Annotated in this window: 55 protein-coding genes (2 of these 55 only partly in view); 5 read left to right on the top strand and 50 right to left on the bottom strand. The window is 62.9% G+C overall.

Translation table 11 applies throughout. The annotated features are described in order from the left end of the window. From B2790_RS21000 to B2790_RS20990, 3 genes are all read left to right on the top strand, one after another. Positions 1-341, top strand: the 3' end of a protein-coding gene (locus B2790_RS21000) for a flagellar hook-length control protein FliK (RefSeq protein WP_286919660.1). The gene continues 1,216 nt to the left of window position 1, outside the view; only the last 341 of its 1,557 coding nucleotides appear in the window; the start codon falls outside the window, past its left edge; it ends in the stop codon at positions 339-341. Next, positions 338-679 (top strand): EscU/YscU/HrcU family type III secretion system export apparatus switch protein, encoded by a 342-nt coding sequence (locus B2790_RS20995; RefSeq protein WP_075045906.1) that lies wholly within the window; start codon positions 338-340, stop codon positions 677-679. The genes B2790_RS21000 and B2790_RS20995 overlap by 4 nt, the downstream gene beginning before the upstream one ends. Before the next feature lie 91 nt (positions 680-770). Beyond that, complete coding sequence (locus B2790_RS20990) at positions 771-1,742, top strand: GlxA family transcriptional regulator (protein ID WP_286919659.1); 972 nt, start codon at positions 771-773, stop codon at positions 1,740-1,742. 10 nt (positions 1,743-1,752) lie between these two features. On the opposite strand, the gene B2790_RS20985 is transcribed toward B2790_RS20990, so the two are convergent. The 6 genes from B2790_RS20985 to B2790_RS20960 all read right to left on the bottom strand — a co-directional run bounded on the left by B2790_RS20985 (position 1,753) and on the right by B2790_RS20960 (position 6,912). Then, positions 1,753-2,430: a dienelactone hydrolase family protein gene (locus B2790_RS20985; protein ID WP_286919658.1), complete on the bottom strand. Its 678-nt coding sequence runs from the start codon at positions 2,428-2,430 to the stop codon at positions 1,753-1,755. Positions 2,431-2,750: 320 nt separating this feature from the next. Then, complete coding sequence (locus B2790_RS20980; RefSeq protein WP_286919657.1) at positions 2,751-2,978, bottom strand: hypothetical protein; 228 nt, start codon at positions 2,976-2,978, stop codon at positions 2,751-2,753. Continuing rightward, positions 2,971-4,236 carry an aminotransferase class I/II-fold pyridoxal phosphate-dependent enzyme gene (locus tag B2790_RS20975; protein ID WP_286919656.1) on the bottom strand — a complete coding sequence of 422 codons (1,266 nt, stop codon included), beginning with the start codon at positions 4,234-4,236 and terminating at the stop codon, positions 2,971-2,973. The genes B2790_RS20980 and B2790_RS20975 overlap by 8 nt, the downstream gene beginning before the upstream one ends. Positions 4,237-4,285: 49 nt before the next feature. After that, positions 4,286-5,515: an MFS transporter gene (locus B2790_RS20970; protein ID WP_024087451.1), complete on the bottom strand. Its 1,230-nt coding sequence runs from the start codon at positions 5,513-5,515 to the stop codon at positions 4,286-4,288. 23 nt (positions 5,516-5,538) lie between these two features. Further along, positions 5,539-6,261 carry a TenA family transcriptional regulator gene (locus B2790_RS20965; RefSeq protein WP_075045910.1) on the bottom strand — a complete coding sequence of 241 codons (723 nt, stop codon included), beginning with the start codon at positions 6,259-6,261 and terminating at the stop codon, positions 5,539-5,541. Between the two features lie 75 nt (positions 6,262-6,336). Then, positions 6,337-6,912 carry a GNAT family N-acetyltransferase gene (locus tag B2790_RS20960; RefSeq protein WP_075045911.1) on the bottom strand — a complete coding sequence of 192 codons (576 nt, stop codon included), beginning with the start codon at positions 6,910-6,912 and terminating at the stop codon, positions 6,337-6,339. Positions 6,913-7,146: 234 nt separating this feature from the next. On the opposite strand from B2790_RS20960, the gene B2790_RS20955 reads away from it, so the two are divergent. Continuing rightward, the gene (locus tag B2790_RS20955; protein ID WP_286919655.1) at positions 7,147-9,900 is read left to right on the top strand and encodes a dermonecrotic toxin domain-containing protein; all 2,754 of its coding nucleotides are present in this window, start codon (positions 7,147-7,149) and stop codon (positions 9,898-9,900) included. After that, entirely contained in the window at positions 9,897-12,761 is a 2,865-nt protein-coding gene (locus tag B2790_RS20950) for a dermonecrotic toxin domain-containing protein (protein ID WP_286919654.1), read from the top strand. The genes B2790_RS20955 and B2790_RS20950 overlap by 4 nt, the downstream gene beginning before the upstream one ends. Positions 12,762-12,817: 56 nt before the next feature. Here the strand turns inward: B2790_RS20950 and B2790_RS20945 are convergent, their stop codons facing one another. The 44 genes from B2790_RS20945 to B2790_RS20730 all read right to left on the bottom strand — a co-directional run. Then, entirely contained in the window at positions 12,818-13,213 is a 396-nt protein-coding gene (locus B2790_RS20945; protein ID WP_025340064.1) for a DUF2802 domain-containing protein, read from the bottom strand. A 1-nt stretch (position 13,214) separates the two neighbouring features. Further along, positions 13,215-13,694: a chemotaxis protein CheW gene (locus tag B2790_RS20940; protein WP_003254393.1), complete on the bottom strand. Its 480-nt coding sequence runs from the start codon at positions 13,692-13,694 to the stop codon at positions 13,215-13,217. 41 nt (positions 13,695-13,735) lie between these two features. Then, the gene (locus B2790_RS20935) at positions 13,736-14,629 is read right to left on the bottom strand and encodes a CheW domain-containing protein (RefSeq protein ID WP_025340065.1); all 894 of its coding nucleotides are present in this window, start codon (positions 14,627-14,629) and stop codon (positions 13,736-13,738) included. After that, entirely contained in the window at positions 14,629-15,417 is a 789-nt protein-coding gene (locus tag B2790_RS20930; RefSeq protein WP_025340066.1) for a ParA family protein, read from the bottom strand. Before B2790_RS20930 ends, B2790_RS20935 begins: the two co-directional genes overlap by 1 nt. A 222-nt stretch (positions 15,418-15,639) precedes the next feature. After that, a complete protein-coding gene (gene motD, locus B2790_RS20925) occupies positions 15,640-16,497 on the bottom strand; it encodes a flagellar motor protein MotD (RefSeq protein WP_075045915.1) in 858 nt (285 codons plus the stop codon). A 3-nt stretch (positions 16,498-16,500) separates the two neighbouring features. After that, entirely contained in the window at positions 16,501-17,241 is a 741-nt protein-coding gene (locus B2790_RS20920) for a flagellar motor protein (RefSeq protein ID WP_046614572.1), read from the bottom strand. Next, entirely contained in the window at positions 17,241-18,374 is a 1,134-nt protein-coding gene (locus B2790_RS20915; protein WP_075045916.1) for a protein-glutamate methylesterase/protein-glutamine glutaminase, read from the bottom strand. The genes B2790_RS20920 and B2790_RS20915 overlap by 1 nt, the downstream gene beginning before the upstream one ends. Before the next feature lie 46 nt (positions 18,375-18,420). Beyond that, the gene (locus tag B2790_RS20910) at positions 18,421-20,643 is read right to left on the bottom strand and encodes a chemotaxis protein CheA (RefSeq protein WP_286919653.1); all 2,223 of its coding nucleotides are present in this window, start codon (positions 20,641-20,643) and stop codon (positions 18,421-18,423) included. Between the two features lie 12 nt (positions 20,644-20,655). Then, on the bottom strand, positions 20,656-21,444 hold the full coding sequence (locus B2790_RS20905; protein WP_085614524.1) for a protein phosphatase CheZ: 789 nt from the start codon (positions 21,442-21,444) through the stop codon (positions 20,656-20,658). A gap of 20 nt (positions 21,445-21,464) precedes the next feature. Then, a complete protein-coding gene (locus B2790_RS20900) occupies positions 21,465-21,839 on the bottom strand; it encodes a chemotaxis response regulator CheY (protein ID WP_075045918.1) in 375 nt (124 codons plus the stop codon). Positions 21,840-21,942: 103 nt separating this feature from the next. Next, positions 21,943-22,683, bottom strand: coding sequence for an RNA polymerase sigma factor FliA (gene fliA, locus B2790_RS20895; protein ID WP_286919652.1), 741 nt, complete (start codon positions 22,681-22,683; stop codon positions 21,943-21,945). Beyond that, positions 22,680-23,513: a flagellar synthesis regulator FleN gene (fleN, locus tag B2790_RS20890; RefSeq protein WP_003254408.1), complete on the bottom strand. Its 834-nt coding sequence runs from the start codon at positions 23,511-23,513 to the stop codon at positions 22,680-22,682. The genes fliA and fleN overlap by 4 nt, the downstream gene beginning before the upstream one ends. 93 nt (positions 23,514-23,606) lie before the next feature. Beyond that, entirely contained in the window at positions 23,607-24,914 is a 1,308-nt protein-coding gene (flhF, locus tag B2790_RS20885) for a flagellar biosynthesis protein FlhF (protein ID WP_085589005.1), read from the bottom strand. Between the two features lie 11 nt (positions 24,915-24,925). Beyond that, positions 24,926-27,055, bottom strand: coding sequence for a flagellar biosynthesis protein FlhA (gene flhA, locus B2790_RS20880; protein WP_286919651.1), 2,130 nt, complete (start codon positions 27,053-27,055; stop codon positions 24,926-24,928). Between the two features lie 586 nt (positions 27,056-27,641). Continuing rightward, on the bottom strand, positions 27,642-28,784 hold the full coding sequence (gene flhB, locus B2790_RS20875; RefSeq protein WP_286919650.1) for a flagellar biosynthesis protein FlhB: 1,143 nt from the start codon (positions 28,782-28,784) through the stop codon (positions 27,642-27,644). Between the two features lie 2 nt (positions 28,785-28,786). After that, on the bottom strand, positions 28,787-29,563 hold the full coding sequence (gene fliR, locus B2790_RS20870; protein WP_085589009.1) for a flagellar biosynthetic protein FliR: 777 nt from the start codon (positions 29,561-29,563) through the stop codon (positions 28,787-28,789). A 7-nt stretch (positions 29,564-29,570) separates the two neighbouring features. Further along, positions 29,571-29,840, bottom strand: a complete 270-nt coding sequence (gene fliQ, locus B2790_RS20865) for a flagellar biosynthesis protein FliQ (RefSeq protein ID WP_075045922.1) — start codon at positions 29,838-29,840, stop codon at positions 29,571-29,573. A gap of 21 nt (positions 29,841-29,861) precedes the next feature. Continuing rightward, positions 29,862-30,617, bottom strand: a complete 756-nt coding sequence (fliP, locus tag B2790_RS20860) for a flagellar type III secretion system pore protein FliP (protein ID WP_003257293.1) — start codon at positions 30,615-30,617, stop codon at positions 29,862-29,864. Beyond that, complete coding sequence (fliO, locus tag B2790_RS20855) at positions 30,617-31,051, bottom strand: flagellar biosynthetic protein FliO (protein ID WP_085589202.1); 435 nt, start codon at positions 31,049-31,051, stop codon at positions 30,617-30,619. The genes fliP and fliO overlap by 1 nt, the downstream gene beginning before the upstream one ends. 12 nt (positions 31,052-31,063) lie before the next feature. Beyond that, entirely contained in the window at positions 31,064-31,534 is a 471-nt protein-coding gene (gene fliN / locus B2790_RS20850; RefSeq protein WP_003257291.1) for a flagellar motor switch protein FliN, read from the bottom strand. Positions 31,535-31,580: 46 nt separating this feature from the next. Beyond that, positions 31,581-32,549, bottom strand: a complete 969-nt coding sequence (fliM, locus tag B2790_RS20845; RefSeq protein ID WP_013973595.1) for a flagellar motor switch protein FliM — start codon at positions 32,547-32,549, stop codon at positions 31,581-31,583. 9 nt (positions 32,550-32,558) lie between these two features. After that, the gene (gene fliL, locus B2790_RS20840; protein WP_025340078.1) at positions 32,559-33,056 is read right to left on the bottom strand and encodes a flagellar basal body-associated protein FliL; all 498 of its coding nucleotides are present in this window, start codon (positions 33,054-33,056) and stop codon (positions 32,559-32,561) included. A gap of 218 nt (positions 33,057-33,274) precedes the next feature. Next, positions 33,275-34,543, bottom strand: a complete 1,269-nt coding sequence (locus tag B2790_RS20835) for a flagellar hook-length control protein FliK (protein WP_286919649.1) — start codon at positions 34,541-34,543, stop codon at positions 33,275-33,277. Between the two features lie 72 nt (positions 34,544-34,615). Further along, positions 34,616-34,963 carry an Hpt domain-containing protein gene (locus B2790_RS20830; protein ID WP_286919648.1) on the bottom strand — a complete coding sequence of 116 codons (348 nt, stop codon included), beginning with the start codon at positions 34,961-34,963 and terminating at the stop codon, positions 34,616-34,618. Between the two features lie 48 nt (positions 34,964-35,011). After that, entirely contained in the window at positions 35,012-36,703 is a 1,692-nt protein-coding gene (locus B2790_RS20825) for a fused response regulator/phosphatase (protein ID WP_286919647.1), read from the bottom strand. Between the two features lie 8 nt (positions 36,704-36,711). Beyond that, positions 36,712-37,017 (bottom strand): STAS domain-containing protein, encoded by a 306-nt coding sequence (locus B2790_RS20820; RefSeq protein WP_015271215.1) that lies wholly within the window; start codon positions 37,015-37,017, stop codon positions 36,712-36,714. A 191-nt stretch (positions 37,018-37,208) separates the two neighbouring features. Further along, a complete protein-coding gene (gene fliJ / locus B2790_RS20815; protein WP_085663987.1) occupies positions 37,209-37,661 on the bottom strand; it encodes a flagellar export protein FliJ in 453 nt (150 codons plus the stop codon). A 6-nt stretch (positions 37,662-37,667) separates the two neighbouring features. Beyond that, a complete protein-coding gene (gene fliI / locus B2790_RS20810; protein ID WP_061551804.1) occupies positions 37,668-39,026 on the bottom strand; it encodes a flagellar protein export ATPase FliI in 1,359 nt (452 codons plus the stop codon). Beyond that, positions 39,016-39,810: a flagellar assembly protein FliH gene (fliH, locus tag B2790_RS20805; protein ID WP_286919645.1), complete on the bottom strand. Its 795-nt coding sequence runs from the start codon at positions 39,808-39,810 to the stop codon at positions 39,016-39,018. The genes fliI and fliH overlap by 11 nt, the downstream gene beginning before the upstream one ends. Before the next feature lie 182 nt (positions 39,811-39,992). Beyond that, on the bottom strand, positions 39,993-41,012 hold the full coding sequence (gene fliG, locus B2790_RS20800) for a flagellar motor switch protein FliG (protein WP_003257289.1): 1,020 nt from the start codon (positions 41,010-41,012) through the stop codon (positions 39,993-39,995). Beyond that, positions 41,005-42,783 carry a flagellar basal-body MS-ring/collar protein FliF gene (gene fliF / locus B2790_RS20795; protein WP_025340086.1) on the bottom strand — a complete coding sequence of 593 codons (1,779 nt, stop codon included), beginning with the start codon at positions 42,781-42,783 and terminating at the stop codon, positions 41,005-41,007. The genes fliG and fliF overlap by 8 nt, the downstream gene beginning before the upstream one ends. A gap of 15 nt (positions 42,784-42,798) precedes the next feature. Then, positions 42,799-43,131: a flagellar hook-basal body complex protein FliE gene (gene fliE / locus B2790_RS20790; protein ID WP_013973606.1), complete on the bottom strand. Its 333-nt coding sequence runs from the start codon at positions 43,129-43,131 to the stop codon at positions 42,799-42,801. Positions 43,132-43,301: 170 nt separating this feature from the next. Then, positions 43,302-44,657 (bottom strand): sigma-54-dependent transcriptional regulator, encoded by a 1,356-nt coding sequence (locus tag B2790_RS20785; protein WP_286919644.1) that lies wholly within the window; start codon positions 44,655-44,657, stop codon positions 43,302-43,304. Then, positions 44,657-45,874 carry a sensor histidine kinase gene (locus B2790_RS20780; protein ID WP_286919643.1) on the bottom strand — a complete coding sequence of 406 codons (1,218 nt, stop codon included), beginning with the start codon at positions 45,872-45,874 and terminating at the stop codon, positions 44,657-44,659. Before B2790_RS20780 ends, B2790_RS20785 begins: the two co-directional genes overlap by 1 nt. 297 nt (positions 45,875-46,171) lie before the next feature. Then, positions 46,172-47,647, bottom strand: a complete 1,476-nt coding sequence (fleQ, locus tag B2790_RS20775) for a transcriptional regulator FleQ (protein WP_046614590.1) — start codon at positions 47,645-47,647, stop codon at positions 46,172-46,174. Positions 47,648-47,812: 165 nt separating this feature from the next. Next, complete coding sequence (locus B2790_RS20770) at positions 47,813-48,109, bottom strand: hypothetical protein (protein WP_003257286.1); 297 nt, start codon at positions 48,107-48,109, stop codon at positions 47,813-47,815. A 14-nt stretch (positions 48,110-48,123) separates the two neighbouring features. Then, complete coding sequence (gene fliS, locus B2790_RS20765) at positions 48,124-48,519, bottom strand: flagellar export chaperone FliS (protein WP_003257284.1); 396 nt, start codon at positions 48,517-48,519, stop codon at positions 48,124-48,126. A gap of 134 nt (positions 48,520-48,653) precedes the next feature. Continuing rightward, positions 48,654-50,072: a flagellar filament capping protein FliD gene (gene fliD / locus B2790_RS20760; RefSeq protein WP_286919642.1), complete on the bottom strand. Its 1,419-nt coding sequence runs from the start codon at positions 50,070-50,072 to the stop codon at positions 48,654-48,656. Positions 50,073-50,150: 78 nt separating this feature from the next. Beyond that, on the bottom strand, positions 50,151-50,510 hold the full coding sequence (locus B2790_RS20755; protein WP_075045933.1) for a flagellar protein FlaG: 360 nt from the start codon (positions 50,508-50,510) through the stop codon (positions 50,151-50,153). A gap of 69 nt (positions 50,511-50,579) precedes the next feature. Beyond that, entirely contained in the window at positions 50,580-51,431 is an 852-nt protein-coding gene (locus tag B2790_RS20750; RefSeq protein WP_075045934.1) for a flagellin domain-containing protein, read from the bottom strand. A 272-nt stretch (positions 51,432-51,703) separates the two neighbouring features. Then, positions 51,704-52,639 (bottom strand): ketoacyl-ACP synthase III, encoded by a 936-nt coding sequence (locus tag B2790_RS20745; RefSeq protein WP_039612685.1) that lies wholly within the window; start codon positions 52,637-52,639, stop codon positions 51,704-51,706. 286 nt (positions 52,640-52,925) lie between these two features. Next, a complete protein-coding gene (locus tag B2790_RS20740; RefSeq protein ID WP_286919641.1) occupies positions 52,926-54,308 on the bottom strand; it encodes a class I SAM-dependent methyltransferase in 1,383 nt (460 codons plus the stop codon). A 46-nt stretch (positions 54,309-54,354) separates the two neighbouring features. Then, positions 54,355-57,081: a glycosyltransferase gene (locus B2790_RS20735; RefSeq protein WP_286919640.1), complete on the bottom strand. Its 2,727-nt coding sequence runs from the start codon at positions 57,079-57,081 to the stop codon at positions 54,355-54,357. A gap of 54 nt (positions 57,082-57,135) precedes the next feature. Further along, positions 57,136-57,193, bottom strand: partial view of a glycosyltransferase gene (locus B2790_RS20730; protein ID WP_286919639.1) — the end only. 3,497 nt of this gene lie beyond the right edge of the window; only the last 58 of its 3,555 coding nucleotides appear in the window; its start codon lies off the right edge, out of view; the stop codon is at positions 57,136-57,138.

The following is a 57,193-nucleotide window of genomic DNA, read 5'->3' as shown; positions in this document are numbered from 1 at the left end:
AGGTCAAGCTGCAACGCGAGGAAACGCCACAACAGCAAGCCGACCGCCAGCAGGAATCAGCCGACCCGCTGCAAGCCCTGTGGCGTATCGAGCTGGCTTTCGACCTCTCGCCCCTTGGCCCGGTGCAGGTCCAGGCACAACTGAGCCAAGGCCGCCTGGGTGGCCAGCTTTGGGCGGAACGCGAGGCGACAGCCCGGCTGATCGACAGCCAGCTCGGCAGCTTGCGCGAACGCCTGTTGGCGCGGGGCCTGGATGTGGGTGATCTGGAATGCCATCCTGGTATCCCGCCACAAGGCCCGCGTACGCGGGTTGAACAACGCTGGGTGGATGAGAACGCATGACGCACCAACCTGCACGGCAGGCGATTGCCCTGTTCTACGACGGGCAGCAAGCCCCTACCCTCACCGCCAAGGGCGACGATGCGCTGGCCGAGGCCATCCTGGCATTGGCCCGCGAGCACGAGGTGCCGATCTACGAAAATGCTGAGCTGGTGCGCCTGCTGGCGCGCCTGGAGCTGGGGGACCAGATACCGGAGGCGCTGTACCTGACCATTGCCGAAATCATCGCCTTTGCCTGGCACCTGCGGGGCAAAGTGCCTGCGGGCTTCGATGACGAACCTGCCGCCCCAGGGCCTACCCCACCGCTGCTCGGAAGGCTGCCCGGAGGCGAAGGCGCCTGACCGCCATGGTATCCATGCAAATTGCCTTTTTGCGCCATATTGGTAACGTGCCGTTCAAGGTCAGGCGCTTGGCGATGTAAGGAATACTGTAATGCGTACCATCTGGTTCTTGCTGCTCCCGGGCACCCACATCCTTGATCTAGGCGGCCCGCTACAAATCATGGCGAGCCTCGAAGAACTCCAGCTGGCACCGGTCAACGTACGTTGCATAGCCGCCAGACAACAGGTCAGCAGTTTTCAGGGCGTGACACTGAGTGGCCTGCACCAGCTGCCTGAGCGGCTCGCACCGCAGGACTTGCTGTTCGTGGTGGGCAACAAGCTCTCTGCGACACCCGCCGAAACAGCGATATTGACCGCCACCGCCCTGTGGCTGGCGAAGGTGGTCAGGCAAACGCCGGATATAAAGCTGTGCTCCATATGCACCGGTGCGTTCCTGCTGGGCGAAGCTGGCTTGCTGGATGGCCGACAGTGCACCACGCACCATCGTTACGTCGATTTGCTTCGAATGCGCTACCCAGCAGCCAAGGTGCTGGAGAACCGCCTGTTCGTCGAGGACGATGGCGTGTTCACCTCGGCAGGCGTGTCCAGCGGAACTGACCTGGCACTGCACATCGTCAGCCTGGAATTTGGCAAGGCCGTGGCCAACCAGGTGGCGCAGGAGCTGGTCATCTACCGGCGCCGCGCTGGCGAAGATGTGCAGCTGCGCGCGGCAGACCTGGCGCGCAATCACATCCACCCGTTGGTGCATGCGGCCCAAGACTACATCGATGCACACCTGGGTACCCACTTCAGCTTCGAACAACTGGCCAGCCAGTTCAATGTCAGCTACCGGCACCTGGCGCGGCTGTTCCGCGACAATACCGGTCAAACGCTGCAGAGCTACCTGCGCACCCAACGCATCGACCTGGCCCGTGAGCTTTTGCGCAGCACCCACCTCAACGTGGAACAGATTGCCGAACGTTGCGGCTACGGCAGCAGCCATGCCTTTCGCCTGGCATGGCGCCAGGAAATGCCGCAACCGCCCCTGCAGTTTCGCCATGCTCTCGCCCACGAGCGCGCCTAGATTTCGACTGCTACCGCTCGCTTATCGCAGTCGGGGCGAAGCTTTCGGTGAAGAACTCCACCACGGCCTGGCGCGAAGCGTCGCGCGCCGCCGGGTCAGGTGCCGAACGCCCCACGCCGCCCTTGCCACGGTGCAGGAACGGGTCCTGATACTCCTGGGCGGCCTCCAGCCCGTTGAAACCGTGCTCTGCGCCGGGGTAAACCAGCACCTGCGCACGCGCCTGGTCTTCGCTGGGCAGGTTTGAAATCAGCGACGGGCAGGCACGCGGGTCATCGTCGTACTGGTCGTTTTCGCCTACCAGCACCAGCAAGCGAGCCGGGGCCAGATGCTTGAAGGTATAACCTGGCACATGGTTGTAACCCCAGCACACGGGGTAAAACGCTGCCATCGAGATGGGGCGAATACCTGAGGCTTGCTCCAGCTCGTCGTTGATGGGCGCAGAGGCGGCGAGCATGGCCTGTACGCCCCCCCAGGAAAACCCGAGCACTCCCACGCGCTGGCCGTCGACGCCAGGCTGCTTGGCCAGGTAAGCCAGGGCGCCTGCCAGGTCCGGCAGGGTATCGTGCACGCGTGGCGGCCGCCCTTGTGCACCGCCAGTGAGCCTGCGCGCGCCCCACATGTCCAACTCCAGCGTTGCGATGCCGCGGGCATTGAGGTCACCGCCATGCAGGGGACCACGCGAATCCATACCCGCCGAGCCATGCAGGATGATCACAGCCGGTACCGGGCCCGCGGCCTTGGCCGGCAACGACAACACCGCCGGAACCCGAATCGGTATCGCCTTGCCGGCGGATGGCAGTGGCTGACTATAGAAAGAGACGAGCCGTTTGCTGACTGTGGCAACGGTGCCGCTATTGGTGGCAGCGACCTCAGCCCGAGCCGTTGCGACCTGAAGGGCACAGCCCAGCACCAAGCTGATGGCCATTACTTTGAACATCTGGTTACCCCTGAACGTCATGAGCGGGTGTTGAACCGGCACCCGTTATCGAAAATTGACGGCGCCCGGCATCATCCGCACATCGCCATTACTGCCAGGCCGTCGAAATGCCATTGGGTGAATGCCAATGGGTCGAGCATCGCCATGCCTGCCATCACGCAACTCGCCAATGCGAAAGCCACGGCATAGAAACGCACTTCCTTCGCGCAGGCCGTGCCATACACCGCGATCAATGCAAGGATCTGCACGCCCACGGCGAACACGCCAATGCCGAATCCTGAAGCGAGCAGTTCAGCCATTGAATACCGCGTTCCGGTTATGGCCGACCGGCGCTGCCATGGATGTTTGCAAGGACACGGCCTGGAAAGCCTGTTGCAGGTCGGCCTTGATATCGCCCACACGCTCCAGGCCGACGCACAACCTGATCAAACCATCCGAGATACCCGCCTGATGCCGCGCCTGTGCGTCCAGCCGCCCGTGTGTGGTTGTAGCTGGATGCGTGACCATGCTGCGGGTGTCGCCAATGTTGGTACAGCGCGCCACGCAACGCAGTTGGTCAATCCATTGCCAGGCTGCGGCCTGGCCCCCGACGATCTCGAAAGCCAACAGTCCGCCATGGCCGTCCTGCTGGCGGCATGCCAATGCATGCTGGGGGTGGTGCTCCAGGCCGGTGTAATGCACCGCGGTCACCAGCTCCTGATGGGTAAGCCAGCGGGCCAGCTCGAAGGCGCTCTCCTGCGCCCGCATCATCCTGACTTCGAGGGTTTCCAGGCTTTTGAGCAGCAACCAGGCGTTGAACGGGCTGCAAGAAATACCCAAGGTACGCAGAACACCCCGCAACACCTGCATCAGGCTTTGCGACCCCGTCACGACGCCCGCCAATGCACGCCCTTGGCCATCCATGTACTTGCCAGCGGAGTGGATGACCAGGTCCGCTCCCAGTGTGTGTGGCCGCTGAAAAACCGGGGTCAGCAAGGTGTTGTCCACCACCAGCAACGCCCCTTTTTCATGTGCCAGCGAGCTTACCGCGCGGATATCACCGATTTTCAGCAGCGGATTGGAGGGCGACTCCAACACCACCAGGCGGGTCCTGCCGTCGATTGCCGACTTCCACTGCGCCAGGTCTGTCAAATCGACGAATCGGGCCTCGATCCCGAAGCGGGCCATGTAATAGCTGAAGGCATTGACGGTAGTGCCGAACACGTCACGGCTGCAGACGATGTTGTCGCCTTGCTGGAGAAAGGCGTGACAAAGCGCGGTGAAAGCGCCCATGCCGGAAGCGAACGCCACTGCACTTTCAGCGTGTTCGAGCGCCGCCACACGGCTTTCAAACGCTTGAACGGTCGGGTTGGTGAAGCGGCTGTATACATTGCCCTGCTGTTGCCCGCTGAAGCGCTCGCAAGCCTCTTTCGCTGAAGCGAAGGTATAGGCGGACGTCATGGCCAACGGCTCGCAGAACACATCGGACAGGTCGCTGACCCGGTGAGCATGCAGTGCCCCAGTTGCATTGAAATCAGTTGCGTTGAAATCATCCAGGCCAATCACGGTCGATTGCATGGTTTGCGCCTCCTTGTTTGCATTGAACAATGCGCAATTGATCGGTGGACTATTCAGGTTCAGCGAGTTGAGCAGCCAGGGTTTCGCTTGATGGGCGAACCGCTATCAGCCACAACGATGCCAGGGCAGCCACCGCCGTGGCCGTGGCCAGGCCGGCCAAGGTCAGCTGGTAGCTTTGATGCCGGTCGAAATCCAGTGCGCCCAGCTGCGTGGCCACCAACGCGCCAAGTTGATGTACCAGGAACAGCATCCCGAACACCTTGCCTTTGATTTCGGCGCCATACAGCGCGAAGCAGAAGGCAGATGTGAGCACCACCGTTCCGAGGTAACTGGCGCCAAACAGCACAGCGAACACGTACGTTCCAAGGGGCCCGGGCGTGGTCAGCAGCACGATGACCGCAGCGGTTCGCAGCAGGTAGAACATCATCAGCAGCAGGCCCTTGTTGTAGCGGGTAGCCAACCAACCCGCGAGCAGGCCGCTGACCAGCTCCAGCACACCTAACAGGCTCAAGCCGCTGGCCTGCACCGAACTGGGCAGCGCCTCACCCTGCCAGAACGACACCAGATGAACATCGATGAACGCCATGGTGGCACCACAACTGGCGAAACTGAGGGCCAGCACGAAGAAGCGCGGGTCACGCAGCAGAAACATCACCGGATGCCTGACCTTTGCCGCCTGCGGGTCGGGCTTCAACGGCACGGTGCGGGATACCCAATACAGCGCCAGGCTCAAAGGCACCAGAAAGATCAGGCCAACCCAGGAGAACACCGACTGCCAGGGCACGCTCTGCTGCAGCATGATCCACAACGGCGACAGCACGATGAAGCCAATGGAGGTGCCGTTGGTGACGAATGCGAAAGCGAAGGCCTTGAACCGTTCAGCGACCAGGCGATCGACCAGAATACCCATGGGTACATAGGTCATCGCAGCGAGGGCAAAGGCGCCGAGCAGGCCATACAACAGTGTGAACACCAGCAGGTGCGTGCCTGCGAATGTCACGCCCAGCAGCACCACCCCGCCGCTGACACTGCCCAGGGCCACCGTGCTCAAGGGCCCAACCCTGTCGCTCAGCCACCCCACCACGGGCGATACCAGGCCAATGGTCAGGACGAACAGCGATCCTGCGGTAGCCAAGGCTGCGCGCCCCTCGCCAAAGTGGGAGGCCAGGTCGACGAAGTAGACTTGGTACAACCCCTTCAAGGCGCTGGACAGAAACATCACCACGAAGCCGACGACCAGCACCGAGACGATCAAGGTAGAGCTGAATTTCTGTTTCATGGCCAATCCTTATCGTGTGGGCATTACACCGCCTCGGCCTGCGGAGCTCGGCAATACGCCTGGTACATGTTTTCGTACATCGCGTAGAACAGCTGGCAGGTGTGGTCTACAGCCTGCAACGCCTCTTCTTGCATCTGCGCCGTGGTGCACAACTGCGAGACAAGGTCCAAGCCTTCATTGACGTGGCCTACGTCTTCCTTCTGGTGCACCGAGAAGAACAGCAAGTCTTGTTCGGCCAGGCCATAGGCACGCCCCAGCAACACATGCCGTGCATCTCCAGCGACGGTCTCGAGGTTTTGCCCTTCGCTGGCGATCATCACTGCTGCCGCACCAATGTGATAACGCGCCGGGTCACGTACCGCCTGCAGGCGGAAATCGATCAGTTCCCAGGTGGCTGGCAGCGGCTGCTCGGCATCACGCTCGGCATCGCTGATGCCGAGCGCCCTCAGGAAATTCTGCATGAGCACGACATGGTTGTCGGTGCGGGAAAGCCGGCCGGTTTCTTCTTCGAAACAATTGGTGATCAGTGCCCGCTTGTGGGCAGGCAACGGGCAATGAAAGAACAAGTGCTCGACATAGGTCAGGAAGTACTTGGTGAGCTGATAGCCTTGCAACGCGACCTTGCGCAGCAGCGGCCTGTTGCCCTCAGGCGCAAGCAGTTCCTTGAATATCGGGTGGGACAGGGTCAGATGGTGGTGCAATTTCTGCTCCAGCTGATCGCGAAAGGCTGCAGTAGATAAGGCCATTTAGGGTGTTCCTTGGGTGAGAGAGGCAGGTGCCGTTGACCGCGATGGCCACAGGCAGAGTCGACGAAGGGCAACTCAGTCCAGGTTGAGTCGCAGCGCAAGGCTTTCCACGGGCTGGGCCATGTAATGGCCGCGATGCTTCACGCCATCGACACGTGCGTAGTCGTCCAGCACGCCGTAGGTCTGGAAGCCGAAGGTTTGCCATAACCGGTGTGCACGGGTGCCCTCGCGTACATCCAGGGTCAACAGCTCGATACCTTGGGCCTGGCACAGGCGCACGACTTCGCTGAAAGCCCGTGCCACCAGGCCGGTCCCGCGATAGGCCGGGTGCACCACGCCTTTGCTCAGGTCGGCAATATGCCGGCAGTTCGGCATGCTGCTGCGCGAAACAATGACCAGGCAGGCCGGCCCCGCCATTGCCTGGCCGAGCAGGACATGGGTATTGCCGCCATGGATGCGCTCTTGCAACGAGGCCGTGAATTCGACGCTCTGCCCGGCAGACATCTCGTGCTCGTAACCCAGAACACCGCCATCGCCAACCGTGCTGTTGATCAGTTGCATGATGGCCGGCGCGGTATCGCTGTCGGCCTGACGCAACCACTGCAACTGTGGCTCGCCAGGGGCCACCTGCTTTGAAGAGAGGGTGCTCATTGCGTAAATCCCTTGTGCGTACAAGCAGGGATTTAAACGTTTAAGTGCGATGCCGGGTAAGAAGGGAACCGGACAGGAAGCGGAAGGATAGTGACATCCACGACCAAAATGCCATCAGCGCCCGAGGGCCAGGGGGTGACGAGATCGGCCAAGCGCCTTACCGACATATCTACCACCGTCTTTTCGTGCCCCTGCTTCAACCTTGCCGGCTTCATCTCAGCGCAAGGTACCCCCATGCATTCGACTCGCATCAACGTGATGGGCACGCATTACGTTATAGACCACCTCGGCCATGTGCCTCGCCCCGATCGTGAAGCCAACCGCGCCATCCGCCAATGGCTCGCAAAGCAAGGCCATGACCTGGACCCGGACCAGCTCGACGTCGTTACCCTTCACTATTGCCCGGACGGCGCAGGTGGCCATCTGGCCGCAATCAGCCAGCGCACCAGCCTGACTCAGGCACTGCTGGGCAACTGGCAGGGTGAGTCTGCTAGTGACATGTTCGGCAAGCTGCTGCAAGCACCGTGGGCCGGTGCGTTACCCGCAGGCCCGATACGGTTGGTGGGAACCCTCCCGCAACCCGTCTTCAATCACTACGGGGCACCCTTCGAAGTATTCAACGGCCTGTTTCGGCGCACTACCCCGCAACGCTACGACGCTTCCACCCATTTGCCGGTAAGCGCCGAAGCCTTCCAGCAGTTCATCAGCAACCTGGACTTCCAGCAGCCTTTCAAGGCGGCGCTGGATGTGTACTGGCGTGACCATCTGCACAGTCACAGGCTGGCGCTGAAGCTCAACTTCATCGCAGCCTGCAACAGACAGGTCAGCGAGGGCAGCCTCAGCGAGCCTGCACGGCAACTGGTCTGGCAAGCGGCCGGGCTTATGCCACGGCGTAACAGGCTGCGATGCAGTACCTTGAGCATCTACGGCTATGCAGCGACCGACCTGCTGTACCTGAACGACCCCGCCACCGACCTGACGGTGCTGTACGTACCTGGCAACAGCTCACCGTTGCTGACGTTCAGCAGCGAACGAGAATTGAAGGCCTGGGTCGGCGAACAATGCAAAGACCCGACCAAACGCCAGGCCCTGAAACAGCATTTTCGCCTGGCAGATTGCCCGCAAGGCCTCGACTTCAGCGGCCTGGACACTGCCATGGAGGGGCTGGGCGCCTACCCTGAACGGCACCTGCTGCCTCCCGAACACGGCTATTTCAACGACGACGGCACCTGGCCGCCGCAGACCTATGTCAACTATCGACCTACCAGGTACAACCCAAGGATCAAGGGCGACCTTTTCCAGGCATTGGCCGAGCGCCAGCGTCAGCGCAGCTACGACGATGCCGCGTTTCTGATCACGGCTGACAGCGAAGTCATCAAGGCCAAGTGGCGTGGCTACCTGGCCACTACGCTCAACCTGCTGGCGCCACTGTGCCTGGTGGTACCCGGCCTGGGGCCGCTGCTGGCCATCGGTGGCATCGCCCAGCTTGGCCTGGGGCTCGACCAGGCAATCAACGGCAAGTCACTGCAGCAACAGCAAGAAGGTATCGGCAACATCACCTGGGGCCTGTTCAACGCCTTGCCCCTGGCGGCAGGCGCTGCCGCAAGGGGCAAGGCACTGTTCGAATTCAAGGTCGAGGGTTTCGCGCCGCCGACGCGGCTGAATGAACAGATCGGCTACCCTCTGAGCCCACTCTCGCCACCGCGCTTTCCCGAGCCCGAGGGCGCAAGCTACTTCCATATCACCGACCCGATAGAGCCACTGCCTGACTGTGACCAGGCGGTTGCCGACGCAGTCATTCGTACGCCCCAGTACGATGGTGAGCCAGACACCCTGGCAGCGAACATCAAGGGCTACAACGCCAGAATGATCTACGACATGGAGCGGGATGTTTTCATTCGGGCCGAAGACCTGAACCAGGTCGACCCTGTAGGCTTCGTGGCGGTACCCGACAGCCGGAACCTGAGCCCCGCGCCGCAAGGGCGCGTGGTTACCCATGCAATGCGCAACCGCACCCTGCGGGCGCTGGGCGTGGACCTGCCATTGCCGCTACATGTACCTGCCAGAGCGCCGGGCAGTTGGCCAATACCCAAACGCATCTCCTGCCTCTGGGTCGGTGACCGGGTCATCGGCCCGGAGCTGCTGGCCAATCTGGGCCAGAACGCAGCGCAGTTGCAAGACAGCGAATACAGCATACGGTTGTTCCTTTCCAGCACTGCCCGGCACGCCTATGCCGAAAACCTGGAGCTGCTGGCCAGTCATGCTCCGGGCTTGCAAGTTCTGCCGCTGGAGGAGCAGGCCTTCTTCAGGGCTTTTCGACAAAGCAGATACTACGCGCAGTACGACGCTGCCCTGGATGGCAACGGCGGCGTTGCCAGCAACTATGCATCGGCATGCGATGTGCTGCGCTACCCGATGCTGCACCACGAGGGTGGCTTGTACATGGATGTCGATGACACCTTGCTCGCGCCAGGCGAGTACTCATTGATCATCGACGGGCAACCGGTAGGTCCCGCCGGTGAACCCATCGATCAGGTCGAACTAAGCACGGACGCCACAGGGCTGCTGCTGGTACCGCCCATGTCCAATGAAAAGATGAGCATGAACAGTCTCTACAATTCCAGCCTTATCGGCAGCCACCCCGGCAACCCCACCCTGGAGGCCATTTCCGAAGAGATGCTCGCACGCTACCAGCTCAATCGCGACTTCTACGACAGCAAGCCCAGCCTGGCTGAAGACCCGGGGAATTTCTATGAGTATGCCAGGCGCCTGAGCTACCTCACCGGCCCTGCCCTGCTCAGCGACGTGGTCGATCGGCAACTGCCGAGCCTGCGCATCCTGCGCCAGCTCACCAATCTCTATGGGATGCCGCGCATCAATGCCTACCGGTTCGTCGATCTGCCACGCATGCGCGACTCGGTGCGTACGCTCCTGCCCCTGAACCGGTTCGCCACTGTCGGCGGCAACCATTCCTGGAGCCGAACATGAACCCGCGTCAACCTGTGGTCGGCGCAGCCGGCCAAGACTACGTCAAGGCGATGCTGGGTTCCGTGCCTCGCCCTGACCGCAGTGCCAGTGCAGCCATCCGCGAATGGGCCAGCCAGCAGCGGCTGGACGTGGAACCCGACAACACGCTTGCGGTGACCTTGCATTGCAAATTCGTTCCCAAGCAGGGCTGGCTGGCCAAGGTCGTCCAACAAATGAGCATGACCGAAGCGCTGCTTGGCAACTGGCAGCAAAGCGGCTACTCCAAGGTTGCCGAGCAAACCGCGCAGCTGCTGCTAAGAGGCGGGACGGCCACCGTCGACCTGCTCGGTCTACTGCCAGAGCTGTCCCTGCCACACGGTCGAGCACCCTGGGCCCAGGCCTTCAGTCATGGTCAGGTGACGATCGTCGATGAATTGCCAGGAAGCGGCCTGGCCCATGACATCGATGTGCACACCGAATTCCATGGCCTTTTCCGCCAGACCGCACCCATGCGCTACGACGCCAGCACTTATGTGCAGTTCGACGCCACGACCTTCCAGTCCTTCATCTGGCAACTCGACTTCCAGGGTGTATTCAAACGCCAGCTCGATGACTTCTGGGCCCATGCCGCCAGCCAGTACAGCGTCAGCGCGTGCATCGCATTCCTCGCTGCCTGCAACCAGCAGGCATTGCGGGGCAACCTCAGTGAACAGGGGCGCAGCCTGGCGTGGCGGGCGGCAGGCGTGGAACGCTGGCACCACGGCGCCAGCATCAGTGCCAACGGGGTAGACGCCAGGCTGCTGAACATCAATGGCTACCCATCAAGCGACATCCTCTGCCTGAGCGATACGCGCAGCCGCCTGACCTTGCTGTACATACCGGGCAATGCGGCGCCGTTGCATGAGTTCGCCAACCCGGGCGCCATGCGTGCGTGGCTTGCCAGGCAGTGCCGCGACGCGGACAAACGGGCGGCCCTGCTTGCCCACTTCAGGGCCTGCGATATTCCGGACAGGATCGGCCGGTCGGGGTTGCGTCGGGTACTTCAAGGCATGGGCGATTTCCCGCCCCGACGGATCATCCTGCCTGCAACCAGCGTGTATCGCCTGGCCAGGGTATGGAACCCGCACACCCTGATCAACTACAAGGCGGACACTTACAGCCCACGCATCGAATACAACCTGTTCGAGGCATTGACGGTGGCACAACGTCAACGCAGCCAATCCGACGCCGACTTCCTGATCACGGGCGACAGTGAAGTGACCAAGGCCGCATGGCGCAGCTATTTCTACCTGACCATGAACCTGGCCACACCGTTTCTGCTGGTGGTTCCCGGACTGCTACCCCTGGCTGCCGTGGCCGGGGTGGCTCAATTTACAGTGGGCCTGGACCAGGCGCTGCACGGCAAGGATGTGAACCAACAGCTCGAAGGCGCGGAGCAGGCCGTGTTCGGCCTGCTGAACGCAGCCCCGGGGCTGGCGCGTGGGCTCAAGGCGAGCAAGGCGCTGTTCGGCCAACGCCCCATTGGCTTCATCAAACCGGTGAGGCTCAATGGCCGCATAGGCTACCCGCTGAGCCCGGTCTCGCCGCCACGCTGGCCCGGGCCTGCGATGACACCCTATTTCCAGGACCTGGCAGTAGCGGGCGACCAGGTAGCCGCCAGCTGGTCCGGCGCCGATTCACACATTGCCCGCTGCGTAACGCGGCGCAGGGCATTCGGCACGGGTGACGAACTGATCGGCGATGTGGGCAATGGCCCGCACCCGCTCTACTACGACGCCCGACGGGACAGCTTCGTGCTCAAGTACCCCAACGGCACACGCGGCGCCCAAAACTATGTGGCCAGTGCCGATCCGCTGCAGCCCTCGATCAGCCGACTGCTGCCCGATACGGACCCGTTGCGGGAAATCAGCCCGGCATCGCGCTCGCGCACACTGCGGGCACTGGGTATCGATCTGCAGCTGCCCGTCGACCTCGATGCACTGGGGACTGCACCAGGCATACCCGTCCCCAGGCAGGTATTTCACATCTGGCTGGGTGACAGGACGATCGCCGGTGATTACCTGGCTGCGCTCGACAACAATGTGCAGGCACTGCGCAACAGCGATTTCACGCTCAAGCTCTACCTCTCCAACGCAAACCCTCAGGCATTCGAACGCAACATGACCCTGCTGCAGCCCCGCATCGACAGGGGATTGAAGGTTGCAGTACTGGAGCAGCAGACTTTCTATCATCAATTCGCGGCAAGTGAATACTTCGACCAGTACCAAGCTGCGCTGGAAGGGAATGGCGGTGTGGCGAGCAACTTCTCCTCGGCCTCCGACATCTTGCGCTACCGCGTCCTGCACAGCGAAGGGGGCATCTACCTGGATATCGACGACCATCTGCTGGTCGAGCCGGACGCAACCGGGCAGCTGCGGGCAAAGATCGACAGCGAACCGCTCACCACACCCCTCGACGGGCTGCTGTTGAGGAGCCCGGTGTGCAATGCGCAATTGGGCATGTATACCAGCTACAACACCAGCATGATTGGTAGCCGTGCTGGCAATCCGGTGCTGAACGCCATTTCCGACGAGATACTGGCGCGTTACCTCACTCCGGAGGGCCAGGCGTTCTACGAGGCCCCCAAACCGCCGCGACAGCATGCGGCGGCATTCCAGGCCTATACCGAAAGGCTCAACACGCTGACCGGGCCTGCGGTGCTCAACCATGTGATCGACCAACGTCTACCTGAGCTGTACACCTTCAGGCAGGTGGCGGACCTGGCAAACATGCACACCCTGAACTACGACGCGCTGCTGGATGAAGCAGCACAACGGCGTGCAGAGCTGCGCTTGCTGCCATTGGAAGAGGTCGCAATGGCGGGGAACGCACAGGGCTACTGACTGCCGGGCGAGCTTGCGCGGCCACTGTATAAGGGGCCGCGCAATGCTCATGGCAATCAGTTGCTGCGATGCAGCTTGCTCATCAGCTCTGCCTCGGCCTGGGTCAGGCCGCAGCTTTCGGTCAGCTCGGCCACGCTGGCGCCCATGCCCACCAGCTTGGCCGCCTGGGTGAAGGTGACGTTGTGCGGGTCGCGCTGCTCCAGCTGCTGGATCTTGTCTGGCAGCGGGGCAACCGCCACGCGCAGGTCGTGCAGCGCCTCGCCCATGCGCACGGTACCGTTCTGGTAGTCGTCCAGGCGCTTGGCGAGGTCCTTGATGCGCTGGTCACGCAGGGCATCACCCTCGGCCTGTTGCGCGGCCAGCTCGCGCTGGCGCTTGCTGTAGTTGAGGAAGAACCACAGGCTCAGCGCCCAGACCAGCGCCAGGAAGATGACAGCAACCTGTAGGATCAACTCAGATGTTCTCCAGCTCGGACCACTCTTCCTCGGTCATCATCTTGTCCAGCTCGACCAGGATCAGCAGTTCGCCATTCTTGTTGCACACGCCCTGGATGAACTTGGCCGATTCTTCGTTACCCACGTTCGGCGCGGTCTCGATCTCGGACTGGCGCAGGTACACCACCTCGGCCACGCTGTCGACCAGGATACCGACCACTTGCTTGTCGGCCTCGATGATGACGATACGGGTGTTGTCGGTGACTTCGGTCGGCATCAGGCCAAAGCGCTGGCGGGTGTCGATCACGGTCACCACGTTGCCGCGCAGGTTGATGATGCCCAGCACGTAGCTTGGCGCACCCGGCACCGGGGCGATCTCGGTGTAGCGCAACACTTCCTGCACCTGCATCACGTTGATGCCGTAGGACTCATTGTCCAGACGGAAGGTAACCCACTGCAGGATCGGATCTTCGGAACCTTGTGCAGACGACTTTTTCATTCCCCTACCCTCAAAATCCGCCATCGGCGGTGTATTCGGTGTCATTTCTGTTTGGCATGCATCTGCTTGACCGCACCACTGGCGATCAGCTCGGCCAGTGCGGCGACGTCGAGCAGTGCACACATGTGTTCAATCACCGTGCCGGCCAGCCACGGGCGCTGGCCACGCTGGCTGCGCCACTTGATCTCGGACGGGTCCAGGCGCAGCGAGCGGCTGACCTGGTGCACGGCCAGCCCCCATTCGTAGCCCTGCACGGAAATCACGTATTGCAGGCCCTGGCGAAAATCATCGCGGTAGCGGTCGGGCATCACCCAACGCGCGGTATCCAGCACCTTCAGGTTGCCGGCCTGGCAGGTCAGGATGCCGAGGAACCAGTCGGGCTGGCCGAACAGCGGTGTCAGTTCCTGGCCGGCCAGGGTGTAGATCGAGCCCAGGCACACCAGCGGCACCGCCAGGGTCAGGCCCGCCACGTCGAACAGCAGGCATTCGAACGGCTCGGCGGCCCAGGCCGGGCGGCCATCGACCGTGGCCGGGGGCACGGGCACCTGCGGCGCCGGCAGGTGCACATCCACCAGCGGCACTGCCGGTTCCACGGTTTGCTCTTCGACCAGCACCGGGATGCTGGCCTCGGCCACCACTTCGCGCTCGACCACCGTCACCACCGGTGCTTCCACCGGCATCACGCGGGGCAGCACCGCCAGCCTGGGCTCGGCGAACGGCCGTGGTGCGGGGCTGACGGTCGCTTCGGCTGACGCCGGCCTGGCTTGCTGCAAGGCATCACGCGCCTGCTCTTCGCGCACCGCTTCGGCGAACTCGTCCGCCGCCGCTGGCGCCTCGAACAGGTCTTCGGCTTCGGTGGCCTCCTGCAGCAGGCCGTCGAGGTATGACTGCAGGGCCATCTGTGGCCGGGTATTGGTTTGCCGGGTCTGGGTCATCAGGCCACCTGCGCTGCAGTCTTGTAGGTCAGCAGGTGCTTGAGCAGCGCCCGATAGGCAATCAGCCCGCGGCTCTTGCTGTCGAATTGCGAGGGCGTGACGCCCTTGCGGCTGGCATCGCGCAGGCGCGTATCCACCGGGATGTAGCCCTGCCATACATGCTGGTCGTAGGTGTCACGCAGCAGCTTGAGCGTGGCCAGCGAGGCCTGGGTGCGGCGGTCGAACAAGGTCGGCACGATCTGGTACGGCAGCGCCTGCTTGCGCGAGCGGTTGACCATGGCCAGGGTACCGACCATGCGCTCCAGGCCCTTGACCGCGAGGAATTCGGTTTGCACCGGGATCACCAGCTGCTGGCTGGCTGCCAGGGCATTGACCATCAGCACACCGAGCAAGGGTGGGCTGTCGATCAGGGCAAAGTCGAAATCCTGCCACAGCTGCGCCAGACTCTTGGCGATCACCAGGCCCAGGCCGTTCTGCCCCGGTGACTGGCGCTCCAGCACCGCCAGCGCGGTACTCGACGGCAACAGCGAGATGCGTTCGTCACTGGTGGGCAGCAGCAGTTGCCCGGGCAGGCCCTCGGGCACCGCGCCCTTGTGCAGGAACAGGTCGTAGCAGCTGTGCTCCAGGGCATCGGGGTTGTGCCCGAAATAGCTGGTCATCGAGCCGTGCGGGTCGAGGTCGACAACGACCACGCGCTTGCCGGCCTCGGCCAGCAGGCCGGCCAGGGCGATGGTAGTGGTGGTCTTGCCGACGCCACCTTTTTGATTGGCTACTGCCCAGACTCTCATCAAGCAAACTCTATCTATTGATTTGGCAGGGACACTGCTGGGGCAACTGTCTTGCTCAACATCGGAAAGCTGGCGCGATCCCTGTGGGAGCGGGCGCGCCCGCGAACACCGGCGCAGCCGGTGCCATTCACCGCATCGCCTGATTCGCGGGCTCGCCCGCTCCCACAGGGGACAGTACTGCATTCAAACTTGTGTTCGTGGCAACGTCGGGGAATTGACGGATCACTGCCCCGCCACCGTTGCTGGCGTAGCCGGTGCACTTTGTGTGCCAGCCCGGCGCAATGCGGCATCCGGCGTGGCATTGGCACTGCCCGAGCCCGTCAGGCTGCGGCGCACTTCGAGGTTGCGCGAAATCACCAGCACCACGCGGCGGTTGCGCGCACGGCCTTCGGCAGTGTCGTTGCTGGCCACCGGCTGGTACTCGCCATAGCCGACCGAGGCCATGCGTGCCGGGTTGACCCCTTCCATGGCCAGCAGGCGCACGATGCTTGCCGCCCGCGCCGATGACAGCTCCCAGTTGGTCGGGTACTGCGCGGTGCGGATCGGCAGGTTGTCGGTAAAGCCTTCGACGTGCACCGGGTTGGCGAACGGCTTGAGAATGCCGGCCACCTTCTCGATGATGGCAAATGCCTTGTCGCTGGGCATGGCATCGCCACTGCCGAACAGCAACGAGGAATTGAGCTCGATCTCGATCCACAGCTCATTGCCGCGCACCGTCATCTGGTCGCTATTGATCAGGTCGCCAAAGGCATCGCGCACATCATCGCTGATGGTTTTCAGCGGGTCGACACTGGTCGCCCCAAGGCCTGCATCGGTCTGCTCGCTGTCCTTCACCAACGGCTCGGCCGGGCGCACGCTCAGCGGCCGCTCTTCACCGATGGGGATCGGCTTCATGCTGCGCTCGGGGTCGTTGAACACCCCGAGCAAGGCCTGGGAAATGACCTTGTACTTGCCCTCGTTGATCGAGGAAATCGAGTACATCACCACGAAAAAGGCGAACAGCAAGGTGATGAAGTCGGCGTACGACACCAGCCAGCGCTCGTGGTTTTCGTGTTCCTCGGTATGACGACGGCGACGCATGGGTTACTCCATGAAGCCTTGCAGCTTCAGCTCGATCGAGCGCGGGTTCTCACCCTCGGCAATCGACAGCAGGCCCTCGAGCAGCATCTCGCGGTAGCGCGACTGGCGCATGACGATGGCCTTGAGCTTGTTGGCGATCGGCAGCAGCACCAGGTTGGCGCTGGCCACGCCGTAGATGGTCGCGACGAAGGCCACGGCAATGCCGTTGCCCAGCTGCGACGGGTCGGCCAGGTTGCCCATCACGTGGATCAGGCCCATCACCGCACCGATGATGCCGATGGTCGGCGCGTAGCCACCCATGCTTTCGAACACCTTGGCGGCCTGGATATCACGGCTTTCCTGGGTCAGGAAGTCGACTTCGAGGATGCTGCGGATGGCCTCTGGCTCGGCGCCATCCACCAGCAGCTGCAGGCCCTTGCGCGCATACGGGTCAGGCTCGCCGTCGGCCACCCCTTCCAGGCCCAGCAGGCCTTCCTTGCGCGCGGTCAGGCTCCAGTTGACGACGCGGTCGATCCCGCCCGCCAGGTCGACCCGTGGCGGAAACAGGATCCAGCGCAGAATCTGCAAGGCACGCTTGAACGACGACAGTGGCGACTGCAGCAAGGCCGCCGCCAGGGTGCCGCCCAGCACGATCAGTGCTGCCGGGCCATTGATCAGGGCGCCGACATGGCCGCCTTCGAGGAAGTTGCCACCGACGATGGCGACAAAGGCGAGGATCAGGCCGATCAGGCTGAGCACGTCCATCAGACGCACGCCTCCACCAGGTGCTTGCCGATTTCGTCCAGGCTGTAAACCGCGTCGGCCAGGTTGGCCTTGACGATGGCCATGGGCATGCCATAGATCACGCAGCTGGCTTCATCCTGGGCCCACACCGTACTGCCGCCCTGCTTGAGCAGGCGCGCACCTTCACGGCCATCGGCGCCCATGCCGGTGAGCACCACCGACAGCACCTTGTCGCCATACGACTTGGCCGCCGAGCCGAAGGTGATGTCCACGCACGGCTTGTAGTTCAGGCGCTCGTCACCGGGCAGGATCTTCACCGTGCCACGGCCGTCGATCATCATCTGCTTGCCACCCGGGGCCAGCAGGGCCAGGCCCGGGCGCAGCATGTCGCCGTCCTCGGCTTCCTTGACGCTGATGCGGCACAGCTTGTCCAGGCGCTCGGCAAAGGCCTTGGTGAACGCCGCCGGCATGTGCTGGATCAGCACGATCGGCGCCGGGAAGTTGGCCGGCAACTGGGTCAGCACCCGCTGCAGGGCGACCGGGCCACCCGTGGAGGTGCCGATGGCCACCAGCTTGTAAGGCTTGCGCTTGGGTGCCGGCGAGTGTGCTGGCGCCGCAGCCGGGGCCGCCGCACGGGCAGGCGCCGGCGTGCGCGCCGCTGCCGGGCTGGCGAAACTGCTGGTGGGTGCGTGGCTGCTGCCTGCCGGCGCAGGTGCGGCAACCGGCGCATGGCTGGCGTAGCTGCCAAAACGGCGGTTGCTGCGGGAAATGGTATGCACCTTCTCGCACAGCAGTTGCTTGACCTTGTCTGGGTTGCGCGAGATGTCCTCGAAGTTCTTCGGCAGGTAATCCACCGCACCGGCATCCAGCGCATCGAGGGTGACACGGGCGCCTTCATGGGTCAGCGACGAGAACATCAACACCGGCGTCGGGCAGCGCTGCATGATGTGCCGCACCGCGGTAATGCCGTCCATCATGGGCATTTCGTAGTCCATGGTGATGACATCGGGCTTCAGCGCCAGCGCCTGGTCGATTGCTTCCTTGCCATTGGTCGCGGTACCCACTACCTGGATCGTCGGATCCGCCGAGAGGATTTCCGAGACGCGGCGGCGGAAGAAACCGGAATCATCCACCACCAGGACCTTGACTGCCATAAACACTCCATTAGGCGGCGCAACCCGCCAGGGTGCGCCACCGAAATCAAATACGCCGCGCGGCGTAACGCTTGAGCATGCTCGGGACGTCGAGAATCAACGCGATGCGACCGTCGCCGGTGATGGTGGCCCCGGACATGCCCGGGGTGCCCTGCAGCATCTTGCCCAGCGGCTTGATTACCACTTCTTCCTGGCCAACCAGTTGATCGACGACAAAGCCGATGCGCTGAGTGCCGACAGACAGGATCACCACGTGCCCCTCGCGCTGCTCTTCGTGCACCTGGCCCTGGACCAGCCAGCGCTTGAGGTAGAACAGCGGCAGCGCCTTGTCGCGCACGATCACCACTTCCTGGCCGTCGACCACGTTGGTGCGCGACAGGTCGAGATGGAAGATCTCGTTGACGTTGACCAGCGGGAAGGCGAACGCCTGGTTGCCCAGCATCACCATCAGGGTGGGCATGATCGCCAGGGTCAGCGGCACCTTGATGACGATCTTCGAGCCCTGGCCCTTGGCCGAGAAGATGTTGATCGAGCCATTGAGCTGGGAGATCTTGGTCTTCACCACGTCCATGCCCACACCGCGGCCGGACACGTCGGAAATCTCGGTCTTGGTCGAGAAGCCCGGGGCGAAGATCAGGTTGTAGCAGTCCGACTCGCTCAGGCGATCGGCGGCATCCTTGTCCATCAGGCCCTTTTCCACGGCCTTGGCGCGCAGGATGTTGGGGTCCATGCCCTTGCCGTCGTCAGAGATCGACAGCAGGATGTGGTCGCCTTCCTGCTCGGCCGACAGCACCACGCGGCCGGTGCGCGCCTTGCCGGAGGCTTCACGCTCTTCGGGCATTTCCACGCCATGGTCGACAGCGTTGCGCACCAGGTGCACCAACGGGTCGGCCAGGGCCTCGACCAGGTTCTTGTCGAGGTCGGTCTCTTCGCCGACCAGCTCCAGGTTGATCTCTTTCTTGAGCTGGCGGGCCAGGTCGCGCACCAGGCGCGGGAAGCGGCCGAAGACTTTCTTGATCGGCTGCATGCGGGTTTTCATCACCGCGGTCTGCAGGTCGGCGGTGACCACGTCGAGGTTGGACACAGCCTTGGACATGGCCTCGTCGCCGCTGTTCAGGCCCAGGCGCACCAGGCGGTTACGCACCAGCACCAGTTCGCCGACCATGTTCATGATCTCGTCCAGGCGCGCGGTATCGACCCGCACGGTGGTTTCCGCTTCGCTGGCGCCATGCTTCTCGGCAGCCGGCGCCGGGGCGCGGGGTGCTGCGGCAGGTTTGCTGGCAGGTGCCGGCGCAGCAACTGCGGCTGGCTTGGCCACGGGCTGGCTGTCGGCCTTGGCCGCGACCGGCGCTTGCACCTTGGCCGCAGCCGGGGCTTCGACGGCGGCAACGTCGCCACCGAACTTGCCCTTGCCGTGCAACTGGTCCAGCAGCGCCTCGAACTCGTGCTCGCTGATTTCGTCGCTGGCTGCGCTGGTATCGGTTGCGGCAGGCGTCTGCGCCTTGGCAGCGGGCAAGGCATCGGCCTGGAAGGTGCCCTTGCCATGCAACTGGTCCAGCAGCGATTCGAACTCGGCGTCGGTAATTTCGTCGCTGGCCGCTTCCGGCACGCTGGCAACCGGCTGCGCGGCAACCTCGGCGCTGAACTGGCCTTTGCCGTGCAACTGGTCGAGCAGCGACTCGAACTCGGCGTCGCTGATTTCGTCACCTTCACCGCTGACGGTCTCGCCCTGCATCTGCTCGTCGGCCGCAGCTTGTGCCTTGACCGCATCGAGCGAATCGAGCAGCTGCTCGAACTCGCTGTCAGTGATGTCCTGCTCCTCGGCAGGCGCTTCGGCAACCGGTGCCGCAGCGGCAGGCACTTCAACGGCTTCGGCGCCACCCGGCTCGGCCAGGCGCGACAGCGCCGCCAGCAACTCGGGGGTGGCCGCGGTCACTTCGGTGCGCTCGCGCACCTGGCCAAACATGCTGTTGACCGTGTCCAGTGCCTCGAGCACCACATCCATCAGTTCCGCGTCGACCCGGCGCTCACCTTTGCGCAGGACGTCGAACACGTTCTCGGCGATATGGCAGCACTCCACCAGCTCGTTCAGCTGAAGGAAGCCGGCGCCCCCTTTTACAGTGTGGAAACCGCGAAAGATCGCATTGAGCAGGTCGGCATCGTCGGGCCGGCTTTCCAGCTCGACCAGTTGCTCGGACAGTTGCTCAAGAATTTCGCCGGCTTCTACCAGGAAATCCTGGAGGATTTCTTCATCGGCGCCGAAGCTCATCAAACGTGCTCCTTAAAAACCCAGGCTGGACAGCAAATCATCGACATCGTCCTGACCGGACACGACGTCTTCACGCTTATCGGCATGAATCTGCGGACCTTCACCCCGAGTCGGATGTTTTTCTCGATCTTTTTCTGCGCGCAGTTGATCGTGGTCATGCTGGATGCCCGCAAAGCGGTCGACCTGGCTGGCCATCAACACCAGTTTGAGCAGGTTGCTTTCCACCTCGGTGACCAACGTGGTGACGCGCTTGATCACCTGGCCGGTCAGGTCCTGATAGTCCTGGGCCAGCAGAATGTCGTTGAGGTGGCCGGCGACCTTGCGGTTACCTTCGGCGCTGTGCGTCAGGAAACTGTCGACGCGCTTGACCAGGTCACGGAACTCCGGCGCAGCCACTTCGCGGCGCATGAAACGCTGCCAGTCGGTGCTCAGGGCCTGGGCCTCGCTGGCCAGGTCGTTGAGCACCGGGGTGCTTTCCTCGACCAGGTCCATGGTGCGGTTGGCCGCGCCCTCGGTAAGCCTGACCACGTACGACAGGCGCTCGGTGGCGTCGGTTATCTGCGACACCTCCTCGGCCTGCGGCATGGTCGGGTCGATCTGGAAACTGACGATGGCACTGTGCAGCTCGCGGGTCAGCTTGCCGACTTCCTGGTACAGGCCGCGGTCGCGGGTCTGGTTCAGCTCGTGAATCAGCTGCACCGCATCGCCGAAACGGCCCCGCTCCAGGCTCTCGACCAGCTCCTGGGCATGCTTCTTCAGGGTCGATTCGAACTCGCCCAAAGACGTTTGTGATGAATCCATGGCGCGCCCCCTGACGTGACTCAGCCGTTGACGCGTTCGAAGATCTTCTCGATCTTTTCTTTGAGCACCTGGGCGGTGAACGGCTTGACCACGTAGCCATTGACGCCGGCCTGGGCCGCTTCGATGATCTGGTCGCGCTTGGCTTCGGCGGTCACCATCAGCACCGGCATGGATTTCAGGCGATCGTGGGCACGCACCTTGCGCAGCAGGTCGATGCCGGACATGCCAGGCATGTTCCAGTCGGTCACCAGGAAGTCGTAGTGGCCGTTCTCCAGCATCGGCAGCGCCGTGGTGCCGTCGTCGGCTTCTTCGGTGTTGGTGAAGCCCAGGTCACGCAACAGGTTCTTGATGATCCGCCGCATCGTCGAAAAGTCGTCAACGATGAGGATTTTCATGTCTTTGTTCAAGTAGACCTCCAAGCAGTCTCAAACGCGCTCGGCCCCGAGCGCGCATTCACAATTCGGTACAACGTAGAAAACGACTGCAACGACAGCGGCCTCAACGCGCCCGCCATTCCCCCAGGCGGCTGCGCAGGCGCGCGGCACACTGGCTGTGCAACTGGCTGACCCGCGACTCGCTGACCCCCAGCACCTCACCGATTTCCTTGAGGTTCAGCTCTTCGTCGTAGTACAGCGCCAGCACCAGGCGCTCACGCTCCGGCAGGTTGGCGATGGCCTCGGCCAGGGCGGCCTGGAAGCGCTCGTCCTCCAGGCCACGCGCAGGTTCCACCTGGCCACTGGCGCCATCCTCATGCAGCCCTTCGTGCTCGCCGTCCTGCAACAGGTCGTCGAAGCTGAACAGGCGGCTGCCCAGGGTATCGTTCAAGATCCCGTAGTAATCATCGAGACTCAATTGGAGTTCGGCAGCAACTTCATGATCTTTAGCGTCACGGCCGGTTCTGGCTTCAACCGCACGCATCGCGTCGCTGACCATGCGGGTGTTGCGGTGCACCGAACGCGGTGCCCAGTCGCCCTTGCGCACTTCGTCCAGCATGGCCCCGCGAATGCGGATGCCGGCGTAGGTTTCGAAGCTGGCGCCCTTGCTGGCGTCGTACTTGTTGGCCACTTCCAGCAGGCCGATCATGCCGGCCTGGATCAGGTCCTCGACCTGCACGTTGGCCGGCAGCCGCGCCAGCAGGTGGTAGGCGATGCGCTTGACCAGCGGGGCGTAGCGCTCGATCAGCTCGTACTGCGCGTCTTTCGACGCCCGGCTGTACATCTTGAAACCGCTGGCGTTCATAGCACAGGTCCCGCGCTGGTGGGCTGCACCAGACGCTCGACAAAGAACTCCAGATGGCCGCGCGGGTTGGCCGGCAGCGGCCAGCTATCGACCTTCTGGGCAATCGCCTTGAAGGCCAGCGCGCATTTGGAGCGTGGGAAGGCTTCGTACACGGCACGCTGCTTCTGCACCGCCTTGCGCACGCACTCGTCATACGGCACGGCGCCCACGTACTGCAGGGCAACGTCGAGGAAGCGGTCGGTGACCTTGGTCAGCTTGGCGAACAGGTTGCGGCCTTCCTGCGGGCTCTGCGCCATGTTGGCCAGCACCCGGAAGCGGTTCATGCCGTAGTCGCGGTTGAGCAGCTTGATCAGGGCGTAGGCATCGGTGATCGAGGTGGGTTCGTCGCATACCACCAGCAGCACCTCCTGGGCGGCGCGCACGAAGCTGACCACCGAATCACCGATACCGGCCGCAGTGTCGATCACCAGCACGTCGAGGTTGTCGCCGATTTCGCTGAACGCCTGGATCAGCCCGGCATGCTGGGCCGGGGCCAGGTGCACCATGCTCTGCGTGCCCGAGGCCGCCGGCACGATGCGCACACCACCGGGGCCCTGCAACATCACGTCGCGCAGCTCGCAGCGCCCTTCGATGACATCGGCCAGGGTCCGCTTGGGGGTAAGGCCCAGCAGCACATCGACATTGGCCAGGCCCAGGTCAGCGTCGAGCAGCATGACCCTGCGGCCAAGCTCGGCCAGCGCCAGGGACAGGTTCACTGAAACGTTAGTCTTGCCGACGCCACCTTTGCCACCGGTCACGGCGATCACCTGTACGGGATGCATGCTACCCATGTCTGTTCTTTACCTTGTCTCGCTGGGACTCAGGCCACACGTAGGGCAATTCTGCGTACCCCTTGGCATAGCTACCTTGCACACATTTCATCATCAACCCGCTCGCCGTGGGTTGTGATAGAGATCAGCGAACATGTCGGCCATGGCCTCTTCGCTGGGCTCGTCCTGCTGCTGCACATTGACCGCGCGGGAGACCAACTGGTGCCCCCGTGGCAGGTGCAGGTCGTCAGGAATGCGCGGCCCGTCGGTCAGGTAGGCCACTGGCAAATCATGACTGATGGCAAGGCTCAGCACGTCGCCAAGGCTCGCCGTTTCATCGAGTTTGGTCAGGATGCAACCGGCCAGGCCGCAGCGCTTGTAGCTGTGGTAGGCGGCGGTCAGCACCTGCTTCTGGCTGGTGGTGGCCAGCACCAGGTAGTTCTTCGCGGCAATGCCACGCCCGGCCAGGGTGTCCAGTTGCATGCGCAGGGCCGGGTCGCTGGCCTGCAGGCCGGCGGTATCGATCAGCACCACGCGCTTGCGCAGCAGCGGCTCCAGCGCCGCGGCCAGCGACTGGCCCGGGTCGACGTAGGTCACCGGCACGTTGAGGATGCGGCCCAGGGTCTTGAGCTGCTCCTGGGCGCCGATGCGGAAGCTGTCCATGCTCACCAGCGCCAGGTTCTGCGCGCCGTACTTGAGCACGTAGCGGGCGGCCAGCTTGGCCAGGGTGGTGGTCTTGCCCATGCCGGCCGGGCCGACCATGGCGATCACCCCGCCCTCTTCTATCGGCTCGACCTCGGGGATTTCGATCATCCGCGCCAGGTGCGCCAGCAACATGCGCCAGGCCTGGCGTGGCTCGTCGATCTCGGCAGTCAGGTCCAGCAGCTCACGGGCGATCGGCCCAGACAGGCCGATGCGTTGCAGCCGGCGCCAGACGGTGGCCTGCTGCGGCTTGCTGCCCTGCAGCTGGTTCCAGGCCAGCGAGCCGAGCTGCACTTCCAGCAGCTCGCGCAGGCCCGACAGCTCGGAGCGCATGGCATCGAACAGGCGCGGGTCGACCGGCGCCGACGCAGGCGCTGCAGCAGCCTCGGGAACATCGACATGCGGTTCGATCAACGGCTCGGCGGCGGTCAGCGACTGGCCGGCGAACAATTGGCGGTTGTTGTCGCTGCTGTCCTGGCGGTGGCCCAGCTCGGCCTGGGCGGTGGCGATGCGCGTATGGGTCTTGCGCAGCTCTTCTTCCAGTTCGGCGTTGGGCACACGCGGGGCCAGGGCGGACAGCTTGTAGTCCAGCGCGGCCGTCAGCTCGACACCGCCGGCGATGCGACGGTTGCCGATGATGGCGGCATCGGCGCCCAGCTCATCACGGACCAGCTTCATGGCCTGACGCATATCGGCGGCGAAAAATCGCTTAACTTGCATTATCCCCTACCTCAGCCGTTAGGGCCCACGGTGGCAACGATGGTGACTTGCTTGTTGTCCGGTATTTCCTGATACGCCAGAACATGCAAATTCGGTACAGCCAGGCGACCGAAACGCGACAGCATGGCGCGGATCGGGCCGGCGACCAGGAGGATGGCCGGCTGGCCCTGCATTTCCTGGCGCTGGGCCGCCTCGATCAGCGAACGCTGCAGCTTCTCGGCCATGCTCGGTTCCAGAAGAACACCGTCTTCCTGACCTTGCCCGGCCCTTTGCAGACTATTGAGCAAAATCTGTTCCAACCTTGGCTCCAGGGTAATCACTGGCAGCTCCGACTCAACGCCGACAATGCTTTGCACGATGGCGCGACACAATCCGACGCGCACTGCCGCCACCAGCGCGGCGGTATCTTGACTCTTGCCGGCGTTGTTCGCGATCGCCTCGGCGATACTGCGAATATCGCGCACTGGCACTTGTTCAGACAACAACGCTTGCAGCACCTTGAGCAGGCCCGACAAGGAAATGACACCCGGCACCAGCTCTTCTGCAAGTTTAGGCGATGCCTTGGCCAACACCTGCAGCAGTTGCTGGACCTCTTCATGGCCGATCAGCTCGTGGCAGTGCTTCTGCAGGATCTGGTTCAGGTGGGTGGCCACCACGGTGCTGGCGTCGACCACGGTGTAGCCCAGCGACTGCGCCTGGGAGCGCTGGCCGACATCGATCCACACGGCTTCAAGGCCAAACGCCGGGTCGCGCGCGGCAATGCCGTTGAGGGTGCCGAACACCTGCCCCGGGTTGATTGCCAGTTCGCGGTCCGGGTAGATCTCGGCCTCGGCCAGGATCACCCCCATCAGGGTCAGGCGATACGCGCTGGGCTGCAGGTCAAGGTTGTCGCGGATGTGCACGGTGGGCATGAGGAAGCCCAGGTCTTGCGACAGCTTCTTGCGCACGCCCTTGATCCGCGCCAGCAATTGGCCACCCTGGTTGCGATCGACCAGCGGGATCAACCGGTAGCCGACCTCCAGGCCAATCATGTCGATCGGCGTGACGTCATCCCAGCCCAGCTCCTTGGTTTCCAGCGCACGCTGTGGCGAGGGCAGCAGGTCCTGCTGGCGCTGCGCCTCCTGCAGCGCCTGAGCCTTGGCCTTCTGCTGCTTCTTCCACACCAGGTAGGCACCACCACCGGCCAGCAGGCCGAGGCTGAGGAAGGCCACGTGCGGCATGCCCGGCACCAGGCCCATGACGATCATCAGCGCGGCGGACACCGCCAGGGCCTTGGGCGAATCGAACATCTGCCGGTTGATCAGCTTGCCCATGTCCTCGGAGCCCGAAGCACGGGTAACCATGATCGCGGCAGCGGTGGACAGCAACAGTGATGGCAATTGCGCCACCAAACCGTCACCGATGGTCAGCAAGGCGTACACCTTGCCGGCATCGCCAAAGCTCATGCCGTGCTGCAGCATGCCGATCAGCATGCCGCCGATCAGGTTGATGAACAGGATCAGCAGGCCGGCGATGGCGTCACCGCGGACGAACTTGCTGGCACCGTCCATCGAACCGTAGAACTCGGCTTCCTGCGCCACTTCGGAACGACGGTGCTTGGCCTGGGCCTGGTCGATCAGGCCGGCGTTGAGGTCGGCGTCGATGGCCATCTGCTTGCCGGGCATGGCGTCGAGGGTGAAACGCGCGCTCACTTCCGAGATACGCCCGGCGCCCTTGGTCACCACCACGAAGTTGATGATCATGAGGATGGCGAACACCACGGCACCGACCACGTAGTTACCGCCGATCACCACCTCGCCGAAGGCCTGGATCACCTTGCCGGCGGCGCCGTGGCCCTCCTGGCCATGCAGCATCACCACCCGGGTGGAAGCCACGTTCAGGGCCAGGCGCAACAGCGTGGCCACCAGCAGGATGGTGGGGAATGCGGCGAAGTCGAGCGGGCGCAGGGCGTAGACGCAGACCAGCAGGACCACGATCGACAGGGCGATGTTGAAAGTGAAGAACACGTCGAGCAGGAACGGCGGTATCGGCAACATCATCATTGCCAACATCACCAGCAGCAACAGCGGCACACCCAGATTGCCCCGGCCGAGCCCGGCCAGGTTGTTACGGGCGTTGCTGATTAACTGAGTGCGATCCACCGCGAGTCCTCTTGATGCAAAACTTTGACGCACAGGGCGCGCCTGGCGCTGGCTTTGCAAGAAGCCTTCCAACTTTGCTCGACGGGGGATTTATGTTGCCTGTTCCGGCCTCTTCGCGGGCACGCCCGCTCCCACAGGTGCGGCGTCACCCTCGAGGAGCATGAAGTCCCTGTGGGAGCGGGCGCGCCCGCGAAAGGGCCAGAAGCCCTACACAAAGTCAACTGTCGCGGCGCAGGCTTGGCAAGAAGCTTTCCAACTTTGCTCGACGGTGGATTATGTTGTCTGTTCCGGCCTCTTCGCGGGTGAACCCGCTCCCACAGGTGCGGCGTCGCCTTCGAGGAGCATGAGGTCCCTGTGGGAGCGGGCGTGCCCGCGAAAGGGCCAGAAGCCCTGACACAAGGTCAACTGTCGCGGCGCAGGCTTGGCAAGAAGCTTTCCAACTTTGCTCGACGGGGGATTTATGTTGCCTGTTCCGGCCTCTTCGCGGGCACGCCCGCTCCCACAAGTACGGCGCCGCCCTCGAGGAGCATGAGGTCCCTGTGGGAGCGGGCGTGCCCGCGAAAGGGCCAGAAGCCCTGACACAAGGTCAACTGTCGCGGCGCAGGTCCGGCGGAATCGGCAGGTCGTCCTTCAGCGGCTCTGGCCGCTTGCCTTTGCCAGCCCGGTACTGGCGGATCTGGAACACATAGGCCAGCACCTGCGCCACCGCCAGGTAAAGCCCGGCAGGGATTTCCTGCTCAAGTTCGGTGGAGTAGTAGATCGCCCGCGCCAACGCCGGCGATTCGAGAATCTGGACCTTGTGCTCCACGCCGATCTCGCGAATCTTCAGGGCAATGAAATCCGTCCCCTTGGCCAGCAGCAACGGCGCCGCCCCGCCTTTCTCCGGGTCGTATTGCAAGGCCACCGCATAATGCGTCGGGTTGGTGATGATCACGTCGGCTTCGGGCACAGCCGCCATCATGCGCCGCTGCGAAGCCTCACGCTGCAGCTGGCGAATACGCTGCTTGACCTCGGGCTTGCCTTCGCTGTCCTTGTACTCGTCCTTGATTTCCTGCTTGGTCATCTTCAGCTTGTTGTGCGTCTGCCACAGCTGGAACGGCACGTCCGCCGCCGCAATCAACAGCAGCCCGGCCGACATCCACAACGCACTCCAGCCCACCACCTGCAGGCTATGGATGATCGCCTGCTCCAACGGCTCATTGGCGATGGCGAGCAGCGCCTGGCGGTCGTTGACCAGCACCACTACTGCCACGACCAGAATCACGAAAAACTTGGCGAGTGCTTTCAATAGCTCGGTCAGGGCGTTCATCGAGAACATGCGCTTGATCCCCGACAAGGGATTCATGCGGCTGAATTTCGGCTGCAGCAGGCTGCCGGAAAACAGGAAACCGCCCAGGACAATCGGCGCGACAAAGGAAATCACGAACAACAGGATCAAGATCGGCTGCACCGCCCAGATGGCCATCTTGCCCGAGGCCAACAGGAAGACACCCATGGCCCGCTCATCGACGATGAAGTCGCGGGTCAGGCTGAAGTTCATGCGCATGATCGCCAGCAGTGTCTCGGCCAGGTGGCCGCCGAACGCCAGCAGGCCACCGGCGCCGGCCAAGGTCACCGCCACCGTGTTCAGCTCCTTGGAACGCGCGATCTCGCCTTTCTCGCGGGCATCGCGCTTGCGCTTGTCGGTGGGTTCTTCTGTCTTGTCCTGACCGCTTTCGCTTTCCGCCATGCTCAGCGCGCCCTTGCCAGATCACGCAGCCATTGCAGCGCTTCGCTGGCCAATGCCTGGTAATGGGAAAGTATGTCGGCCAGGCCGACCCAGAAAATGAACATGCCCATGACCAGGGTCAGCGGAAAACCGATGGAGAAAATGTTCAGCTGCGGCGCGGCACGCGTCATTACGCCAAAGGCGATGTTCACCACCAGCAACGCGGCGATAGCCGGCAGGATCAGCAGCAGGCCGGCACCGAACACCCAGCCCAGGCGCCCCGCCATCTCCCAGAACTGATTGACCACCAGCGCATTGCCCACCGGCAAGGTGGTGAAGCTTTCGGTCAGCACCTCGAACGCCACCAGATGGCCGTTCATCAGCAGGAACAGCACGCTCACCAGCATGGTCATGAACTGGCTGATCACCGCAACGTTGACGCCGTTGGCCGGGTCGACCATCGATGCGAAGGCCATGCCCATCTGCACCGCGACGATCTGGCCAGCGATGACGAAAGCCTGGAACAACAACTGCAGCGACAACCCGAACAACGCCCCGACGATGACCTGCTCGGCACACAGCAGCAGGCCGCGCAGGCTCAGCGGATCGAACTCGGGCAGGGGCGGCAGGGCCGGGACGATCACCACGGTGATAGCCACCGCCACGTACAGACGCACCCGCGCCGGCAGCATGCGGGTGCCAAAGATCGGCATGGTCATCAATACTGCCGTCACCCTGAACAACGGCAGGATGAAGGTGGCGACCCAGGTGCCGATCTGCGTGTCGGTCAGCTCCAGCATCGGCGCGTCAACCGATCAGCTGCGGGATGTTGGTGTACAGACTGGTGATGTACTCCATGAACTTCTGCACCAGCCACGGCCCGGCGACGATCAGCGTGACCAGCATCACCAACAGGCGCGGCAGGAAGCTCAGGGTCTGTTCGTTGATCTGCGTGGCGGCCTGGAACATGGCCACCACCAGGCCCACCAGCAGGCTGGGCACCACCAGAATGGCGACCATCAGGGTGGTCAGCCACAAGGCATCACGGAACAGGTCGACAGCGACTTCAGGTGTCATCGGCGGCTCTCCTTGACGGCGTCAGACGCCGCCGAAACTGCTGGCCAAGGTGCCCATGATCAGCGCCCAGCCATCGACCAGCACGAACAGCATGATCTTGAACGGCAGCGAGATGATCAGCGGCGACAGCATCATCATACCCATGGCCATCAGCACGCTGGCTACCACCATGTCGATGATCAGGAACGGGATGAAGATCATGAAACCGATCTGGAACGCAGTCTTCAGCTCGGAGGTGACGAACGCCGGCACCAGGATCGTCAGCGGCACCTGGTCCGGGCCAGCGATGTCGGTACGCTTGGACAGGCGCATGAACAGGTCGAGGTCGCTTTGCCGGGTTTGCGCCAGCATGAAGTCCTTGAGCGGCCCCTGGGCCTTGTCGATGGCCTGCTGGGCAGTCATCTGCTCCTTCAGGTACGGCTGCAGTGCGTCCTGGTTCACCCGGTCGAACACCGGCGCCATGATGAACATGGTCAGGAACAGCGCCATGCCGGTCAGCAGCTGGTTCGACGGCGTCTGCTGCAGGCCCAGGGCCTGACGCAGGATCGAGAACACGATGATGATGCGGGTGAAGCTGGTCATCAGGATGACGAACGCCGGGATGAAGCTGAGCGCCGTCATGATCAGCAGGATCTGCAGGCTGACCGAATACTCCTGCTGCCCGTCCGCGGTATTGGACAGGGTAATGGCCGGGATCGACAGCGGGTCGGCCCCCAGGGCCAGCGGCGCAGCCAGCAGCAGCGCCAGAGTCAACAACACACGCAGCGCGCCACTCATCACTTCTTGTCCTTAGGGTCCTTGCCCATCAGCTCCATCAGCCGCTGGGCAAACTCCGGCGTCGCCTGGCGGGCGTTTTCCGGCACTTCCACGGGTTCGGCCAGCACATGCAGGGCCTCGATGCTGCCAGGGGTATGGCCGATCAGGATCTGCTCCTTGCCCACCTGCACCAGCAGCAGGCGGTCACGCGGGCCGATGGCCCGGCTGCCGACGATCTCGATCACCTGCCCGCCCTTCACCGCGGTGCTTTGCATGCGCCGCAGCAACCAGGCCAGGAAGAAGATCAGGCCGACCACCAGCAGCAGGCCGAAGACCATCTGCGCCAGCTGCCCACCGAGGCTGCCAGGCGCGGTTGCCGGGGTTGCCGCCGGTGTGGCCGCGGCCAGGCAAGCCTGGCTGGCGAGCAGCGCGGCGAGCGCCGCGATGGCGCGCATCGTGCCCTTCACTCAGCGCAGCTTCTTGATACGTTCGCTGGGGCTGATCACGTCGGTCAGGCGGATGCCGAACTTCTCGTTGACCACCACCACCTCGCCATGGGCAATCAGCGTGCCGTTGACCAGCACGTCGAGCGGCTCGCCGGCCAGGCGGTCGAGCTCGATCACCGAGCCCTGGTTTAGCTGCAGCAGGTTGCGGATGTTGATCTCGGTACTGCCCACTTCCATGGAAATGTTCACCGGGATATCCAGGATCACGTCCAGGTTAGGGCCTTCGAGGCTGACGTTTTCGTTCGGCTTCGGCGAGCTGGCGAACTCCTCCATCGGCAGGCGGCCCGCGCCGCCGGTGCTGCTACCGGTGTCACCACCCAGCAGTGCATCGATATCGGCCTGGCCGGCCGCACCGGTTTCTTCCAGTGCCGCAGCCCATTCATCGGCCAGTGCCTGGTCCTCTGCGGAGGTGATCTCGTTTTCGTTAGCCATGGTTTCCTCGACAGGCATTCAATTCGTTATGAGCGACCGGCACGCGTCAGCGGCGTTCGATCGGGTCGATGATCTGCAGCGCCAGGTTGCCCTTGTGCGAACCCAGGCGCGCCTTGAACGACGGCACGCCGTTGGCGCGCAGCACCAGGTGCTCGGGCAGCTCCACCGGGATCACGTCACCAGGCTGCATGTGCAGGATGTCGCGCAGCTTCAGCTGGCGCCGGGCTACGGTGGCGGTCAGCGGCACGGCCACATCCAGCACGTCCTCGCGCAGGGCCTTGACCCAGCGCTCGTCCTGGTCATCCAGGTCGGACTGGAAACCGGCGTCGAGCATTTCCCGCACCGGCTCGATCATCGAGTACGGCATGGTCACGTGCAGGTCGCCGCCACCGCCGTCCAGCTCGATGTGGAAGGTGGACACCACCACCGCCTCGCTGGGGCCGACAATGTTGGCCATGGCCGGGTTTACCTCGGAGTTCATGTACTCGAAGGTGACCGGCATGATTGCCTGCCAGGCTTCCTTGAGGTCGACGAAGCACTGGTCCAGCACCATGCGCACCACGCGCAACTCGGTGGGGGTGAACTCGCGGCCTTCGATCTTGGCGTGGCGCCCGTCGCCGCCGAAGAAGTTGTCCACCAGCTTGAACACCAGTTTGGCGTCGAGGATGAACAGCGAGGTACCGCGCAGCGGCTTGATCTTGACCAGGTTGAGGCTGGTCGGCACATACAGCGAGTGCACGTATTCGCCGAACTTCATCACCTGCACGCCGCCCACTGCCACGTCGGCGGAGCGGCGCAGCAGGTTGAACATGCTGATACGGGTGTAACGGGCGAAACGCTCGTTGATCATTTCCAGGGTCGGCATGCGACCCCGCACGATACGGTCCTGACTGGTCAGGTCGTAGCTTTTGATGCTGCCAGGCTCGGATGCACTCTCGGTCTGCACCAGCCCGTCGTCGACGCCATGCAACAGGGCATCGATTTCATCCTGGGACAGCAGGTCCTGTACGGCCATTGCGGACTCCTACTGCAATACGAAATTGGTGAACAGCAACTGGTCGACGACCGGCTTGCCGACTTCCTTCTGTGCCACTTCCTGAACCACTGCGGTGGCCTTCTGGCGCAGCATTTCCTGCCCCACCGGGCTGCCGGCCAGGGTGTCGAAACCTTGCCCGGAGAACATCATCACCAGGTTGTTGCGGATCACCGGCATGTGCACCTTGAGGGCGTCCAGGTCAGCCTGGCTGCGCGCTTGCAGGGTGATGCTCACCTGCATGTAGCGCTGGCGGCCGTTCTGGTTGAAGTTGACCACGAAGGCCGGGGCCAGCGCTTCGTAGATAGCCGCTGGCTTGACGTTGCTGGCTGCAGGATCGGCGGCCGGGGCCGGCTCGCTCTTGTGCATGATGAACCAGGTAGCGCCCACCGAAAGGCCGATCGCCAGCAACAGGCCCACTACCGCCAGCAGGATCAGCTTGAGTTTGCCTTTAGTGGCGGGGTCTTTGACTGCTTCGCTCTTCGCCATGCCAATAATCCGTCGTCCATCGGGGGTTCAAGGGAGGATGGCTTGGCTTGAGCAAGTGTTATGCCAGATTTTGCAGAGGATGGATTCCAGCAGGTTTTGCAGTGCTGCCTTCTTCGCGGGCACGCCCGCTCCCACAGGCAACGCACAGGATTCGAAACCGATGAAATTCCTGTGGGAGCGGGCGCGCCCGCGAAGAGGCCGGCTCAGGCTAACGGTTATCAGGCGTAGTAATCGACCGCACTGTCGCCAACAACCACCTGCTGCTCCACAGGCCGGGCGCTATCGACTGCCTCTGCCCCGCCCTGCTCGGCCCGGCGCGCCGCCACCCCGGACAGGTTGCTGCCCTGCGCCTGCCCCTGCTGCTGTTGCTGCTGCCCGCGCGACTGGTCGGCCACGTTAACGTCCGGCTGTGCCAGCCCCTGTTGGGCGAACAGCTCGCGCAGGCGGTGCACCTGGCTGTCGAGGGCGTCACGCACGCCGGCGTGGCCGCTGATGAAGGTGATCTGGGTCGACTGGTCCGTCGCAACATTGACGCGAATGTCCAGGCGGCCCAGTTCCGCCGGTTCCAGCTGGATATCCGCCGACTTGAGGTTCTGGCTGGACAGGTACATGACCCGGTTGACCAGGCCTTCGGCCCAGGCGTTCTGGTTCATCGGCAGCGGTTGGTGCAATGGGCTGGCATTGGCCGGCACGGCATTGGCGGTCTTGGCCGTGGCGGCCTGGGTCAGGTTGGCCAGGCGGTTGGCGAAATCGTCTACGCGTGTATCGCTGCCAGCGCTCTTGGTGTCTTTCAGGCCATCTTCGAGCAAGCCGGCAAAGGCCTTGTCGCCAGGCTCGCCCGTTTCACCCTCGGCATTTTCGACCAGATTCGCCAAGGTATTGACGGCCATCTGCCCCTCTTCGCCCTGAGCCTGCGAAGGGTCCAGGGCATGCGCCGAAGTCGCTCCCTTGGCCTGGGCGCTTTGTTCCAGCGCCAGGCGCAGGGTCGGCAGGTTGGCCAAAGGGTCGGCGTCAGGGTCGAAGGCTTCCTCGGCGGCCGGCTCCTCGGGCAGCTCGGCGGTGACCTGCGCCTGCGCCGCGGCGGCCTGCAACACCGGCGCCACCGCCTCGGCCTGGGCCTGGATCAGTTGTGCGCCAGGCTGGGCGTCGGTGACTTGGCCGGCAACCAGGCTGGCATCGCGCAAGCCGGTGTCGGCCTGGGCCTGGTCGTCGGCTGGCAATTGTTTGCCGTCATCGGCAACCGCGGGTTTGTCGGCAGCGGCTTTCTTGCCGCCCTGCGCCGCCTCGGGCTTGTCCTTGGGCTTGGCCTGAGCGACCTTGTCGTCCTGCCCGGCGGCCTTGTCGCGGCCCTGCCGGGCCATCACCTGGCCGAAGCCGTCGCCCTTGTCGCCCGGCGCCTGCAGCGGCTTGTCGGCCTGTGCGGCGGCCGAACGCGAGGTGTTGGCAATGGCGTTGCCTTGCAACAATGGGTTGGGTGCGACAGGCATCGAGCGGTCTCCGCGCCAGAAACAAAAAAATCATATTGCCAGAGACACGCAAGACTCGCGCCAAGTCGCGCTTCAACCCGCCGAAATGCGCTGCTGCTCACCTCGGTAGAAGCCCTGCACCTCGAGGAACTCTTGGTCGATGCGGTTGATCAGGTCTTCGATCCCATACAGCGGGGGCCGCCGTGCGCGCTCCTCCAGCTGCTGGCACAGGTTGGCCAATGCAACCGCGCCCATGTTGCTGCTGCTGCCCTTGAAACTGTGAGCCGCGGAGCCGAGCTCTTCGGCACTTTTGGCCGCGTGCAGCTGACCCAGGCGCCGTTCGGAGTCGTCGAGAAAGGTTTGCACCAACTGCAGGTAGCCATCTTCCATGACCTCACGCAGGTCGCTGAGTACCTTGTGGTCAATATGCATGTCAGTCACTTGTTCACTCCTTGATCAAGCCAGATTATGCCCGAGCCAACCCGTGGCTCACCAGACGAACTCCACATGCGCGCAGCGCCCGCCCTCACTCCAGTGCGCGCTGCTGGCCAGCCGCCGCACCAGGTTCAGGCCTCGCCCGCTCAGCCCCTGCTCCAGCGAGGGCCGCGACAGCACCCGCTGCACATCGAACCCAGCACCACTGTCACGGACCTCGATCTTCAGACGCCCGCCGTCGGCTTGCGGTTCAACCTTGAAATCGATGCGCACGTAACCGTCGGTCAGAACCCCAAGGCGCCGGGCGCGCTCCTGATAATAGTCGGCAAAGCCCTGTACATCGCGCTTGAGCTGCGAGTCCAGGCCCAGCACGCCATGCTCCAGGGCATTGGAATACAGCTCGCTGAGCACACTGTGCAGGTTGCCGGTACGCGCGCGCAGGCCATGAATCTCCTGCAACAACTGCACCAGGTACGGCACCGGGTTGAAGCGCTTCAGGCTCTGGCCACGCACCTCGAACCCCAGCGACCAGTCCAGCGGGCTGGAGCGGCCGCTATCAGAGTAGATCATCGGCGCCGGCACCCGCTCCTCGGCGCTGAACATACGGATGTCGCACAGGCTGATGTCATCGCGCGGGCGCCCGCCAAAGCGCTCCAGGGCCTGCATCACTTCGTCGAACAACCGCACCGGGTCCCGGTTGTCGGCCAGCACCCTGCGCAGCCGCTGCACACCAAACAGGCGTTCATGGTCGTCGGCGGTGTCCAGCACGCCGTCCGACAGCAGCAGCAGGCGCTCGCCCGGTGCCAGCGGCAACACTTCGGTACTGTCATCGAAACGCTCGGCGTCCAGGATGCCCAGCGGCAGGTGTCGCGACGTCAGCACCGACAGCACCTGGCCATCCACTGCCAGGCGATAGCCATCAGGCATGCCGCCGTTCCACACTTCCACCGAACCGCGCTGCATGCTGAGGTTGAGCAGCAGCGCACAACAGAACATGTCCACCGGCAGGATACGTTTGAGCTTGGCATTCATCTCGCGCAGGATTTGCGCCATGCCGTAGCCCTTGGCAGTCATGCCGTAGAACACTTCGGCCAGCGGCATGGCGCCTACCGCCGCTGGCAAGCCGTGGCCGGTGAAATCGCCAAGCAGCACGCGCATGTCGCCGGACGGGGTGAACGCGGCCAGCATCAGGTCGCCATTGAACAGCGCATAGGGCGATTGCAGGTAGCGGATGTTGGGCGCGGCCAGGCAGCCGGAGTGGGCCACCTTGTCGAACACCGCCTTGGCCACCCGCTGCTCGTTGAGCAGGTGGTGGTGGTGCCGGGCAATCTGGTCGCGCTGCTCCAGCACGGTGGCCTGCAGCCGGCGCAGGCGGTCCATGGCGCGTATCTTGGCGCCGAGGATCACCGCACTGTAGGGCTTGGCCATGAAGTCGTCGCCCCCGGCCTCCAGGCAGCGCACCAGGCCTTCCTCCTCGTTCAATGACGTCAGGAAAATGATCGGCACCAGCGCTTCGCCGGCCAGCGCCTTGATCTGCCGCGCCGCCTCGAAGCCATCCATCACCGGCATCAGCGCATCCAGCAGCACCAGTTGCGGGCGCCGCTCGACGAACAGCGCCACCGCCTGCTCGCCGTTTTCCGCGGTGAATACCTGATGGCCCTGACGGCGCACGATCTGCGCCAGCAGCAGGCGGTCGGCGGCACCGTCTTCGGCGACCAGCACGGTCAACGCCTGTTCGGCCGGCATGTCGGCGCTCAACTGATATCGAAGAGTTTTTCGAAATTGGAGATGGCGAGGATCTTGCGCACGTCGGAGCTGGCATGCACCACACGCACATCCGACTCATCGCCGCCCGCATGGTCACGCAGCAACAGCAGCATGCCGAGTGCGGAACTGTCGAGGTAGGTGGTGTCCTTCAGGTCGACGACCACCGAATCTGGCCGGTTGGGCTGGCGTTCGTAGGCGTCACGAAATTCCTGGTGCTTGCCGAAATCGAAGCGCCCCTTGATCTTTATCGTCAGCTTTTTCCCGTCCTGCGAAAAATCAGTCTCGACTGCCATGCTAGCGATTCCTTCGATGATGGCGGATGCAACTCCTTAAAGGTTTAGCAGGCGATGGCGGGGGTGGCAAGCATGTGGGCTGCCTGTCCCGGCCTCTTCGCGGGTAAACCCGCTCCCACAGGATCTCCACGAATTCGAATTCTGCGCCGTACCTGTGGGAGCGGGTTTACCCGCGAAGAGGTCAGTACAGGCTATAGGTGATTCTGCCGCGGCAGGCGTTGTGACAGCTCGTCGAGCAAGCGCTGCTCGCGCTTGTCTTCGGCCCGCCGGGCTTCGTCCAGGTAGCGCTGCACCAGCTTGCGCAAGCCTTCCACCCGGGCATAGGCCTGCTGCCAGGTGCCGCGGGCGTTGTTGAGGTTGTTCTGGTGCCAGACCAGGCTCTGGCGCTGCTGGGTCATGGCCGTTTCCAACTGCCCGAGGAAGCGCTGGTAATTGACCAGCCAGCTACCGTTTACCCCCTGCCCGCCACGGTTGATCCACTGCAGTTGGTAGTCCTCGCGAAACCGTTCGAGCTCGGCCAGCTTGGCCTGTGCCGTGGCCACCTGCTGCTGGAACTGCCCAAGGCGCTGGGCCGCCTGGCGCTCGGCCTCTTCGGCCATGTCCACCACCGGCGCCAGGCGCGCGGCACGTCCGGGCAGCGCCATGGCCTATCAACCGCCCGCCGGGGGCGCAAAGATCGCCCCCAACTGTTCGCGGCTTTGCGCCATGCCCACGCTCTCGCGCAGGCCCTGGCGCAGAAACTCCACCAGCTTCGATTGCAGCGCGATGGCCAGGTCGGTTTCCGGGTCGCCACCCGCCACGTAGGCGCCCACACTGATCAGGTCGCGGCTCTGCGACAGGCGCGACCACAACTGCTTGAACTTTTGCGCCTGGCGCAAATGGTCGGCATCGACCACCTGGGGCATGACCCGGCTGATCGAGGCTTCGATGTCGATGGCCGGGTAATGGCCTTCCTCGGCCAGCCGCCGCGACAGCACGAAGTGACCATCGAGCACACCGCGCGCCGCGTCGGCAATCGGGTCCTGCTGGTCGTCACCCTCGGACAACACGGTATAGAACGCGGTGATCGAACCACCGCCTGGCTCGCCGTTGCCGGCCCGCTCCACCAGCTTGGGCAGCTTGGCGAACACCGATGGCGGGTAACCCCGGGTGGCCGGCGGCTCGCCGATGGCCAAGGCGATTTCACGCTGGGCCTGGGCGAAACGGGTCAGCGAGTCCATCAACAACAGCACGTTCTTGCCCTTGTCGCGGAAGTACTCGGCAATACGTGTGCAGTACATGGCGGCCCGCAGGCGCATCAGCGGCGCATCGTCGGCGGGCGAAGCGACCACCACCGAGCGCTTGAGGCCTTCCTCACCAAGGATATGCTCGATGAATTCCTTGACCTCGCGGCCCCGCTCGCCGATCAGGCCAACGACGATGATCTCGGCTTCGGTGAAGCGGGTCATCATGCCCAGCAACACCGACTTGCCCACACCGGTACCGGCGAACAGGCCCAGGCGCTGGCCGCGACCGACGGTGAGCAGGCCATTGATGCTGCGAATGCCCACGTCCAGCGGCTTGCTGATGGGGTCGCGGTTCAACGGGTTGATCACCGGGCCGTCCATCGGCACCCAGTCCTCGGCCTTCATCCCGCCCTTGCCATCCAGCGCACGGCCGGCGCCGTCGAGCACCCGGCCGAGCATGCTCATGCCCATGGGCAGGCGGCCGCTGTCATCCAGCGGCACCACCCGGGCGCCGGGGGCGATGCCGACAATGCTGCCGACCGGCATGAGGAATACCTTGGACCCGGCAAAGCCCATGACTTCGGCCTCCACCTGCACCGGGTGGTAGCTGTCGTCGTTGATTACCAGGCAGCGGCTGCCGACTGCAGCGCGCAGGCCTTCGGCTTCCAGGGTGAGGCCGACCATGCGCAGCAGGCGGCCTTCGACGATGGGCTGGGCCGGCAGCTCGATGGCCTCGGCGTAACTGCCCAGGCGCTTGCCGAAACTGGTGCGCTCAAGTTGCATCCGGGCTACCCACGGCGCGCTCTGGCAGGCTATCCAGGTCTACCGACATGTCCGGCGCTGCCGGGTGCAGCGAATGGTCGTGCAACTGGTCGAACAGTTGTGCCACGGCTTTCTCGATGCGTGTTTCCATGGTCGCGTCGATGCGGCTATGCGCGGTCTCGATACGGCAGCCACCTGGTAGCAGTGCGCTGTCCTCGAGCAGCCGCCAGCTTTCCTCATGGCGCTCGCGCAGGGCCTTGGCCAGCTCGAAATCCTGCGGGTTGAGATGAATGCGGATATTGTCCGCGCCCATGGGCAGCAGCTTGAGCGCTTCGCGCAGTACCTGGGTGATCTGGCTGGAATCGCCCCGCAGTTCGCGACCGATCACCTGGCGGGTCATGTGAGCCACCAGGTGGACCAGGGTTTTCTCGATCTGCGTGTCCTGCTCGGCGATCGGCTCCATCAGGTTGGTCATCAGCCGGTCGAGGCTCTCCAGCTTGGTCTTCAGGGCCTCTTCGGCTTCCTGGCGGACCTTGAGCTGGGTGCTATGGAAGCCCTCGCGCTCACCGGTGGCGAAGCCTTCGTTGTAGGCCTCCTGGCGGATGGCCTCGAGTTCTTCCAGGGTCAGTGGCTGGACTTCTTCCAGCGGCACTTCCTCGACTTCTTCCTCGATTACCTCGGGTTCCGGCGCCGGTTCGGGCTCAGGCTCGGGTTCCGGGTCGAAGCTGGGCAGCGCCCATACGTCCACGCCCTCGAGGTCGCGGGCGCGGATCAGGTCGCTGGGGTGCTGTTCTTTGGTGGACATGTTTTCAGGTACTCAACAAGCCTGTTCGACAAATGCGGGGCCCTGTGGGAGCTGGCTTGCCGGCGATCAAGGGCGAAGCCCTTGCCATACAGCAGCGGTGCCTGGGCCGGCCTCATCGCCGGCAAGCCAGCTCCCACAAGTACCGCACCAGGCCGCAAAATTCATTTGCCTGCCCTGGTGGATCAGATCATTTCCTCGGCACCCTTGCCGCCGAGCACGATCTCGCCGGCCTCGGCCATGCGGCGGGCGATGGTGAGGATTTCCTTCTGCGCCGTTTCCACGTCGCTGACCCGCACCGGCCCCTTGGCCTCCAGGTCGTCGCGCAACAGCTCCGAGGCACGCTTGGACATGTTCTTGAAGATCTTGTCCTTGACTCGCTCGTCGGCGCCCTTGAGCGACACCACCAGCACGTCGGACGAGACTTCGCGCAGCAGCGCCTGGATGCCACGGTCGTCGACGTCGGCCAGGTTGTTGAAGACGAACATCAGGTCTTCGATCTGCTCCGACAGGTCGCTGTCGATCTCGCGGATCGCGTCCATCAGTGCACCTTCCACCGAGCTGTCGAGGAAGTTCATGATGTCGGCGGCGCGCTTGATGCCACCCAAGGTGGTACGCGCCGCGTTGGAGTTGCCCGAGAACTGCTTCTCGAGGATCTGGTTCAGCTCCTTCAGCGCCGCCGGCTGCACGGTGTTCAGCGACGACACGCGCAGGACGATATCCAGGCGCACCTTGTGGTCGAAGTTGCTCAGCACTTCGCCGGCCTGGTCGGGGTCGAGGTAGGCAACCACGATGGCCTGGATCTGCGGGTGCTCGTAGCGGATCACGTCGGCAACGGCGCGCGGCTCCATCCACTTCAGGCTGTCCAGGCCGCTGGTGTTGCCACCGAGCAGGATGCGGTCGACCAGGCCGTTGGCCTTGTCCTCGCCCAGGGCCTGGTTGAGCATCTTGCGGATATAGGCATCGGAGCCCACGCCCAGGCTGGTCTGGTCGCCGACGATTTCGACGAACTCGCTCATCACCTGCTCGACCTGCTCACGGTGCACATTGCCCATCTGCGCCATGGCCACACCCACCCGCTGCACTTCCTTGGGCCCCATGTGCCGCAGCACCTGGGCAGCATCGGTCTCGCCCAGCGAAAGCAGGAGGATCGCCGCCTTGTCGACGCGGCTCAGCTTGGCGGTAACGGCTCGGTTATCACTCATCGGCGTTGATCCACTCTTTCACGACCTGGGCAACGCGGCCCGGGTCTTCGGCCACCAGGCCTTTGATTGCGTTGAGCTGTGCCTCGTAACCCTCGTTCGGGCTAGGCAGCAGAATGCTTGTCGGGCCACCCAGACTGACGCGGTCGTTGGCCAGTTCGCCATCCAGACCCATCATGCCGCCCAGCTCCATGTCGCTATCCGGGGCAGCCTGCTTGCCGCCCCCTGTAATGTTGTTCAGCACCGGGCGCAGCACACCGAACACCAGCACCAGGATGAACACCACGCCCAGCACTTGCTTGACGATGTCCCAGAACCACGGCTGCTGGTAGAAGGCAATGTCGGTGATTTCTTCGCCGCGGTCGGCGGCGAACGGCACGTTGATCACCGTCACGCTGTCGCCACGGCTGGCATCGAAGCCGACCGCGTCCTGCACCAGGCGAGTGAAGCGTGCCAGGTCCTCGGCGCCCCATGGCGCACGGGTGGCGTCGCCGGTGGCCGGGTCGATCTTGACCTGGTCGTCCACCACCACCGCCACCGACAGGCGGGTCATGCGCCCCTGCTGCTGGCGGGTGTGGCTGATGGAACGGTCCAGCTCGAAGTTCTTGGTGCTTTGCTGGCGCTTGTCCGACGGGTACGGCGCGAGCATCGGCTGGCCGGTGGCCGGGTCCATGATCTGCTGGCCGTTGGCATCCACCAGCGGCTGGCCAGGCTGGATGGCCGCGGCCGGGGTAGCGGCACCACCGGTGGTCTGCGGTGCCGAGGCCGGGCCTGGCGGCTGGTTGCTCAGCGCACCGGGCACACCTTGCGGGCCCTGGCTGCTGGCACGTTGCTCATCGACCGACTGCTCGCTGCGCAGCGCCGGCTGGTCTGGGTTGAACTGCTCGGAGGTGGACTCGACCGCACTGAAGTCGAGGTCGGCGGACACTTCGGCCTTGTAGCGGTCATTGCCCAGCACCGGCTGCAGGATGTTGTGCACCCGCTGGGTGAGCATGCTTTCCACCCGGCGGCTGTAGTCGAACTGTTTGCCTGCCTGGGTCAGGGCGGTGTCCTGGATCTGCTCGGACAGCAGGTTGCCCTTCTGGTCGACCACGGTGACCTGGGACTTGTCCAGTTCCGGCACGCTGGTCGCGACCAGGTTGACGATGGCCATCACCTGCCCGGCTTCCAGGGCACGGCCCGGGTACAGCTCGACCAGTACCGAGGCGCTGGGCTTGCGTTCGTCACGCACGAACACCGAGCTTTTCGGGATGGCCAGGTGCACGCGCGCGCCCTTGACGTTGTTCAGGCTGGACACGGTACGCGCCAGCTCGCCTTCCAGGCTGCGACGGTAACGGGTGGCTTCCATGAACTGGCTGGTGCCCAGGCCCTGCTCCTTGTCGAGCAGCTCGAAGCCGACGTTGCCATCGCTTGGTGCCACGCCGGCGGCCGCCAGTTTCAGGCGCGCACGGGAGAGGTCGTCGGCCTTGACCAGCAGAGCACCGGAATTGGGCTCGACGTTGTAGGGGATGTCGGCGGCGGCCAGGGTATCCATGACCTGCTTGGTGTCCATGCCCGCCAGGCTGCCGTACAGCGGACGGTAATCGGGTTGTTGCGACCACAGCACCACGGCAAAGCCGATCGCCACGCTGGCGGCCAGGCCGACCAGAAGGCCGATCTGACGCAGCATGGGCATCTGCGCGATGTTTTCCAGAAACGCCATGCCAAACAGCGGCGGTTTGGCCGCGGGCGGGCCGCTTTTGGCAGGGGGGTTGTCGACGACTGCTTCAGCCATGGTTTACGTCCGTCCTCAAACCGGCATCTGCATGATGTCCTGGTACGCCTGGACCAGCTTGTTGCGTACCTGGGTCAGGGCCTGCATCGAAACGCTGGCCTTTTGCGAAGCGATCATCACGTCGGTCAGGTCGACGCCACTCTTGCCGATCTCGAAGGCGTTGGCCAACTGGGTCGAAGCCTGCTGCGTCTCATGCACCTTGCCGATGGCCTGGCCGAGCATGTCGGCAAAGGTACTTTGCCCGGGTGCCAACTCGGGGGCAGCGGCCACCTTTGGCAGCGACATGGCGTCGGCCTGCATGGCCCGCATGTCCAGCATCAGACGATTGAATTCAACACCTTGGCTCATGACCCTTCTCTCTCCTGCGGCCGCATTTTTTTGACAGTGATGCGGCGGATAGCCAACCTAAAGCAACAAAGGTGCCAGCCTATGTATGCCAGACAATCTGGGGCCGCTTCGCGCCCCATCGCCGGCAAGCNNTTGCCGGCGATGGGCTGCGCAGCAGCCCCTTTCGATCTTCAGCCGAACAGGCTGGCCTCGACGTCAAACCCGGCATCGCGCATCTGCGCCAGCTTGTAGCGCAGGGTACGCGGGCTTATCCCCAGGCGTTCGGCGGCCTCTTTGCGGCGGCCGCGCTCAGCGCGCAGGGTGTCGATGATCATCTGGTACTCATGACGACGCATGTCATCGCCCAGCCCAACAGGCTCAGCCAGCACCTCAGGTGATGGCTCGATGCCAGCCGACAATGGAATGGCGCCCGCCAGACAAAAATCCGCCGCCTCGATCACCCCGCCCTGCTGCAGGATCAGCGCCCGCTGCAGGGCGTTGTCCAGTTCGCGTACGTTGCCCGGCCAGGCATACGCCTGCAGGCAGGCTCGGGCCTGGGGCGACAGCTGCACGGGGGCGTGCTTCATCTTCGCCACGTGACGCGCCAACAGGCGCTCGGCCAGTTGCAGGATGTCACCCGGGCGTTCGCGCAGCGGGCGCCAGGCCAGGGGGAAAACCGACAGGCGGTAGTACAAGTCTTCACGGAAACGCCCGGCCGACACTTCGCCAGCCAGGTCACGGTTGGTGGTGGCCAGCACGCGGATATCCAGGCTGATGGGCTTGCGCCCGCCCACCCGCTCCACCTCGCGCTCCTGCAGCACGCGCAGCAGCTTGGCCTGCAAGGCCATTGGCATTTCCGAGATTTCATCGAGCAGCAAGGTGCCACCTTCGGCCTGCTCGAACTTGCCGGCCTGGGCAGCGATGGCACCGGTAAAGGCACCCTTCTCGTGGCCGAACAGGGTGGCCTCGAGCATGTTGTCGGGGATGGCAGCACAATTGATCGCCACGAAGGGCTGCGCCGCCCGCGGCGACTGCTGGTGAATGAAGCGCGCCAGCACTTCCTTGCCGGTACCGGATTCGCCGGAAATCAGCACGGTCGAGTCACTGCGCGCCACCCGCGTGGCCAGCTCCAGCAACTGTCGACTGGCCGGCTCGCAGGCCACCGGGCCTTCCTCTTCAGCCACGCGCCCGGCGGCATGCCGCTCGACCAGACTGAGCAAGGCCTTGGGTTCGAATGGCTTGACCAGGTAGTCGGCAGCCCCTTGGCGCATCGCCTCGACGGCACGCTCAACCGCGGCATGCGCAGTCATCAGCAACACGGGCAGTTGCGGTTGCTGGCGGCGCAGCTGGGCCAGCAGTTGGTGCCCATCCATGCCAGGCATGTTCACATCGCTGACTACCAGGCTGAAGGCCTCCTCCAGTACTGCTTCCAGCGCTTCTTCGGCACTGCCCACCGCCTGGTAGGCGAAGCCGCCGATTTCCAGGGTATCGCCCAGCGCCTGGCGCAATACGCGGTCGTCCTCGACCAGCAGCACCTTGATCGCCATTACATGCCCTCCGCCAGTTGCCCGTCGATCAACGGCAGCTCCACCTGCACACAGGTACCACGGCCAACCTTCGAGCGCAGGCGCAGCGTACCCTGGTGCGCGCGCACCACGGCCTTGACCACGGCCAGGCCCAGGCCGGTGCCGGTAGCCTTGGTGGTCAGGAACGGTTCGCCCAGGCGGCCGAGCAGGTCGGCATCGATACCACTGCCGGCGTCGCTTACACACAGATGCAGGCTGCGCTCGCGGCGGAACAGGTGCACCTTCAGTCGCGCCGGGCCGTCGCTGGCTTGCAGCGCATTTTCGATCAGGTTGAGCAATGCACCAACCAGGGTGTCGCGGTTGCACAGCAGCTCACCCAGGTGGCTGTCGCACTGCCAGCGCACGGCGTGCCCTTGCACATGCGCCTGGGCAGCCTGCTGCAGTGCCTGGAACAAGGCTTTTGGCGTGACTCGATCATTCAGCGGCAGCTCGCCACGGGCGAATACCAGCATGTCGCGCACCTGGTGTTCCAGCTCGTGCAGGCGCTCCTTCAGGGTGCCGGCAAAGCGCTGGCGGGTTTCCGCGCCCAGCTCTTGTTCGGGATCAGCCAGGTGGCTGGCGTAGAGCATCGCCGCCGACAGTGGCGTGCGGATCTGATGCGCCAGCGAGGCGACCATGCGCCCCAGCGAAGACAGGCGCTCGTGGCGAGCCAGCTGGTCTTGCAGGCGACGGGTTTCGGTCAGGTCGTTGAGCAACACCAACTGGCCAGGCTCGGCATCCAGCGAGCGAGTGGCAATGGACAGACGGCGGCCGTCGCGCAGCGAGACTTCGTGACCGTCATCCTTGCGCGGGGCAAAGCTGCGGGCGATCACCTGGCGCCACAGCTGGCCGACCAGCGGCTCGCCGAGCAGTTCGCAGGCGGCCGGGTTGGCTTCGCGTACCAGGCCCTGGCCATCGATCACGATCACCCCGCCGGGCAGCAGGTCCAGCAGGTTCTGCAGGCGGTTGGCCAGGCGTTCCTTTTCGCTCAGTTCATCGATGCGCTGGGCGCTGACCACCGCCAGCTCGCCCTTGAGTTCGCTGACCCGGGCTTCGAGCAGGCTGTAGGACTGGCTCAGTTGGCTGGACACCTGATTGAACAGGGCGAAGGCCTGCTCGACACCCTGGCGGCTGTCCTGCTCGATCGGGGTTTGCCCCTGCGGATCGGGGGCTAGGGATACGTGGGCGGCCTGGGGCATCTTGCTCTCTCGCGTGGCTGACCGTCATAAAAACGGTGTGTTGCCAGCGGTGTAGCAATAGCCGTGCCGAAGATAGGGATTTGGGTTGGCTGTGCCGGCCTCTTCGCGGGCATGCCCGCTCCCACAGGGATCGTGCAGGCTTCAAGCCTTGCGCAGTACTGGAGACTTTGGCTCCCTGTGCCGGCCTCTTCGCGGGCTTGCCCGCTCCCACAGGGATATCATCGAATTCAAGCTGTGCATCGATCCTGTGGGAGCGGGCGTGCCCGCGAAGAGGCCGGTACAGGCAACCGCCAGGCGTCAATCCTCCGCCTGTTCCTCGCCACCCTGGCGGCTCATGCCGTACTTGCGCATCTTCTCGACCAGGGTGGTACGACGAATGCGCAAACGTTCAGCCGCGCGCGCAACGATACCGTTGGCATCGTCCAGCGCCTGCTGGATCAGGCCCTGCTCCAGGCTACCCAGGTAGTCCTTCAGGTCCAGGCCTTCAGGTGGCAGCATGGCGTGGTTGCTGAAGTTCGGCGTATGGCCGTTGATCGCCACGCGCTCTTCCAGGTCGCTGCGCAGGCTGTCGACCATCTGCTCGTCTTCGTCATCGACGTAACGGAATTTCTTCGGCAGCTCGGACACGCCAATCACCCCGTACGGGTGCATGATCGCCATGCGCTCGACCAGGTTGGCCAGCTCGCGCACGTTGCCCGGCCAGCCGTGGCGACACAGCGACATGATCGACGCGGAGTTGAAGCGGATGGACCCGCGCTTCTCGTGCTCCATGCGCGAGATCAGCTCATTCATCAGCAGCGGGATGTCTTCCACCCGCTCACGCAGCGGCGCCATCTCGATGGGGAACACGTTCAGGCGGTAGTACAAGTCTTCGCGGAACGTACCCTCCTCGATCATGGTCTCGAGGTTCTTGTGGGTCGCGGCAATGATGCGCACATCGATGCTCTGGGTCTTGTTGCTGCCCACGCGCTCGAAGGTACGCTCCTGCAGCACGCGCAACAGCTTGACCTGCATCGGCAACGGCATGTCGCCGATTTCGTCGAGGAACAGGGTACCGCCATTGGCCAGCTCGAAACGCCCGGCACGGCTGGTGATCGCCCCGGTGAAGGCGCCCTTCTCGTGGCCGAACAGTTCGCTTTCCAGCAGCTCGGCCGGGATCGCGCCGCAGTTGACCGGCACGAACGGCGCTTCGCGGCGCTTGGAATGGTAGTGCAGGTTGCGCGCGACCACTTCCTTGCCGGTGCCGGACTCACCCAGGATCAGCACGCTGGCATCGGTATCAGCCACCTGCTGCATCATCTGCCGCACGTGCTGGATGGCACGGCTGGTACCGACCAGGCTGCGGAACAGGTTGGGTTCGCGCTGGCGGCCACGCTCGCGCGCCTGGTCGTACATCTCGCGATAGACCTGGGCACGGTGCAGCGAATCCAGCAGCTGGCTGTAGCTTGGCGGCATTTCCAGGTTGGAAAGCACCCGGCGGCGAAGGTCTTCCGGGAACTCCGCAGAAGAAATTTCACCTAAAAGCAGAACCGGAAGGAACTCATCCCACCCAGCCACTGTCTTAACGAGCCCAAGCACACTGCCCGGGGCGTTTACAGTGCCGATAAGCACGCACAGCACTTCGCGACTCGAAGACAATGGCTCGACCACCTGCTGCCAGTCCTGGCTGGAGCAAGCGAGGTTTTCTTCGCCGAGGAAGTTAAGCACCACCGCCAGGTCGCGGCGGCGTGCGCTGTCGTCGTCGATCAGCAGAATCTTGGTTTCACGCCACATGCAATAGCAACTTCCCTAGTCATATCGGCGCCCGAGGGCGTGCTCGACATCATTCCGACTGAATGGTCAGTGTTCGGACGTCTGAAATTCGAAAACAGCCACTAGTAAAGTCAAAAAACACCAGCCAGTCAAATTAATGGCGCATGGCTTTTTGCAGATCTGTGGTCAGGTGAACAAATGGTATACCTTTGCCGCGTTCTTCGCCTGACGGATTTTCGTCATTTCATCCACCAAGGATTGACGTTCGCCACTTGCAACATCGATTAGTTGACGGTATACGGCCAACAACTGCTCAAGGCTGGCACTGACATCGGCCTCGTTGCCCTTCGCCTCGCTCACCATGTCACCGATGCGCAAGCGGCATTCCAGGTCCAGCTCACCCACCGCTTCCCAGTTGCGCTCGGCCAGCGCCGCCAGCAGCATTTCCCGGGTCTGCTCGATCCGGGCGATTACTTCGCTCATGTCATCCTCCTTTATCAGGAAGCCGACGACTGATCGCCGATTGCGTCCCAACCTTCCTTCACAGTGATCAGCAGGCGCGCGACCTCGTCGATGATAGCCGGGTCACCCTTGACGTTGGCCTCGATCAGGCGGCGGCTCATGTACATGTACAAGCTGTCCAGCTCAGCCAGGCTGTCGGCATGGTTTTCCAGGTCCAGGCCTTCACGCAGGCCGCCGATGATGTCGATGGCCTTGCCAATGAGGATGCCTCTTTGCGCGATGTCGTTGCGGGCAATTGCGCCCTTGGCCTGCGCCATGCGATCAAGGCCGCCCTGCATGAGCATCTGCACCAGGCGGTGCGGACTGGCTTCGGACGTCTGCGCTGCGCCGTTGACTTTCTGGTACTGCCGAAGGGCCAACATCGGGTTCATGGATCTGCCTCGTTGCTGCGGTAAAAAGTTGCTTGTACCTGCTGTATCGCCTGTACGTCAAAAAACTTTAGGGGAAAAGCAAAAAGCCCGGGGCGTCTCGCGGACGCCGCCGGGCTTTTGGCATGTTCAGCCGATCAGGATTTCTTGGCCTGGGCGTTGATCGCTTCGAAGATCGAGGTGATCTGGTCGGCCTGGGCCTTCATCTTGCCCAGGGCGGTGTCCAGGGCCACGTACTTCTTGGTCAGCGATTCGGTCAGGGACTCGGTGCGGCGGTCCAGGGCAGCCTGCTGGTCGGACAGGTTCTTGGCCGCCTTGTCGAGGTTGGACTTGCGTGTGGCCAGGCTGCCATCGGTAGCGTTATAGGGGTCGATGGCCTTGTTCATACGCTCGAAAATACCGTCGGTGCCGGTGAACAGCTCCTGTACTTCGGGGCCGAGCTTCTTGTCGTTCATCGCCGCGGTGAACTTAGAGCTATTAAACTCCAGAGTGCCGTCTTTTTGCGTGTTGATACCCAACTGGCTCAGCGTAGTCAGCTTGTCGCCCGCCCCTACCTCAGTCAGCACCTTGCGTATATCCCCCAGCAGCGAGCGAGTGGTCGGGTCGTTGGTGAGCGGGCCGAGCACCAGATTGTCATCGGCGTCGCGGCTGGTCGACGTCAGCGACTTGATCGCATTTTGCAGGGTGTTGTAGGCATCGACAAAGCTCTGGACCGACTTCTTCAAGCCATCGTTGTCCGCCGCCACAGTGACCGCGGTCGGCGTACCGCTGGTGGCACCACTGGCCTTGGCACTGACTCCAGTCAACTCCAGGGTCATGCCACTGATAGCACTATCGAGCTTGTTGGAGGCGCTCTTGACCTTCAGACCATCGATGGTCAGCTCGGCATCCTGAGCCTTGGCCGAGATGAAGCCCGCGCCGGTGCCGGACATCTGCGTGGTGCCGTCGATGGCCAACGCAGCAATACCACTCACGGAAATATCGGTATTGGCACCCGTGGTCGTCGAGCTGAGCACAAGACGGGAACCACCCACCTCGTTAACGATGTTCGCGGAAATGCCGTTGGCGCTCATTTCCTTGTTGATCTGGTCGCGCACGCTCTGCAGCGTGGCGCCGCTGGCCACATCCAGATCATAGGTCTTGCCGCCCTGGCTGATGGTCAGCTTGCCAGCGCTGATCGCGCTGGTGGCGCCGCCAGCGAACTGCTGGCTGGCTACTTTCGAACTGGTAGCCAGCTTATCCACCACGATGTCGTAGCTACCCGCCACTGCGGTGTTGCTGGAGGTGACCTTGACCACCGACTCATTGGCCGACTTCGCCGCATAGGCATTGAATGAAGGCGCATCTTTGTTGTTGAGCCCTTTCATGGCGTCCTGGTACGCCGTGAGGGCACTGCGCAGCGCGCCAATCCCCGAAATCATCGCCGTGTTGTTGCTGGTTTGCCGGTTGATCTGCGCCTGCTTGGCAGCAGTATCAGCACCAACCAGAGCTTTGACCATCGCACCAATGTCGAGACCAGAACCCAGACCTACGCTGGATGTAATCGGGCTTGCCATGCTGTTGTCCCTCTCGCTAACGCGTCAATCCTGCTCCGCAGAACCGACATGCATCACCTCATTGATGCTCGCCACCAATCATACCTTGGCGTCGAACAGAACACTTTTGACATCGCTCAGGCTGTGGGCGATGCGCAGGGCCTCTTCCGAGGGCAACTGGCGAATCAGCTCACCACTATCGGTAGCGATGACTTTGACCACTATCTTGCCGGACTCTTCATCCGTGGAAAATTCCAGATTACGTTGCGACGCCCTCAGGAACTTTTCGATCTCCGAAACGGCATGCTTGACCTTGTCGGCATCCTGCACCGCCTTGGGGTCTTTCTTGTCGTCTTCAGGCTTTACGTTTTCCGTCGACCGGACAACCGGTTTTTCAGCAACCTGCTCGGCCGAGCGTGCGGACGGATAAGACAGGTTCAGCTTGACGTTCATGTCCATGCCCACCACCTCGTAATGAAAAGGCGGGGAAGTGCCTTACCAGCACTTCCCCGCCAGCAACCAGGCAGATTAGCCCAGCAGCTTCAGTACTGCCGATGGCAGCTGGTTGGCCTGGGCCAGAACCGAGGTGGAAGCTTGCTGCAGGGTCTGCTGCTTGGTCAGCTGGGCAGTTTCAGCAGCGAAGTCGGTGTCCTGTACACGGCCACGAGCAGCTTCGGCGTTTTCGTTGATGTTTTGCAGGTTGTTGATGGTGCTGGTCAGACGGTTCTGCGCGGCACCCAGGTCAGCACGACTGCTGTTGATGGTCTGCAGAGCGGAGTCGATGGCAGTGACGGCACCGCTGAAAGCTGCTTCAGCTGCTGCGCTGTCAGCGCCAGTGATGGTCTTACCAGACAGTGCGCTCAGGGCACCGGTGGTCATCATGGAGTCGCTCAGGCTGATCTTAATCTGGTTGGCCCCGCCAGTATTGGAGCCGACCTGGAAGGTCATTACGCTGGCTGTACCATTGAGCAGGTCCTTGCCGTTCAGCTGAGTGCTGCTAGCAATACGATCGATTTCCGACAGCATCGACTGGAATTCTTTGTTCAGAGCATCGCGGTCTTGCGAGCTGTTGGAGTCGTTTCGCGACTGGACGGCCAGTTCACGCATACGCTGCAGGATGTTGGTCTGCTCTTGCATCGCACCTTCAGCGGTTTGAGCGATGGAGATACCGTCGTTGGCGTTCTTGATCGCCATGGTCTGACCACGGATCTGCGAGGTCATGCGGGTAGCGATCTGCAGGCCAGCGGCGTCGTCTTTGGCGCTGTTGATTTTCAGGCCAGAGGACAGACGGGTCATCGAGGTGCTCAGTGCATCGGAAGCACGGTTCAGGTTCTTCTGAACGCCCAGAGAGGTGGTGTTGGTGTTTACAGTCAAAGCCATGACGAATTCCTCGTTGGATTGTGTACTACGGCTTCCGGCCTTGGCAATTCGCCGGGTGCGGCACAGAGAACCTTCGTATTAGTTATCGTCGTCAGGGCTGTTTGCTTTAGCGGATTTTGGAAAAAAATTACTGGCCTCGTGCCAGCCCAATAAAATCAAGGAGTTGACGCCAGAAGACTGACGCATCCCTCATGCTGGGTTAGCGGGCAACTGTGTAGGCGCACTAAAAAACAAACGCCGCCAAGCGGCGGCGTTTCATACGGTAGTGAACGTCAGTCGCAGCGCTCGATGATGGCAGAACCCCACGACAGCCCGACACCAAAGCCGCTCAGCGCGACGCGCTTATGCTGCGAGCCGAGCACGTGCTTTTCCAGCAGCAAAGGGATGCTCGACGACACGGTATTGCCCGTCTCGACCATGTCCTTGACAAATTTCTGCTTGTGCGTGCCCTCGTCGAAACGCGCCGAAACAGCATCGACAATCGCCGCACTGCCCTGATGCAGGCAATACAAATCGATGTCCTCAGCCTTGAGATCACTGGCTTCCAGCAGTTGCTGCAGGTGGGCAGGCACCTTGACCAAGGCAAAGTTGTAAACCTGGCGACCATTCATGAAGAACTTGCCGTCAGTGGTGCGCAGATGCTCAGCACCTGCACCGTCGCTGCCAAACAGCGACTTACCCAACTGCCAGGCAGCGCCTTCGCCCATCCAGGTGGCCGTGGCCGCATCACCGAACAACATGGTGGTATTACGGTCTTCGGGGTCGACGATCTTGGAGTAAGGGTCGGCAGTGATCAGCAGGCCGTTCTTCAGACCCGCCGCTTCCATGAAACCTTTCATCGCATACAGGCCATAGACATAGCCCGAGCAACCCAGCGAAACATCGAAAGCGGCAACGGCGGTCGACAGGCCAAGCTTGTGCTGAACGATAGCAGCAGTGTGCGGCAGCCCTTCGGCATCACCGTTCTGGGTCACGACGATCACGGCATCGATAGCTGCCGGGTCGAGCGATGGGTTGGCAGAGAACAGGTTCTTTGCAGCTTGCACGCACAGGTCAGAGGTTTCCTGAGCGTCATCTTTACGCGGCAGGAAGGTCGAGCCGATCTTGCCAAAGATGAAATCCTGGTCTTTGCCGAATTTTGCGCCTTGGGCGTAGTTGTCTACCCCTTCAGCCGGCACGTAACTGGCGATACTTTTAATGCCAATCATATGGCTTCCCAATTCTGAAAAAGCAAAATGCCTGCTGAGCACCACGAGCGCCTGCCGGGGAAGGCACAGCTTCTGGCAACGCGGTTCATTGGCTCAGCCGTTCCCGGTTGTGGCAATCATAACAGTGAAGATGCTTGCCGTGACTTCCGAGTCACGTGCTTTTGTCGAATCGCAGGGAGGGAAGGCAGCGACGCCCACCCAATGCACGTTCAATCTGTACATTGGGTGTGACGCAGGATCAAGGGGAGCGTTTCAAGCCGATCGCCCCACCTTGTGAAACTCCGCGTCAGTTGACGACTGCTCTGAATACATACTGCAACGGCAAGGCATCCTGCACCGCCACTTCCGGGTCCGTTCCTGCCGCCGCTGCCATGGCATGGATAACTGGGAGATACCGTTCGCGCTGGGGCTCATCGAACACCCGGGGTATGCCCGCCTCCACCGTCAAACCTGCCTGCGCGAACATTTCAAGCATGGTGGCAAGGGTAAACCAGCGGATATGCGTCCTGTCGAACAGCCCCGAGTCTTCGTAGCGGAAGTCCCCGACACTCAGGCGAACCTGGACACTCCAATGCTGCGCATTAGGGATGCATGCAACGATACTGGTGCCCGGCGCACTTGCCTCGCGGATCTTGCTCAACAGTTGCCACGGGTCGTAGAGATGCTCCAGCACATCGCCAAAGACCCAGCAGTCGGCAGCAAGGTCAGAGGCCAGCAGATCCGCAGTCACTGCTTCGATATTCATATCCAGAACACGGTCACAGTGCTCCCTGGCCAGCTCCGCGTAACTGGGCTCGATCTCGATGCCTGTGTAGTGCACGCTCGGGTTCAGCTTCTTGTACTCACGGGCAAGCGCACCTGAACTGCAACCAATCTCCACCACACGCCTTGCATTAGCTGGCATCAACTTCAGAAGATCGGGATTGTGATGCTGATGGACCGGCGTTTGGCTCTGCACGCTTTTCTCCTGAGTGTTTTGATCACGCTGTTCGTCATACTTGTCCAAATAGCGGCGATAACCCTCTCGCCAAGTGGGTGTACCGAATGCGCCCCCACTTTCATGTACGACGCTAAGTGGCCATGTTCCCATGAGCAGCCCCTTCGCCTCTGCCTGACGGCAGAAATCCATATCATAGAAATGGAACTGGAACTGCTCATCGAAACGCACACCGGCCTGCACCAGCCGCTCACTGTCAGCAGCCAGCAGCAGCCCGTCCAGCAGCTTGCAAGGCTGCGGAGCCGGCCCGAAATTCGAGACCGCGCAAGGGAAACTGCTGCCATGCCCTACAGCGCCACTCAGGAAACGTTTCTCATCCCAGGTAAACCTATCGTCGACAAATGCCCACGCTGGCTGGCCCTCGATGCGGCGCGTGTTGCCTGCAAGCCCGATGACATCGAAGGCTTCGACCCCTTCCCTTAACCGATCCCCCCACCAGTAGTCACAAAGGTGGACGTCATCATGCACAAACACCAGGATTGCCGGGGCCTCCTTGGCTTCCTCAATGGCACGGTTGTAGAGGGTCGACAGCCCTTCCTTGTTTTCTGCATGAAGCACCAACTCCACAGGATTGGATGCCTGATGGATCTGCAAGGACCGCCCCAATGCAGTTTTGGTCGGGAAGTCCTCTCGGGACTCACGGGTCCCACAAATAATTCGAATAGGTTTCATGTGGCTATCTGTCAATGAGTAGTTGATAGGACATCACGACACTGGATCACAACGCTGCCAACCAGGCCGGCCCTGTACCGGGCATCACCCCTTCATCGAAAGCACGCCCAGTGAAAGCATGCGGCCAACGTTCGCTCAGCGCCTGGGCGACTTGCGTGTCACAAGCCGACTCACGCTTGACGAGCACCTGAGCCTGTGGCGTCCAGACCACCATCAAACCTGTCTCCTGCACACGCAGGGCAAGGTCGATATCCCCGCCCGTCACACCCTGCAAACCACCCACTTGCTCGAACAGTTCCTTGCCCAACATCAGGCAGTCGCCCGAGACAGCAGAGCAACTACGAACCGATTGCTGCCACAACTGATCTGCACTCAACCATGGCTCATGCACCCTTGGGCCATCGAGCAGTTGATAGCCTGCATGGGCCAGCGCCGCACCCGAGGCATACAAGGCTCCCCCAACGACACCCACCTCCGGGCGCTGGACTTCATTGAGAAGGCCTTCAAGCCAAGCCGGGCTCATCACCTCGCCCGCTTCGGAGAACAACACCAGATACTCGCCCCGAGCCTGGCTCGCGGCCAGGTTCAGCAAGTCGTCATGCGAAGCGCCGGGCTCGCCCGTAAACAACCGCACTCGACTGCCTGCTCCCTGGAGCGCTTCGCCTTCGGAGCGTTCAGCATCACCCGCGCAGGCCACCAACACCTCATAGCGCGGATAACGGGTGCGTTGCACAATACTGGTCAAGCAAGACTGGAGCGCAGCAAGTCCGTCTGTGCTGGCGATCAGGATACTGACCAACGGCGTAGTGCCATGACGGTAATCCATACCCAGGCCCGCCGCCCCCCGCTCACTGACATGGGCACCGTAACCTAGCTGCCTGAGGTGCCGCTCCAGAACCGTAACGGCCTCTTTGGTCATGGTTTCTGGCGACTGGTCGCCCAATACCAGATAGTCATCCAGATGAGCCAGGCTGGCCACACCCTGGGCTTCCACAAGTCGCAGCAGCAGGTCGAACTCCAGGGCGTGGCGCAGGCTCTCGCTGTATCCACCCAGTTCAAGCACAGCCTGGCGCCGCACGAGCCAGTGTCGAGACATCAATCCGGGCTGGCTGCGCAACAGGTCCAGGTCGGCACCTGGGCGCGCCACATTGTGCAGCCGCCCCTGCTCATCGCGCTGTACCTCATGGGCACAAATGGCCTCGCAGGCAGGCGACTGGCCCAGCTCCAGCAGCAGGTGCAGGAGTCCGCCAGCAAGCAATTGCTCGCCAGCGTGCAACAGCATCAACCACTCGCTTGGCAGTTGGCGAACAACCTGGTTCAAGTGAGCAACCCAGTTATCGGGCGTGACCTGAACGAAATGCAACGTGTCTTGAGGTGTCGTGATCACCGGCGGTTTACAAGCCTTGAGCACCCACAGCTTGAAGTTGCGCGCGCCACTGGCCAGCACGCTGTCGAAAGTAGCCTGCAGCCCCGCATCATCATTGGCCAAGTCCAACACCACGAAAGCGATCTGTAGCGGGGGGGCTTGCTCCAATTGCTCCAGTACTCGCCGACGAGCGTCATTGTCCGGGGTCATGCTATCGAGCAATTCGAGCAACTGACCTGACGGGGTCCCGGCCAGCCCTTGCTCAGGAGAAAGCGCCGGAACCTTGGCCAAGCGCTGGCGCCAGTCCTGAAGTTCACGCACAGGACGCGCGTCGCTGTTTGCGACCAATGTATCGGCCAAACGCAAGCACACTTCGCGATTGAACAGGCCCAACGCCAGCGCTTGCCAATAGCGCTGCTGCAAACTGTCGGGCGTATCATTGGCGTGCACTTGCAACAGCTCGCGCTGACGCACCCAGGCGCCTTCCAGGGCGCGGTAATGCTGCGCGCCAGCCGGCCAGGCATGACACAGAAACTCCAGGTCGACCAAACTATCGAACAAGGCAGCGTTGTAATACGGCAACGCTACATACTGCTGCGGTGCGAACACTCGCTCAGGCGCAGCCGTGACACTTTTCCAAGCAGACGTAAACAACAATGGCTCTTCGGATGCGCCATACGTGTCGCGCACGAACCGGTTGAGCAAATCGAAGTCGTCGCTGCAAAGGCCGACCCCTGTCGAGTCCCATTCACGCAGCGTACGTACTGCTAATGTCAGTCGCTCCTCCAGCTGGGCCGCAGACAATGGACACACTACATACTCACTCACTACATCGGTTTGTTCGAGGCGCTCGATCTCGCCCTGCGCCAGTAGCGCATAGGACAACGCCACACGCCAGGCAGGGAAATCCACCGCCTCCGGCAGAAGGGGCAAAACAGCCTTCAGAGCCGATACCCGCAACACGGCACGCCAAGCCTGCTGGGCAGCTTGGGCATAGCATTGCAAACGGCCATGGGCGCTCTGCTCGCCCGAAGGCAACAGCGCCAAACCGACCTTGTGATAAGCCAACTCGCAATTGCCTGCGGTATAACCCAACGCATACCCTTGCGCACCAATCACGTGGGAAGCCGTTTGCAAATGGGCCGCTGCATTATCCAAAGCCTCCGGCAGGACGAAGTCGGCGTCCAGGCTCAGCACTACCAAGGGCGTAGTTACCTGATGCAGGGAGTGCAACAACCGTTCCAGGCACACCTCACCGGTACTGCCCGCTTGCAATGGTTCTAGCGCCACGCAAGGTACGCCTGCTTCGCTGTAGTAATACTGAGCACGCACACGGGTGTCGGCTTGTTCGTGACCAAGCAGGAGGACAGTTACATCACTGCGTGTCCCAGTAGTGATTACGCTCATAAAGCACCTGTTTCAAATGATGATTTAGCGCCCGGCCCCGCCAGGCGCCAGAGTTCAGTCGGCAAGCCAGGCATTGGCCCAATGCTGGAGATGACGCGGTGCAAGTACGTAG

It is taken from the genome of Pseudomonas sp. UBA6753, from assembly GCF_002453565.1.
Classification (GTDB): domain Bacteria; phylum Pseudomonadota; class Gammaproteobacteria; order Pseudomonadales; family Pseudomonadaceae; genus Aquipseudomonas; species Aquipseudomonas putida_Z.
Note: the sequence above shows the minus strand (reverse complement) of the source record. Positions and strands in the feature narration are given on the sequence as shown.

Excerpts from the sequence above, each read along its gene's own strand:
- fliG (WP_003257289.1), bottom strand. The coding sequence starts at position 41,012 with ATGAGTGATAACCGAGCCGTTACCGCCAAGCTGAGCCGCGTCGACAAG.
- fleN (WP_003254408.1), bottom strand. The coding sequence starts at position 23,513 with ATGGGTAGCATGCATCCCGTACAGGTGATCGCCGTGACCGGTGGCAAA.
- B2790_RS20920 (WP_046614572.1), bottom strand. The coding sequence starts at position 17,241 with ATGGACGTGCTCAGCCTGATCGGCCTGATCCTCGCCTTTGTCGCCATC.
- B2790_RS20825 (WP_286919647.1), bottom strand. The coding sequence starts at position 36,703 with ATGCCGGCCGAACAGGCGTTGACCGTGCTGGTCGCCGAAGACGGTGCC.
- fliL (WP_025340078.1), bottom strand. The coding sequence starts at position 33,056 with ATGGCGAAGAGCGAAGCAGTCAAAGACCCCGCCACTAAAGGCAAACTC.
- B2790_RS20955 (WP_286919655.1), top strand. The coding sequence starts at position 7,147 with ATGCATTCGACTCGCATCAACGTGATGGGCACGCATTACGTTATAGAC.
- fliE (WP_013973606.1), bottom strand. The coding sequence starts at position 43,131 with ATGAGCCAAGGTGTTGAATTCAATCGTCTGATGCTGGACATGCGGGCC.
- fliS (WP_003257284.1), bottom strand. The coding sequence starts at position 48,519 with ATGAACCCGATGTTGGCCCTTCGGCAGTACCAGAAAGTCAACGGCGCA.
- B2790_RS20735 (WP_286919640.1), bottom strand. The coding sequence starts at position 57,081 with ATGAGCGTAATCACTACTGGGACACGCAGTGATGTAACTGTCCTCCTG.
- fleQ (WP_046614590.1), bottom strand. The coding sequence starts at position 47,647 with ATGTGGCGTGAAACCAAGATTCTGCTGATCGACGACGACAGCGCACGC.
- B2790_RS20745 (WP_039612685.1), bottom strand. The coding sequence starts at position 52,639 with ATGATTGGCATTAAAAGTATCGCCAGTTACGTGCCGGCTGAAGGGGTA.
- fliN (WP_003257291.1), bottom strand. The coding sequence starts at position 31,534 with ATGGCTAACGAAAACGAGATCACCTCCGCAGAGGACCAGGCACTGGCC.
- B2790_RS20940 (WP_003254393.1), bottom strand. The coding sequence starts at position 13,694 with ATGAAAAAGTCGTCTGCACAAGGTTCCGAAGATCCGATCCTGCAGTGG.
- B2790_RS20750 (WP_075045934.1), bottom strand. The coding sequence starts at position 51,431 with ATGGCTTTGACTGTAAACACCAACACCACCTCTCTGGGCGTTCAGAAG.
- fliD (WP_286919642.1), bottom strand. The coding sequence starts at position 50,072 with ATGGCAAGCCCGATTACATCCAGCGTAGGTCTGGGTTCTGGTCTCGAC.
- fliH (WP_286919645.1), bottom strand. The coding sequence starts at position 39,810 with ATGTCCACCAAAGAACAGCACCCCAGCGACCTGATCCGCGCCCGCGAC.
- B2790_RS20960 (WP_075045911.1), bottom strand. The coding sequence starts at position 6,912 with ATGAGCACCCTCTCTTCAAAGCAGGTGGCCCCTGGCGAGCCACAGTTG.
- B2790_RS20785 (WP_286919644.1), bottom strand. The coding sequence starts at position 44,657 with ATGGCGATCAAGGTGCTGCTGGTCGAGGACGACCGCGTATTGCGCCAG.
- fliM (WP_013973595.1), bottom strand. The coding sequence starts at position 32,549 with ATGGCCGTACAGGACCTGCTGTCCCAGGATGAAATCGATGCCCTGTTG.
- fliO (WP_085589202.1), bottom strand. The coding sequence starts at position 31,051 with ATGCGCGCCATCGCGGCGCTCGCCGCGCTGCTCGCCAGCCAGGCTTGC.
- fliJ (WP_085663987.1), bottom strand. The coding sequence starts at position 37,661 with ATGGCGCTGCCCGGACGTGCCGCGCGCCTGGCGCCGGTGGTGGACATG.
- B2790_RS20950 (WP_286919654.1), top strand. The coding sequence starts at position 9,897 with ATGAACCCGCGTCAACCTGTGGTCGGCGCAGCCGGCCAAGACTACGTC.
- B2790_RS20975 (WP_286919656.1), bottom strand. The coding sequence starts at position 4,236 with ATGCAATCGACCGTGATTGGCCTGGATGATTTCAACGCAACTGATTTC.
- B2790_RS20980 (WP_286919657.1), bottom strand. The coding sequence starts at position 2,978 with ATGGCTGAACTGCTCGCTTCAGGATTCGGCATTGGCGTGTTCGCCGTG.
- B2790_RS20740 (WP_286919641.1), bottom strand. The coding sequence starts at position 54,308 with ATGAAACCTATTCGAATTATTTGTGGGACCCGTGAGTCCCGAGAGGAC.
- B2790_RS20985 (WP_286919658.1), bottom strand. The coding sequence starts at position 2,430 with ATGGATTCGCGTGGTCCCCTGCATGGCGGTGACCTCAATGCCCGCGGC.
- fliQ (WP_075045922.1), bottom strand. The coding sequence starts at position 29,840 with ATGACACCTGAAGTCGCTGTCGACCTGTTCCGTGATGCCTTGTGGCTG.
- B2790_RS20930 (WP_025340066.1), bottom strand. The coding sequence starts at position 15,417 with ATGAGAGTCTGGGCAGTAGCCAATCAAAAAGGTGGCGTCGGCAAGACC.
- fliF (WP_025340086.1), bottom strand. The coding sequence starts at position 42,783 with ATGGCTGAAGCAGTCGTCGACAACCCCCCTGCCAAAAGCGGCCCGCCC.
- B2790_RS20915 (WP_075045916.1), bottom strand. The coding sequence starts at position 18,374 with ATGGCAGTCAAGGTCCTGGTGGTGGATGATTCCGGTTTCTTCCGCCGC.
- fliR (WP_085589009.1), bottom strand. The coding sequence starts at position 29,563 with ATGCTGGAGCTGACCGACACGCAGATCGGCACCTGGGTCGCCACCTTC.
- flhB (WP_286919650.1), bottom strand. The coding sequence starts at position 28,784 with ATGGCGGAAAGCGAAAGCGGTCAGGACAAGACAGAAGAACCCACCGAC.
- B2790_RS20780 (WP_286919643.1), bottom strand. The coding sequence starts at position 45,874 with ATGCCCCAGGCCGCCCACGTATCCCTAGCCCCCGATCCGCAGGGGCAA.
- fliP (WP_003257293.1), bottom strand. The coding sequence starts at position 30,617 with ATGAGTGGCGCGCTGCGTGTGTTGTTGACTCTGGCGCTGCTGCTGGCT.
- B2790_RS20970 (WP_024087451.1), bottom strand. The coding sequence starts at position 5,515 with ATGAAACAGAAATTCAGCTCTACCTTGATCGTCTCGGTGCTGGTCGTC.
- fliA (WP_286919652.1), bottom strand. The coding sequence starts at position 22,683 with ATGAACGCCAGCGGTTTCAAGATGTACAGCCGGGCGTCGAAAGACGCG.
- B2790_RS20965 (WP_075045910.1), bottom strand. The coding sequence starts at position 6,261 with ATGGCCTTATCTACTGCAGCCTTTCGCGATCAGCTGGAGCAGAAATTG.
- B2790_RS20755 (WP_075045933.1), bottom strand. The coding sequence starts at position 50,510 with ATGGACATGAACGTCAAGCTGAACCTGTCTTATCCGTCCGCACGCTCG.
- fliI (WP_061551804.1), bottom strand. The coding sequence starts at position 39,026 with ATGCAACTTGAGCGCACCAGTTTCGGCAAGCGCCTGGGCAGTTACGCC.
- B2790_RS20900 (WP_075045918.1), bottom strand. The coding sequence starts at position 21,839 with ATGAAAATCCTCATCGTTGACGACTTTTCGACGATGCGGCGGATCATC.
- B2790_RS20910 (WP_286919653.1), bottom strand. The coding sequence starts at position 20,643 with ATGAGCTTCGGCGCCGATGAAGAAATCCTCCAGGATTTCCTGGTAGAA.
- B2790_RS20905 (WP_085614524.1), bottom strand. The coding sequence starts at position 21,444 with ATGGATTCATCACAAACGTCTTTGGGCGAGTTCGAATCGACCCTGAAG.
- B2790_RS20990 (WP_286919659.1), top strand. The coding sequence starts at position 771 with ATGCGTACCATCTGGTTCTTGCTGCTCCCGGGCACCCACATCCTTGAT.
- B2790_RS20820 (WP_015271215.1), bottom strand. The coding sequence starts at position 37,017 with ATGGCAGTCGAGACTGATTTTTCGCAGGACGGGAAAAAGCTGACGATA.
- flhF (WP_085589005.1), bottom strand. The coding sequence starts at position 24,914 with ATGCAAGTTAAGCGATTTTTCGCCGCCGATATGCGTCAGGCCATGAAG.
- B2790_RS20770 (WP_003257286.1), bottom strand. The coding sequence starts at position 48,109 with ATGAGCGAAGTAATCGCCCGGATCGAGCAGACCCGGGAAATGCTGCTG.
- motD (WP_075045915.1), bottom strand. The coding sequence starts at position 16,497 with ATGCGTCGCCGTCGTCATACCGAGGAACACGAAAACCACGAGCGCTGG.
- B2790_RS20995 (WP_075045906.1), top strand. The coding sequence starts at position 338 with ATGACGCACCAACCTGCACGGCAGGCGATTGCCCTGTTCTACGACGGG.
- B2790_RS20835 (WP_286919649.1), bottom strand. The coding sequence starts at position 34,543 with ATGCCTGTCGCACCCAACCCATTGTTGCAAGGCAACGCCATTGCCAAC.
- B2790_RS20935 (WP_025340065.1), bottom strand. The coding sequence starts at position 14,629 with ATGACCCAGACCCGGCAAACCAATACCCGGCCACAGATGGCCCTGCAG.